The sequence below is a fragment of the Microcoleus sp. FACHB-831 genome (genome assembly GCF_014695585.1).
Lineage (GTDB): Bacteria > Cyanobacteriota > Cyanobacteriia > Cyanobacteriales > FACHB-T130 > FACHB-831.
Genome location: NZ_JACJON010000017.1, coordinates 1 through 46,149 on the forward strand (window position 1 = coordinate 1; position 46,149 = coordinate 46,149).

The window sequence follows — 46,149 nt, forward strand, 5'->3', positions numbered from 1 at the left end:
CCCGATTTCTCACCAATTGAAAATTGTTGGTCGAAAGTCAAAAGTATACTACGTTCGCTCAGTCCCAGAAATTATCCAGATTTAGCCAAAGCAATTGAAGAAGCTTTTAATAAAGTGTCTCTACAAGATATCCGTAACTGGTTTACTCACTCCTGTTACTGTACCTCACTAGAGTAGTAAACGCTATAATAGGCATGATGCCTATTATGTAGCAAAAATTGAAAATTTAGAAAAATTCAGGTTAGGCTGTTTCGCTTTAAGCGATCGCGCTCCTAAAAGTTGGTGGGTGTAGAGATGAGGGGAGCGATCGCGTGTTGGGAAACTGCTCTGCAAGTCATAGCCTAGTTTAATCGGGGTGGGGGTTGAAGGCTTGTCACGCAGCGGGCGATACTCGCAGAGCTACGGAAGATTGGCTACGCAGGAACTTCCGGAAAGAGCAGCAATTGAGTTGAATTTATTTCCAGAGAGAAACTAGACTTTGGGTTAAGTATCTAGACAACGACAAGGTAACGATAATGAAATTGGATCTACAGAAATTTTTTGACAGTTGCAATCCTAGCAAAACGCTAATATTAGAAAATCCGGAGGATGGACAATATTATATCGATTTTGCATCTGTGCGGGGAAGTAAAGTTATTAAAGAACTGGGGCGAACGATCGCACGACTTTCACCAAATAAGCCAACCTGCCAGTTGTTTACGGGGCATATTGGTTGTGGCAAATCTACAGAGTTGCGGCGCTTGGAAGCCGACTTAAAGAAAGAAGGCTTTCATGTAGTTTATTTTGAGTCCACGCAAGACTTAGACATAAATGACGTGGACATTACTGATATTTTACTGGCGATAACTCGTCAAGTGAGTGAAAGTTTAGAAACTATTGATATTAAGCTAAGACCAGGATATTTTACAAAACTGTTTGGTGAGATTAAAGACTTTTTACAAACCCCAATAGACGCTTCTTTGCAAGCAGAATTGTCTGTGGGAATTGCCAAAATTACTGCGAAAACTAAAGACAGCCCCAAGCTACGAGATCAGCTAAGGCAATATTTAGAACCCCGCACTAATAGTATTTTAGAGTCTATCAACGAAGAAGTTTTGGGACGTGCGACACAAGAGCTAAAAGGTAGGGGTAAAAAAGGACTTGTGGTGATTGTGGATAACTTGGATCGGATAGATCCGAGAACCAAAACTTCAGAGCGATCGCAGCCAGAATATATATTTATAGATAGAGGTGAACAGTTAAGAAAACTGAATTGCCATGTCGTCTATACCATTCCCTTAGCCTTGATTTTTTCCAATGAAAATGAAACTTTAAAGAATCGCTTGGGTGGCGGAGTAGCGCCCAAAGTGTTGCCGATGGTTCCGGTGCAATTGCGAGATGGTAGCGAATATAAAGAGGGAATGGAATTGCTGCGACAGATGGTATTAACTAGAGCATTTCCAGATGTTGATGCTTCTGCACGAATTGATTTGATTGGACAGATTTTTGATAGCCCTGAAACTCTAGATAGACTGTGCAGAGTCAGTGGCGGTCATTTAAGAAACTTGCTAGGACTGCTCTATAGTTGTTTACAGCAAGAAGAGCTACCATTGTCGCGAGACTGCCTTGAAGATGCAATTCGGGCATCGCGCGATAGTTTAGTTTTAGCGATTGATGATAATGAGTGGGAATTGTTACGTCAGGTTGTACAGCGGAAAAGTGTCAGCGGCGAGGTAGATTATGAAAATCTCCTGCGAAGCTTATTTGTATTTGAATATCAAGATAAGGAAGGGCGCTGGTTTGGGATAAATCCTGTGTTAGCAGAAGCAAAAAAATTTAAGCAGTGAACGATATGGAACGACCAGAAGATGTCGCCGTTCGTAATGAGCGATCGCTCAAAACTTTGCAGCGGGCGATCGCACTTTCTCAAGGGAGATTTTCCCTGATTTTGGTGCGATGTAACTACACAAGTTTGCGAGAAAGAATGCGATCGCAACTGCAAGAACACAGCGATATCGAGATTCGTTCGCTATTTCTGCACCAGGAATCCAAGACGCTTTATTCAACTATCAAAGCAGAAATCGGAGAGGAGGAGATTGCTGCTTTGATGGTTTTTGGGTTAGAGTCTGTAACTGCAATTGATGACTTGCTGACATCAACTAATCAAGTGCGGGATGAGTTTCGTAAAATTTTTTCGTTCCCTATTGTGTTGTGGGTTAACGATGAAGTTTTGCAAAAAATGGTTAAACTTGCTCGCGATTTCCACACTTGGGCAAGCGCACCAATTCAATTTGCGATCGCTGCTGATGAATTGAACGAATTTCTCAAACAACAGGCAGATTTGATATTCTCCAAAGTTTTAGAAGCTGGTTCAGATCGATTTTTAGACAATGCTGCTATTAATTTGGGAGTGGGTGCTAATTATCGGTTTGAACTAGAGTCAGCTTGTAAGGAATTGCAAAGTCGCGGTGAGTTGGAGCCAGCTTTAGAAGCGAGTCAACAATTTATTTTAGGACGCGATGCATATGTGAATAATGAGATGGAGCGATCGCGGCAACTCTACGAGCAAAGTTTGGCTTTTTGGCAGCAAAACGATGAGTTAGAAAAGCAAGCTTGTTTGCTATTTCATCTGGGGTTGTGGTGGCGTAGATATGCTGTCGAGCGCAGAGAGGCATATATGCCAGCCTGCCTTCAGGCAAGGGAACATTATAAGCAGTGCGTGGAGGTATTGCAGCAGGCAAAACGCCCAGATTTAGCAGCAAAATTTATCAACCCTTTGGCAGAAGTCCTGCAACAACTAAAACAGTGGGATGAGCTAGAAACTGTTGCCGAAGCCGCTGTTGAGTTGCACCAAATCTATCCTGATGCCCTCAGACTGGCGAATGCTTATGCCCTTATGGCTGAGGCGGCTTTGGCAAAATCGCAGTGGGCGAGAACTAAGGAATATGCAGAGACAGCGCTACAAATAACTGCCCAGAAGTCAGAATCTAATTCTGAAAATTTTGGCGCGAATGTGGTCTTGGTACGACAGCACTATCGGAGTAGATATTGGTTTCTGCTAGCACAAGCGCAACAGCGTATCGGAAGCTTACAAGATGCGCTTCAAAATTTAGAAAATGCAAAATTAAAATGCAAGCACGAGTATAGTCCGCAGCTTTATTTGAGAATATTAGAGGCGTTGCGATCGCTTTATTTTAACCAACATCGATATTTAGAAGCTTTTAATATTAAGCAGGAAAAACTTGCCGTTAAACATCAATATGGGTTCCATGCTTTTATTGGCGCTGGGCGCTTGCAGCCTCAACGAAAAGTAATTAATCCTGCTCTAGTTCCCGATCCTGCTGGCTCCTGCGATTCATCTATTGGCTCGCTAGAGTATCAGCAAGCAACTATTGCCCCAGAAATTGTTGCTTCTGGTCGCAAGCTGGATGTGGATCGGTTGCTTGAGCGCATTAGCCGCGATGATTGCAAGCTAACAGTAATTCACGGGCCTAGCGGTGTGGGCAAAAGTTCGCTAGTGACGGCGGGGTTAGTACCAACATTACATCAAAAAGGCGCGATCGCTGGCCGAAATATCTTGCCCGTTGTAGTGCAAGTTTATACGAATTGGGAGGAACTGGGGAAAAGTTTGGCAGCGGCGCTAGAGGAAGTTAGAGATATTCGCTTATCTGCCATACCAAATAGTTTAGAGGCAATTCTGGAACAGTTGCGAAAAAATGTAGAGCGCAATCTGTTGACCGTGCTGATATTCGACCAGTTTGAGGAGTTTTTCTTTAGTTGCCATACACCAGCCCAAAGACGAAAATTTTGGGAATTTTTGCACGTTTGTCTGGATACTTTAGATCTTCCCTATGTAAAGGTAATCTTGTCGCTGCGGGAAGATTACGTGCATTATTTGTTTGAGTGCGATCGCCTCAATATTTTAGAAATAACAAAAAATAACATCCTTAATAAAGAAATTTGCTATCCGTTTGGCAATTTATCACCAGAAGACGCTAAAAAGGTCATCCGCAGCTTAACCCACAACTCCTTTTACTTGGAAACGGCGCTGATTGATGAATTGGTGCGGGATCTGGCGGGAGAATTGGACAGTGTTCGTCCGATTGAGTTGCAATTGGTGGGAGCGCAACTACAAGCGGAGAATATCACAACGTTGGTTGAGTATCAACAACGGGGCACAAAGGAAAAGCTAGTCGAGCGATTTTTAGAAGAAGTTGTTAAAGACTGCGGCGCTGAAAATGAACGTGCAGCACAGGTAGTATTGTACTTTTTAACTGATGAAAACAACACGCGACCACTTAAGACTAGATCGGAGTTAGAAGCAGATATAGAGGCGGCGGATTTAGCATCAGAAGTTAAGAAATTGGATTTGGTGTTAAAAATTTTAGTTGGCTCGGGGCTGGTGTTTGAAGTGCCACAAATAGCAGGCGATCGCTATCAACTGGTTCACGATTATCTAGTGTCTTTCATCCGCCAACAACGAGGCTCGGAAGTAATCGCAGAACACCGAAGAGAAAAAGAGCAACGCCAGATTACTGAAAAGAAGTTAACCCAACTTCTGAAACGGCAACTGCAAGCAGCGATCGCAGCCGGATTTTTGCTGGCAATACTAGCAGCCTCGGCAGGGGGATTTGCAGTATACTCAGTATCTCAAAGAAAGCTGGCAGAAGAGCAAAGAAAACGCGCGGAAACTGTTCAAGAAGGCTTGATAAATGCCCTTAGCTCTTTTTCAGAATCCCTCTTTGCCTCGAATAACGACTTTGATGCGTTGATAGAAAGTGTGAGAGCGGGGGTACAACTGAAACTAATAGCCGGAGTAACAAAACCTGATACCCGTATTCGGCTTGAGGCGGCGCTGTTACAGGCGCTTTACCGAGGTAGCGAACGCAACCGCTTGCAAGGTCATAGCAAAGATATAATTAGGGTTAGTTTTAGCCCTGACGGCAAGGCTCTAGCCTCTGCCAGTTTAGACGGTACACTAAAATTGTGGAGCATTGACGGCAAACTGCTCAAAACCCTTAAGGGGGCAATTAGCATCAGTTTTAGTCCCGATGGCAAGACTTTAGCCTCTGCCAGTGGTGGCAAGACAGTGAAACTGTGGAACATTGATGGCAAACTGCTCAAAACCCTCACAGGACATAGCGAGGGGGTCTGGAATGCCACTTTCAGTCCCGACGGCAAGACTATAGCCTCTGCGGGTGATGACAAGACGGTGAAACTGTGGAGCATTGACGGCAAACTGCTCAAAACCCTCACAGGACATAGTGAGGGGGTCTGGAATGCCACTTTCAGTCCCGACGGCAAGACTATAGCCTCTGCCAGCTTTGACAAGACGGTGAAACTGTGGAGCCTTGACGGCAAACTGCTCAAAACCCTCACTGGGCATAGCGAGGGGGTCTGGAATGCCACTTTCAGTCCCGACGGCAAGACTATAGCCTCTGCCAGCTTTGACAAGACGGTAAAACTGTGGAGCCTTGACGGCAAACTGCTCAAAACCCTCACTGGGCATAGCGATGCGGCCACTAGCGCCACTTTTAGTCCCGACGGCAAGATTCTAGCCTCTGCCAGCTATGACAAGACAGTAAAACTGTGGAGCCTTGACGGCAAACTGCTCAAAACCCTCACTGGGCATAGCGATGCGGTCTGGGGCATCTCTTTCAGTCCAGACGGCAAGACTATAGCCTCTGCCAGTTCGGACAAGACAGTAAAACTGTGGAGCCTTGACGGCAAACTGCTCAAAACCACCACTGGGCATAGCTATCCGGTCACTAGCGCCTCTTTCAGTCCCGACGGTAAGACTCTAGCCTCTGCCAGTTATGACAAGACGGTGAAACTGTGGAGCCTTGACGGCAAACTGCTCAAAACCCTCACTGGGCATAGCGATACGGTCTGGGGCGTCTCTTTCAGTCCAGACGGCAAGACTCTAGCCTCTGCGGGTGATGACAAGACGGTGAAACTGTGGAGCATTGACGGCAAACTGCTCAAAACCCTCACTGGGCATAGTGAGTCGGTCTGGGGCGTCTCTTTCAGTCCAGACGGCAAGACTGTAGCCTCTGCCAGTAGAGACAAGACGGTGAAACTGTGGAGCATTGACGGCAAACTGCTCAAAACCCTCACTGGGCATAGCGATACGGTCTGGGGCGTCTCTTTCAGTCCAGACGGCAAGACTATAGCCTCTGCCAGTTGGGACAAGACGGTGAAACTGTGGAGCGTTGAGGGCAAACTACTCAAAACCCTCACTGGGCATAGTGAGTCGGTCCATAGCGTCACTTTCAGCCCCGACGGTAAGACTCTAGCCTCTGCCAGTTATGACAACACGGTGAAGCTGTGGAACGTTGACGGCAAACTGCTCAAAACCCTTTCTGGCCATAGCAATTCGGTCGATAGCGTCACTTTCAGCCCCGACGGCAAGACTATAGCCTCTGCCAGTTCGGACAAGACAGTAAAACTGTGGAGCCTTGACGGCAAACTGCTCAAAACCTTGTCTGGGTATAGCAATTTGGTCACTAGCGTCACTTTCAGTCCCGACGGTAAGACTCTAGCCTCTTACAGCGATGACGAGATGGTGAAACTGTGGAATTGGCAGGAGCTAGATTTAGATTATCTATTAATACGGGGCTGCGATCGCGTGCGTGACTATCTGAAGAACAACTCCACTCTGAGTGAGAGCGATCGCCAACTCTGCGACGGCATCCCCGCTCTCAAGTAGCAGTGCGGTGTAAATATCATATTATTAAAACTATGTCAACCATATTTTCTCTGATTGCGTCAGAGAAAAATGTTGCATTGCTGGGACAAAAGCGGCTGAAAGATCGTCCTGATCAGAGGGAATACCCCAGGAAGGTAAGTTAGTAGCTGGACTTGGTATCGGCTGACACGATCAGTCTCTAAGAACTCAAGGAGATCCTCAGTTTGACACTCCCGATCTTGGGCGAACCTATTCCTTATCGTCTAACAGATTGTTATTCACTGGAGGAAGCGGCTGCCCACCAATCTAACGCTAGGGGGTGGTGCCGCGTAAATGTGCGATGAAAAAGAAATTCTTGAATTTGATGATAGCGCTGCCCGTGTTGGTTGTCACGATAGGTCAAAACGTAGCAAATAGCGGTGGCATGAATACATTATATTTACACATTTCACCGCCACCAAATAACGCGAGTCAGATACAACTCGATAGTGAAGATCCAGCACCTATATTACTAGCAGCTAGAGATAGACGACAAGAAAATTGCAAGTGGTTGAGAATATGTCGTAAACCGAAGAAATAATCTGGCTTTTTTCCTGCGATCGCGCACAATTTGCAGGGCACGCCTAACCAAGCTTAAGCATATAAACCAAGGGCTATGATACTGGATCTACCAAGATTTTATAAAGCGTGCAACCCCGGCAAGCCGCTAATGGTGGGGAATTCCCAAGATCGGCAATACTATATAGATTTTGCCTCAGTTCGTGGCGGCAAGATTATAGAGTCGCTCAAAAGAACGATAGCACAAATATCCCCCGATGAACCAACTTGCCAACTGTTTACCGGGCATATTGGCTGTGGCAAATCTACCGAATTGCTGAGGCTAACAGCAGAATTAGAGCAACAGCAATTTCATGTAGTTTATTTTGAATCCAGCGAAGATCTAGAACTGCTGGACGTAGACGTAACAGATATTTTACTGGCGATCGCGCGTCAGGTAAGCGAAAGTCTCGAAGCGATAAATATCAGACTAACACCGCGCTATTTCCAGAACTTATTTAAAGAAATTGGCGAATTTTTGCAAACATCAATAGAACTGGGAGTAGAAGCAGAATTATCCACAGGTATTGGCAAAATAACAGCCAAAACAAAAGAAAGCCCCAAGCTGCGCCGTCGCTTGAGAGAATACCTCGAACCGCGCACCAGCAGTATCTTACAATCCATTAACGAAGAACTCCTCAAACCTGCGACCGAAGAACTAAAACGGCGCGGGTTAGCCGGACTTGTGGTAATTGTCGATAACTTGGATCGAGTAGATGTCCGACGCTTGCCATCGGGGCGATCGCAGCCAGAATATTTATTTATAGACCGGGGCGAACAATTACGCAAACTCAAGTGCCACGTTGTTTACACCATTCCCCTAGCCTTGATATTCTCCAACGATTCCGAAACCCTAAAGAATCGCTTGGGGGGCGGACTAATCCCCAAAGTATTGCCAATGGTACCCGTCCGCCTGCGGAATGGCAAAGAATGCCAAGAGGGGATGGCGCTGCTGCGACATATGGTGCTGGCGAGAGCCTTCCCCAACGAGACACGGGAAAAGCAGATAGAGTTAATTACAGAAGTTTTTGACAATCCGGAAACATTAGACCGCCTGTGCCGCGTCAGTGGTGGACATGTGCGGAACTTGCTGGGGCTAGTATTTGATTGTCTCAGGAAAGAAAATCCCCCACTGACGCGAGATGTATTAGAAAGCGCGATCGCGGAACGCCGCGATTACCTGGTAAACAGCATCACAGAGCGGGAGTGGGAACTGCTCAAAACAGTGGTGCAACAGCAAAGCGTAAGGGGAGATATAGAATACCAAAACCTGTTGAGAAGCATGTTTGTATTTGAATACCGCGATCGCGATGGGTCTTGGTTTGGGATCAATCCCGCTTTAGAAGAGGCAAATAAATTGAAATCATGGTTGACCTCCACAAACCTGAAGATGTCGCCGCTAACAACGATCGTTCCTTAAACACCTTAGAACGAGCGATCGCATTTTCTCAGGGAGAATTTTCCCTCGTTTTGGTGCGCTGTAATTATGCAGATTTGCGATCGCAGATGTTGCAACGTCTCCGAGAACGAGCGCGTGTTGCATTTCCCACCCAAATTAAAGAGCTAGTCTTACCCCACACCGTACAAACTCTTTACACAACACTGCACGCACACCTGGGACACGAGCCGCCTGCGGCATTAATGGTTTTGGGTTTAGAATCTGTAATCGCTCTAGATGACATTTTGACTTCCACAAATCTAGTGCGAGATGAGTTTCGCAAGCGGCTACCTTTCCCCTTGGTGTTGTGGGTAAATGATGAAGTCCTGCACAAGTTGCTTAGATTTGCGCCAGATTTTGCAAGTTGGGCAGCTACACCGATTAAGTTTGAAATATCGACCGACGAATTAATTAATTTCCTGGGTCAAAAAGCTGATTCGCTGTTTGCCGCAGTTTTGAGCGTTGATGCTTATAGAGATAAAAACGCCAATGTCGATACCCACAATCCGGCTTTCAATCTCACAATTGGTTCGCGCCATCGCTTAGAACTCGATTGCGCGTTAAACGATTTGGAGCGTAGCGGACAATTATTAGAACCCGAACTAGAAGCCAGCCTGAACTTTGTTTTTGGTTTAGATGATTATGCCAACGACCAAATAGATTCAGCTTTAAACCGTTACCAAGAAAGCTTAAGTTTTTGGCAGCAAAGCAAAATACCTAATTATTTAGAGCGCCAGGGGATACTGCTATTTCATATAGGTTTATGTTGTTGTCGCAATGCTGACAGGCATCGGTCAGAAAGCCACCACTATTGGGAACAAGCTAGACATTATTTCCAGCAATGCATTGATGTTTTTGAAGATGCGGGACGTCCTGATTTGGTGGCTCAGTTTATCAGCCAACTGGGCGAGGTCCTCGAACATCTAGAAGCATGGGAAGATTTACAAACTCTGGCACAAAATTCCTTACAGTTGCATCAAACTTATGGGACGCGAGTGCAATTGGCTCAAGATTATGGATTTTTAGCTTATGTAGCACTTAAGCATTCAAGATGGGCAGATGCTAACCAATTAGCAGATCTTGCACTATCTATTTTGGCAGAGTTTTTAGAGGATCGCACAAGCAATCCCGGTTCTCATCGGTTAATGTTGGCTCAGTTATATCGATTACTTTTAGTAAAATCGCAACGGCAGTTAGGCTACCTGTCGGAAGCTAACAATAACCTGGAAATTGCTAGCCTAGAACTAAAAAAAGCTATTGAAAAAAGCGATCATCGCTACGATCCGCAGCGGTATTTGCGGCTTTTAGAGTTAGTGCGATCGCTTTATTTTGAGCAAGGTAGATATTTAGAAGCTTTTAAACTTAAACAAGAACAAAGTTCTATCGAGCAGCAGTATGGATTCCGCGCCTTTATTGGTGCGGGTCGCTTGCAACCGCAAAGACAAGCTACAAATCCTGCTTTAATTCCAGTTGAGCCGCAAGGAACTGTTGCTAGGGAAATTGCTACTTCTGGGCGACAGCAAGATGTCAACCGCTTAATAGAAAGATTAAGCCGCAGCGATCGCAAACTTACTGTTATTCACGGGCCTAGCGGGGTGGGCAAAAGTTCGATCGTGCAGGCGGGATTAGTACCAGCCTTGAAACAAAGAAACATTGGCGATCGCATAGCCTTACCGCTTTTACTCCAAGGCTATACAGATTGGGTCAGAGACTTGGGTAAAGATTTAGCCGAACAGCTCAAAGAAACTCAAGATCTCACCTTGCTCCATCCCCTCAATTCTCCCGCAGCTATTATAGAACAATTGCGACAAAATGAAGAACGCAATTTGTTAACTGTATTAATTTTCGATCAGTTTGAAGAATTTTTCTTTGTTAGCCCGGATATACCAAAAAGGCGAACTTTCTACGATTTTTTACAAGCCTGCCTCAATACTTCCTTTGTAAAAGTTATTTTCTCACTCAGGGAAGATTACCTTCATTATTTATTAGAATGCGAAAAATATAATAATTTAGAAACAATTGATAATAACATCCTCGATAGACAAATAAGATACTATCTAGGAAATTTTTCACCGGAAGACACTAAATCAGTTATTAAGAACTTAACAGAGCGATCGCAATTTCATTTAGAAGATGCTCTGATTAATGAATTAGTGCGCGATTTAGCGGCTGACCAAGGAGAAGTTCGCCCGATTGAATTGCAGGTTGTGGGAGCGCAACTGCAAGCCGAAAACATCACAACACTACAAAAATATAGACAGTTTGGCCCCAAAGAAAAACTCGTCGAGCGATTTTTAGAAAAAGCTATAGAAGACTGCGGTACTGAAAACGAACGCACGGCTAGGCTTGTTTTGTACTTGCTAACCGATGAAAATAATACTCGTCCCTTAAAAACGCGGGCTGAATTAGCAGCAGATTTAGCTGGACTCGACGCTAATAAGTTAGATTTAGTCTTAGATATTTTAGTAGGCTCAGGCTTAGTATTTTTGTGGCCAGAAGTTCCGGCAAAGCGCTATCAACTGGTTCACGATTATCTAGTTCCTTTTATTCGGCAGCAAGAGCAACTTACCATTAGAGCAGAATTAGAGGAGCTAAGAAAAAGGGACAAACTAAGTAAGGCTGCTATTGAGCAACTCAACCAAGAAAAGCAACTATTAGCTCAACTGGCGGACGCAGAAGAAAAACAAAAGAAAAGCGAAGCTCGTTTAAATCGCGTCCTCAAATCTGCACTTGCTGGCTCGGTCGTAGCGCTAGGCGTACTGGGAATGCTAGCAATCTCAGCCGTGAGATCGGCGCAGCGGGCTGAAATAGCAGAAACTAATTTAAAATCTGAAGCTTTTCTGCTTTCAAAAGTAGAGCTTGGAGCATTAGTATCCAGCGTCCGGGCGGGTAAAAAATTACATGAAGTTGGAGGAGATCCCGATATTAAAATACAGACGGTGGGCATCCTCCAAAAAGCAGTTTATGGAGTGCAAGAAAGCAACCGCTTAGAAGGTCATAGCGATTGGGTTAGTAGCGTCACTTTTTCACCCGATGGCAGCACCATAGCCTCAGCTAGTCGGGATACAACGGTAAATCTCTGGCGGCGCGACGGCTCGTTAATTGCAACTTTAAAAGGCCATACTGCTGGGGTATATAAAGTAGCTTTTAGCCCCGACGGCCAGATAATCGCAACAGCCAGTGCAGACAAGACGGTAAAATTCTGGAAGCCAGATGGGACGTTGCTCCAGACCCTATCTGGCCATAGCGATCGCGTTAGCAGCCTCAGCTTTAGCGCCGATGGTCAGACTATAGCTACTGCTAGCGACGACAACACAGTAAAACTGTGGAAGCCAGATGGGGCTTTGATCCGGACTCTGCCAAAGCAAAGCGATATTATTTTGGATGTGAGTTTCAGCCCGGACGGTCAGACTATCGCGACAGCCAGGGGGGATAGCACAGTGAAGCTGTGGAAGCGCGACGGCACGTTGATTGCAACTTTATCAGGACATGAAGATGCGGTAACAAGCGTCAGCTTCAGTCCGGATGGTCAAACAATTGCCTCAGCTAGTGCAGACAACACCATCAAACTCTGGATGCGAAATGGTGTACTGCGAAGAACCCTAAAAGGGCATAGCGATATAGTATTCGGCGTTACTTTCAGCCCCGACGGTCAGACTTTAGCTTCAGCCAGCGAGGATAGCACCGTTAAATTATGGAGGAGGGATGGCGTTTTGATGAGAACCCTCCCAGGACACAACGGGAAAGTTTTAGGCGTCAGTTTTAGCGCCCAAGGCGATAAGCTTGCTTCGGCTAGTGCTGATGGTACTGTCAAAATCTGGAGCCTCAACAGTATGTCGCCTAACGCCCTCAAGGGGCATAGCAAAGAAGTATGGGGGGTGACTTTTAGCCCAGATGGGCAGACTCTCGCCTCAGCAAGTGACGACAAAACAGTGAAACTCTGGAAGCGAGATGGTAAGCTCTTAAGCACCTTGCAGGGGCATAGTGATGGCGTTAATTGGGTAAGTTTTAGCCCCGATGGTCAGACCATCGCCAGCGCTAGTTCTGACAAAACGGCTAAACTCTGGAACCGCGACGGTAGGGAACTCAAAACGCTCAAGGGGCACAGCGACGCCGTAAATAGCATAAGTTTCAGCCCGGATGGTCAGACCATCGCCAGCGCCAGCGATGACAAAACGGTGAAACTGTGGAAGCCCGACGGTTCCCTGGTAAGAACGTTGCAGGGGCATGATGGTTCGGTCAATTGGGTGAGTTTCAGCCCAGATGGTAGTACCATTGCTACTGCCAGCGATGACGCGACAGTGGGACTTTGGCAGCTAGACGGTACGGCGATCGCTACCTTGCAAAGGCATACTGGCCCGGTGAAGTGGGTAAGTTTTAGCCCTGACAGTGAGATAATTGCTACTGCTAGCGATGACGCGACGGTGAGATTGTGGAAGCGCGACGGTACGTGGTTGCGAAACTTGAAAGGCCATGCGGATACGGTTTATGCCGTAAACTTCAGCCCTGATGGTAAGACTCTAGTTTCTGCGAGTGCTGATAAAACCCTGAAACTTTGGAGCCTGGATGGTACTTTCCTCACGACTTTAGAGGGGCATACTGATGAGGTATATAGCGTGAGTTTTAGCCCAGATGGCAAAATGCTAGCTTCTGCCAGTCAGGATAAAACTATAATTCTGTGGAATTTGGATTTAGATGACCTGTTGGTGCGGGGATGCGATTGGCTGCGCGATTATCTAAAGAACAAACCCCAAGAAGATAGCGATCGCACTCTCTGCTACGGTATCGCAACTAGAAGGTAGGTGCTGCCTCGCACTGGTGGGGGTGTTGAGGGCGAACGTCTTTTAAATCAGTTAATTTAAATTATTTTATCGGAAAACTTTCCGGAAGAACTTGCTGCCGAAGTGAATAGTTAATAATGAGGACTAAATTTTAGTTGTAAGTATTCCTGAAAAAGCAAGCATAACTCCCCATACCTTGAGTTTGAATTTAGGGCGCGATCGCTATTTCATCCGCGTGCCTAAATACAGCCTTTTAATAGAAAATTTACCCTTAGAGGTTTAAGTTGTGAAAATAGTTGAATTTGAGTTGGAAAGCGGCGAATCAATTTTTGTAGAAGTCAAGGATACAGAACAAACTGATGGTCGTATTGGTTTAGGAGATGACTTAATTGAAAAAGCTCACGGAACTTTTGAGTCTGCCTTAGAAAAAGTCAAGCCTGTAGCTAATACTATTATCAATAAGCTGCGTAATCTCAACCAACCAGCCGACGAAGTAGAAGTTAAGTTTGGGTTGAAGATGACAGCACAAGCTGGGGCGATCGTCGCAGGCTTCAGCGGAGATGCTAACTACGAAATTACCCTAAAGTGGAAGCGAGATTCAAAAAATGGTGGCACAGCTTGAATCATCGGTTGTACGGATTTACTCGAATAAAAAACCAGATACTGTAGTTGGTGCAGGATTTTTAGTAGCTGATAAATACATTCTCACCTGCGCTCATGTAGTAGGATATGCACTTGGTATTGACGCAAAAACTTTAGAAAAGCCAACGGTGGAAATCTGCTTAGATTTTCCCAGACTAGAACGCGGAAACAAATTAACTGCGCGGGTGGATTTTTGGCAGCCTGTTAATTCATCAGAGTTGCAAGAAGACATAGCTGGACTGGAATTACTAAGTCCTCTCCCGGATGATGTAAAACCAGTAAGATTGCTTACACAAGAAGATTTATCGGGGCATAATTTTGAAGCGTTTGGTTTTCCTGATAAGCAACCTAACGGGGTTTGGGCTTATGGCATAATCCGCCCAAAAACAGCTAAAGGTTGGTTGCAAATTGAGGGAAAAACGCAAACTGGTTATAGGTTGGAACCAGGTTTTAGCGGTACGCCAGTCTGGGATTCGGATTTAGCTGGTGTAGCTGGAATGGCTGTAGCAGAAGATCCAAATCGAAAGGAGGCGAAGGTTGCTTTTATTATTCCCAGCGAGATGCTCATCAATGCATGGGATGTATTAAAAAAACAACCGCTCGCGTCTTGTCCTTATCGCGGTTTATCTGCTTTCAAACCGGAAGATGAGCCTTTCTTCTTCGGACGAGAAGATATGACAAATAATCTGGTAGAAGCAGTACAAAAAAAGCCTTTGGTTGCTGTAATTGGAGCTTCTGGTAGCGGCAAATCTTCCGTTGTATTCGCAGGTTTAATTCCGCGCCTATATCAGGAAAATACTTGGTTAGTTGTACATTTTCGTCCAAGCGATCGCACTCTCCCTCTCAATTCTCTGACAGCGGCGCTCATCCCGTTGCTGGAACCGAAAATGAGCAACAGCGATCTCTTGACTAAAGGCAATAATATAGCAACAGAATTACGAAAAAATTTAAAATTATCGGATGTAGTTGCTAGTATCTTAGAGACAAACAAGAATGCAACCCGTTTGCTTTTGGTTGTCGATCAATTTGAGGAGCTTTATACGCTTTGTCCTGATAAGCAAGAGCAAAAACAATTTTTGGATGTATTGCTGAACGCGATCGCTACAGATTACCACCAACGCACATCAAACTTTACCATTGTCTTAACTTTACGAGCTGACTTTTTCGAGAACGTGCTTTCATATAGTCTATTTGCGGACAAGTTGCAGCAGTTTTCTCCAGAAATTCTCCGCTCGATGAACCGTAAAGAATTGCAAGATGCAATTACACAACCCGCAGAAAAACAAGGCGTGAAAATTCAAGACGGTTTAACTCAGCGAATTTTAGAAGACGTTGGTGAAGAACCGGGAAATTTACCATTACTAGAGTTTGCTTTAACTCAACTATGGGAAAAACAAACTAATAATAAGCTAACTCATGATGCTTACGATGAAATTGGTGGTGTAGAGAAAGCTTTAAGCAAACACGCTGATGAAGTTTACAGTAAGCTAACAGAACAAGAACAGCAACAAACTCAGAAAATATTTATCCAATTAGTGCGTCCCGGCGTGGGAACAGCAGACACTCGCCGTCAAGCAACTCGCGCTGAAATTGGAGAGGGAAATTGGAATTTAGTCAAGTATTTGGCTGATGAAAGATTGGTTGTCAGCGATGGTCAAAAAACCATTGGAGAACTAAAAGAAGAAACCGTTGAAATCGTCCATGAAGCTTTAATTCGGGAATGGAAACTCTTGCAGCGCTGGATGGAACGCGATCGCGCTTTTCGCCTATGGCAAGAGCGAGTGCGAGTTTTAATGCATCAATGGCAGATTAAAAACAAAGATGAAGGTGCATTGTTGCGGGGAGCTTTGCTTGCTGAGGCAGAAGATTGGCAACAGAAACATTTAGATAAACTAAGCCATTTGGAGCGAGTTTTCATCCAGCTAAGTTTGGCGCTGCGGGATAGGGAAAAAAAAGATCGGGAAAGCAGACGACGAATGACTATCTTAGGGCTTGCCAGCTTTTCAGCAGTTACCCTAATTCTGGCTAGTGCAGCTGGGCTGGGATGGTGGCGTGCTATCAGCGGAGAAAAAAATGCCCCGATAATCGCTCGTAGGGAATCTTCCGAAGCCTTGTTTGCCTCAAATAAACAATTTGATGCACTGTTAGAAAGTATAGAAACTGGGAAACGCCTAAAACAAGGAATTGGTATAAATGCGGATACTGATATCCGGGTGATTGGTACTTTGCAACAAGCCGTTTACGGCGTAAGGGAGCGGAACAGTTTTGGTGGGCATACTAAGCAAGTAAACCGCGTACTTTTTAGCCAGGATGGCAAAACTATAGCTTCTGCCAGTGCAGATAGGGTTATCAAATTTTGGGATCTAAGCGGTCGAGAATTTAAACATATTGATACTCAAGGTGTTCAAGTTTTAGACTTCAGTTTGCAAAGCCAAACATTTGCTGTTACCAGCGACAATGGTACCATAATACTTAGAAGCTTTGACGGCAAAAATATCGGTTTTATTACTGACAATAAGCAGTCAGTGACTGCTTTAAGATTTAGCCGAAATGGTAGAACTATTGCTACTGCTAGCCACAATTTGAAAAACGATGGGAGCTTAATTAGCATCAATCTCTGGCAGCTAGACGGCACGCCTATTCAAACTTTACCAGTTAGTTCTAATAACTTGAAATGGATTAATAATCTTAGTTTTAGTCCTGATGGTAAAATGCTTGCTTCTGTTTACACCGACGGCACGGCTCAGCTTTGGACTTTAAAAGACGAAAGAGCTAAACCTATGCAAAGTTTCGGTGGCTCTATTAGCAAAGTTATTTTTAGTGACGACGGCAAGATGTTTGCCTCGGTTGAATTTGGGAAAGGCGTATTAATTTGGCAGAGACAGGGTGATAAGTTTGAACTTTTAGAACAGTTTGACAGTGATGGATACAAATTTGACACTTTTAGCCATTTTGACGTTGTAACAGCTAGTTTTAGCCCTGATAACCAAACTTTAGCTTCTGCTGGCCAAGATGGCACTATCAAAATTTGGAATATTAACTCTAGAGAACCACAAACAACCCTGGTTGGACACAGTTCAGAAATTTCGGACTTGAGCTTCAGTCCAAATAGTAAAATGCTAGTTTCAGCAAGTTATGACACAACAATCAAATTTTGGAGTCTTGAAGGTATCAAACCAAAAAAGTTAGATTTGGATAGTCGTAGCTCTTTGCATGATATAAGTTTAAGCCCAGATGGCACGAAGATTGCCACTGTTACTGGCGATAAAGTAATCAGACTCTGGAACATAAATGGCTCTCTCCATCAAGTCCTCCCAGGACAAGTAGATCCTCTAACTAAGATAAATTTCAGCCCAAACAGCAAAATGCTGGTCTCTAGCTCTGCCAAGATGATTCAAATCTGGAACCTTGATGGTACGAAGCCTAAAACGATAATTAAACAGGAAACTCAAAGAAATGGCGCTAATCAATTTGGTAAAGTAAGTTTCAGCCCCAACGGTAAGACTATTGCTGTAAGTCGTAAAGACGGGGTTATTAAACTTTTGAGCCTCGATGGCACCGAAATCAATACCCTTAAGGATGGTGGGACAATTTTCAGTTTTAGCCCTGATGGCAAAATTATTGCTTCTGCTAGTGGAGATCGTACTGTGAAACTTTGGAGTTTTGATGGTAGAGAATTACAACCCTTAAAAGGACTTACTTCTGCTGCAAACAGTTTGAGCTTTAGCCCTGATAGTAAAAGTGTTGCGGTTGGCAGTGAAGACGGAACTATTATAATTTGGAGCCTGAATCGGCGAGAATCTAAAACTATCAAAGGACATAACTCTGCTGTTAGCAGCTTAAGTTTCAGACCAGATGGTAAAATATTTGCTTCTGCTGGTGACGGTTATATCAAACTTTGGAATATGGATGGTAGAGAGCTTAAAAGCTTACCAGCTCGTAGTTATAATATGAGTTTTAGCCCAGATGGGAAAATGCTAGTTTCTGCTGATGGTCGCAATGTAACTCTATGGAGTTTGGATTTAGATGATCTACTTAGCCAAGCTTGCGATTGGGTGCGTGACTATCTGAAGAATAATCCCAATGTGAGTGAGGCCAATCGCCATCTGTGCGACGGTATCAGAAAATAAACAAGCAGCGATCGCACTGCACAACATTAACCCAAATCATCTAAGTCAATATTCAACTCGCGCAGTTTCGCCGCCAGTCTTTCAGCACGCTCAGAAGCTAACCTTGCTTGCTCTTGAGCTGCTGCTGCTTCAGCTTGGGCTGCTAAAGCTTCCTGTTGGGCGGCTAAAACTTCCTGTTGGGCTGCTGCTGCTTCGGCGATCGCTGCGGCGGCTTGCTCTTGGGCTGCTGCTGCTTCCTCATCGGGAGTTAAAATCATTTCTCCCGACTCAGTAAACCACCGCAACCAAATCCGGTTCACACCTTTATAAATACCTTGCCACAAGCCGAAACTTAACCCTAATTCTGGAACCAGATAGAGTTGGTCATCAGTTGGTGTCATCAGTTCGTAATGACCTCCAACCAGACGAAAAGGTTGAATTTCATTCGTATAACGACTGAAAACAATATAATAAGGAACGCGCAAAATCCGCTCGTAAACTTGCCATTTAGTCGGTGGTTTTCCTCTTTGAGAAACCGTCCGACCTAAATCTTCATCTTCCGTACTTGGCGACAATAATTCTACTACAACAAACGGACTAACCTGTTCTTGCCAGATGACATAACTCATACGCAGGTCATGACCTTCGTAGAGGCTGGGGACTCCCACCACAGCATACCAATCTGGGCGTTTGTACCAGTTGGTATGGCGGACATCGTAGTAAAGATTTAGGTCAGCAGCGGTAAATATCTCGTCTGGGCTATAGTTGGATGGTTTGAAAGTATCATCCAAAATACCTGGCTGGCGACCGTGATACTGATCGGGCAAATACTCTTCCTCTGGATTTTCGTCAGGTAGATCGTACATCGTCGGCAAAGTCTGCCGAGGTGAAAGAGGCGGTTCCGATTGGGGAGGTAGGCTTTGAAAGGTAGTCACGGCCAATCTCTAAGGTGTATATATTACAGGATATCAACTAAGATAAAAACCTATATCTTGCATCTCAATTTATGAATTTCTACCTCGGCATAGACTTTGGCACTTCTGGCGCACGGGCTATAGTTATTGATCCTGAAGGTAATATTCATGCTTCGTCGCAATATTCTTTTGATGAAGTGTCATATTTAGCTCTTAGCTGGAAGACGGCTTTGTTTGCCTTAATTGAGCAAATTCCTCAAGAGTTGCGAGGGGAAATAAGCGCGATCGCCATTGATGGTACTTCCTCTACTGTGTTGCTGTGCGATCGCGCTGGTAATCCTATTGATGAACCCATCCTCTACAACGATGCGCGGGGTGTGGAAGTCATGGATAAATTAAGGGAAATTGCTCCTCCCAACCATACTGTATTAAATGCCACTTCCAGCCTTGCAAAACTTTTGTGGTGGCAAAAAGCCATCCCCCTTGACCCCCCTTTCAAACGTGGGGATAGAGTAGAGTTATTCCTACATCAGGCAGATTGGCTGGCTTTTTTATTACATGGACAATTGGGCATTAGCGACTATCACAATGCTTTGAAATTGGGTTATGATGTCGAGCATTTGTGTTATCCAGAATGGCTGTTAAATTTGCCAATATCTAACTTACTACCTAAAGTTATCGCTCCTGGTTCTCCTATTGCCGAAGTACAACCTGAAATTGTTAGCCAGTTAGGATTAAGTAAAGATTGCCTTGTATGTGCTGGCACAACTGATAGTATTGCTGCATTTCTTGCTAGCGGTGCAAATTCTCCTGGTGAAGCTGTAACTTCCCTTGGTTCTACGCTAGTGCTGAAACTTTTAAGCCGCACTAAAGTAGATGATGCTAAATACGGAATTTACAGTCACCGTTTGGACGATTTGTGGTTAGTTGGTGGTGCTTCTAATACTGGCGGTGCAGTCTTGCGAAAATTTTTTACAGATGCAGAATTAGAAAATCTCAGCAATCAGATAGATGCAGAAAAGGAGAGCCAGCTTGATTATTATCCCTTGTTGAAAGAGGGCGATCGCTTCCCGATTAACGACCCCCATCTGCCGCCCCGACTTGAACCGCGCCCAGATAATCCAGTAGAATTCTTACATGGTTTACTCGAAAGCATAGCCCGCATTGAGGCACGGGGTTATCAATTGTTACAACACCTGGGTAGCACAGAGCTAAAGCAAGTTTATACTGCTGGTGGTGGTGCTAAAAATCCAGTTTGGGCTGCAATTCGCGGGCGTCATCTGCAAGTGCCACTTATCCCATCGATTCAGACTGCTGCTGCTTATGGCACAGCATTGTTAGCGATGCGGGGAATTAACAAATGAACCGCTAAGAATGTAAAATTATGAGATTTTTTTCCTTACTTTCACTTACTCTAGCAACTACCACAATAACCCTATTTTCGTCGGGCGGATTTGCGGCAAATGTCTTTAGAACAACTCAGCGGATGTCTGGTTTCTCACCAGATAGCCGTCATTATATACATCTCGAAAGTTCTAGGGACACGGGGCCAGAAATTCCTAAAGCACACTTACAAATTGTGAATGTACGTTCCAATGCTTGTGTTGAGGATGGCTGCTTAGAAACTGAATATGATAAAGACTCTTATTCGGTTCCTCTCAAGGCGGCTGAAGACGACTTGCTCAAGCGAACTTTAAATCTACGGCAGACTTTGAAGATGACTGCTTTAAAAACAGGAATAAAGCTGCCAGTTATATCAAAAGCGAAAAGTCCGGATGGAACTGAGAGCGTCACTGTCCGTTTAAATAAGCCTGGAGAAACTCTACAAATTTTCCTTCAGCAAAGGCACATCCCTTCAATCGTGCGTGGTGGCGCTGACGATGTAGATAGAGCAGCGATGCGTCTTTATGCTGTTAGATATTTAAATAATATTAATACAAGCAAACTGACGGTTGGTGACATCAACAAATTGCGCGATGCTGTCATAAATTACTCTATAAGAGAAGTGCGTTTGTCTCCCAACGGGAAAAACATCGTTGTTCTGCTTGATATGAATAAAACCACTTTTGATGGTGTGTTGCGGGCAACTTTGGTGCAGAGTTTTCCTCTGTGAACTATCAACTCAGACATTAAACCTAACAACCAGGCTAGCAAGGGAATTTATTCCCTTCCTAACTCGGAGGGGAGGCAGCAGCCCTCCAACCTCTCGTTCCCAGGCTCCAGTCTGGAAACAATAATATAGAGGCTCTGCCTCGATAATATAGAGGGCTGCTACCTCAGTTATTTAGCTAATCAACTCGTCGCAGTTGAGCAATTTTGGGGTCAATAATCTTTTGACCGATACCGGGGAATTTGATAGCAACAGTAATTTTATTCCCCGATCCCAAAATGTGGGTTATATTACCGATACCAAAACTTGGGTGAAGGACGCGATCGCCCACTTTCCAATCTTGTTTTGGTGCGCTAACCGTGCGGCTACTGCTGGTTTTCCTAGTCGGTGGTTGCTCAGATTGTGATGCTGCAACTGTCCTATCGGTATAATTATTATTTCCAGCATTAGATCTTATTAATTCTGCTGGTAACTCCTTAAGAAACTGAGAACGTATGGCTGGTTCTCGGTTCCCCCACAGGCGACGCGAAGCAGCATGGCTAATAAACAATTGTTCTTGAGCGCGGGTAATGCCAACGTAACAAAGGCGCCGTTCTTCTTCCAATCCTGCCGGATTGTCTAAACTGCGGCTGTGTGGCAACAATCCTTGCTCTAAACCCACCAAGAATACTATAGGAAACTCCAGACCTTTCGCAGAGTGCAAAGTCATCAGCGAAACTGCTTTTTCTCCCTCTTCTAAGTTATCCAAATCCGAGGCTAAAGAAGCTTGTCCTAGAAAATTTTCTAGGGTGGGTTCTTCATGTTCTTCTTCAAATTGCCGCACGGCATTATAAAGTTCTTGGATGTTTGCTAGGCGATTTTCCGCTTCATCTGTCCCCTGCTTTTCCAAGTCTTTGATATAACCAGAATCTTCCATCACCTGTTCGACAATTTGCGATGGTGGGATAGTTTCCATTTGCTGTTGTGCAGTGCGAATTACCTGCACAAACTGCATAATCGGTTTTGCAGTACGTCCGGCGAGGCTATTAACTGAAGTTTCATCGCTGATAATTTCCCATAGGGGGACATTCAATTCTTGCGCCGCAGTTTCCAAACGATCTACTGTAGTATCGCCAATGCCGCGACGGGGAGTATTTATCACCCGTTTGAGACTAAGTGAGTCAGACGGATTAACGATAAGTCGCAGGTAGGCGATCGCGTCTTTAATTTCCTTGCGATCGTAAAACTTCAAACCCCCAACCATCTGGTAAGTAATTCCCCACCTCACCATCAATTCTTCAAGCGGGCGAGATTGGGCGTTCATGCGGTAAAGTATGGCAAAACTACCCAAATCTAATTCTGGATTTTGACGAATCATGTTACGGATTTGCTTTACCACAAAATCCGCTTCATGTGTCTCGTCGTCTGCTTTGAAACAATAAATGTGTTCCCCTATTCCCCGCGTTGCTTTAAGGATTTTCTCAATGCGCTGTGTATTATTTTCAATCAGATGGTTAGCAGCTTGCAGAATATTTTCCCTAGAGCGATAGTTTTCTTCTAGCTTCACCATCGTGCGGGTATCTTCATCTTGCAAACCGTCGCCAAAATCTTCTTGAAATTCTAACAAAACGGTATAGTCTGCACCCCGGAAACTGTAAATAGACTGATCTACATCTCCGACTACAAAAATAGAGCGATCGCTCCAATCCCAGTTGCTCTTTTTCGTTTCTCCATTTGTAGTCAACAAACGTATGAGATCGTACTGAATCCTATTAGTATCTTGATATTCATCTGCCAAAATATGATGAAATCTTCGATGCCAGTAACCCAACACCTTCTCGTTTTGTTGAAACAATCGCACGGGAACCAGAATAAGATCGTCAAAATCTAAGGCGTTATTTTCTGCTAGCCTAGTCTGATATATATTGTAAACTTGGGCAATGGTTTTACCCCGAAAATTAGGTTGATCGTTCTCGAAGTCTTGGGGTGAAAATCCCTGGTTTTTGGCGTTACTGATCGCCGAACGGACGGCACGAGGTTCAAATTTTTTGTCATCCAGATTTAACTGTTTTGTGACAATTTCTTTGATAACGCTTTGAACGTCAGATTCGTCAAATATCGAAAAATTTTTATTCCAACTGCGTCCTTTTTCGTCTTGATATTTCTCGATATCAAATCTGAGGATACGAGCGCAAAGACTGTGGAACGTGCCAATCCACAAATCTTTGATATAACTTCTGTAAACTTGCGATTCTAGTTTTGTTTTATCCTCAGCTACCAATGCCTCAAGAGGCTTACCGTAGTCTTCCCTAGCCACTTGTTGGGCAAATAGTTTCTTAATTCGTTCTTTCATCTCCCGTGCGGCTTTATTAGTAAAAGTCACCGCCAGGATATTTTCGGGATCTACGGCGTGCTTGAGGATGAGATTGGCAATGCGATAGGTGAGCGCTCGTGTTTTGCCGGAACCCGCGCCAGCTACGACTAACAAGGCGCCGCAGTAATGTTCTACGGCTTTGCGTTGACTGGGGTTGAGGTGGCTGAGGAAGTCAGTGGTTTGAGTCATGGCTTGACTGGTGGAATCCGCTCATTTTAGGGCAACAGCCTTTCCGATAGCAGGGCTGCTTTGTGTTGAGGCTCCCGCAGCATCTACTTAGAAGAGCGTTCAGTGCGAAAGCCTATCTTATCCCATTTGAGCGCATCCAGCCGCTCAGTAAGGTGCAGCGACTGGTTCTTTATGAGGTAACGGGTAGGCGGGCTGTGAAAATAGACCCATGTCCGAGCTTACTTTCTACAACAATATCACCGCCCATCATTTGGCAGAAATGGCGGCTGATCGCCAACCCCAATCCCGTCCCACCGTACTTTTTGGTGGTTGAGGCATCCCCTTGCATGAACGCTTGAAACAACCGCTGCTGTTGGTCATCAGACATACCAATCCCTGTATCTTGCACGCGGAAGCAAACCCACTCAAACGATTTTTGGTTTGAGGATTCCGCACCTAGTTCGTGATGCTGTGCGAATCGCCGCTTCGCTAAAGCAATTTTGTGTATTAAATTTTTAGAGTGTTCGTCAATCCCCACAACATCCGATCCGCGATCGCCAGCCTCCATTCCAAAATCTAACGGGAATACAACATCGCTTTGCTCGCGAGTAACTTTCAGCGTCACCCGCCCTTGTTTGGTAAACTTAGCGGCATTGCTCAACAAGTTAAAAAGCACCTGTCGCACCTTAGTTTGATCGGCGTGCATGATATCGAGTCGGTCGTCAAAATTAACCTCTAAAATATTTCGGTTCTTCTCCACCAACGGCTTTACCGTAGCGACAACGCTATTAATTAGCGTCTTAATATCAAACGTTTCGGGGTAGAGAGTCATCTTACCCGCTTCAATCTTCGATAAGTCGAGGATGTCGTTAATCAGCGCCAGCAGATGCTTGCCAGCAGCATTGATTGACTGGAGATCTGTAATAAAATCCTCATCGTCTATGTTTAGCTCCTGGGCGTCTTCTTCGAGGAGTTGGCTAAAGTTAATGATTGCATTCAACGGTGTACGCAGCTCGTGGCTGATATTAGCCAGAAACTGGCTCTTTGCCAAGTTTGCGGCTTCAGCTAATTCTTTAGCGTGTTGCAGTTCTTGGGTACGCTGGGCTACCCGCTCGATGAGATGATTGAGGGACCTAGCTAACGACCCAATTTCATCCGAGGTTGTGATGGGGACGCGCAGATCGAAGTTTGACTGCCTAGCTACTTGCTTGGCAACCTGAGTTACATTTACCACAGGCTCAGCGATCGCCCTAGTGGTACGCAGCGCCACACTACCAGCAATCGCTACCGACATACACATACTTAGGATAATAATTAACTTCTCAAGTCCTTGTGCATCCTCCATCACTTCTCCCCCTTGCTGCTCCTGCTTTTGAGCAATGTCAAGGATGGTGGCCAATTTTGCCCGCAGCTGCTCTAGTTTAATCGCTTCCTCCCCACGCACCAGGATCAGTAGTTGTCGTCGTACTGACTCAACTAACTCTGGCTGGACTTGCGCTGCGTCGAGTTGCTGCAAGGTTGACTCGATTTGCTTTGCGTATAATTCTAAGCTAGCCGCGTAAGCCTGCAATAAACCCTTTATACTGCCTGGGTCTGCGGCTAACCAAGCGGGATTGCTATCTATGAAGCGTTCAATTTCAAGGCCCAGTTTCTTACTCCGGGCAATACTCTCACGAAACTGGGCTTTTTCTGTCCGCAGCCATTGCCGATCGTCTACTACAGAAGCTAGGTGAGAGCCGTATAACTGCGCGCCTACTACCGCATCCTTAAAATTCCCCAACAGTTGTGCTTGTATGTGGGCATCATTTAGTTGCTCTACTCCCCTACCCTGGTAGTAGTCTGCAATTACCAGCCCAGTAAGCGATCCTAAAAAGCCAATCCCAATTGCCAAGAAATACCCGTAGCCTATTTTTTGGTGAATGCGCCACGAACTGACTTTGAGCCTTTTATAGGTGAGAGCTTTTAGATCTCGGCTGGTAGACGAAGGTTGAGTCGGTAAAACTTTTTTGCTCTTTGTGTTGCCGTCAGCAGAGGTTGATTCTTGAGGTTGCATCGTGTCGAAACTCCTTGCCCTCCTGCGAAATAGCGATCGCATCAGCCTAGCTACTGAGATCGCATCAAGTGCCGATCAACACTCAACCCCACTTTTCTCAGATCTGTGATTTTCCGCACAAGTTCTAAGTTGTATGGTGTTTATGCCTAATCCTAGCACCGATTGATTTAACCCTGGAAAACTAAATCAAGCTCGCTAAATCCGAGTGTCTTAAATAAGATAGCGCTTAACTCGTTAAGTTTCCAAAAACGTAACACTAGCCAATGGCTACCTCTGGCGATGCCACATTGGGAATAGGCTATTAAATGTGCTTTCCCCATATGACTCGGAATCTTTTGTCTAGTTCTAGCTTAAATACCTGGAATCGCTTGAAAATATTGTCTTTAGTCGTTGGTTTATTCGGTCTCACGGCTTGCCAATCAGTTCCGATTAATCAAGAAAAATTAGTGCGAACTCTCACGGTTCCCGGTAAAGGAAAAGTCAATATCCCCACAACCATGACGCAAGTGAATCTGGGCGTTCAGGTGCAGGGTAAAACTTCTGCTGAGGTGCAACAACAGGTAGCGCAGAAGTCGTCTGCGGTTGTGGAACTACTGAAATCGCGCAAGGAAGTAGAAAAACTCGAAACCGCTGGGATTAACCTCAACCCCGACTATAGTTATAAAGATGGCAGGCAGACTTTAGTGGGATATTCTGGCAGCAACATCGTCAAATTTAGGGTTCCTACCGAGAAAACCGGGACATTGCTGGATGAAGCGATTAAAGCGGGAGCAACTAGGATTGACGGACTTAGCTTTGTCGCCTCAGATGAAGCGATCGCGATCGCTCAAAAACAAGCTCTCAAAAACGCTGTTGAAGATGCCACCAAACAAGCCGATGCGGTTTTGGGTGCCTTAAATCTCCGCAATCGCGAGATTGTCAACATTCAACTTAATGCAGTCAATCCTCCACAGCCGATACCTATGCCAGCTATTGCTGCTGAAAACTTTGCTAGTAAGCAGAGTATGCGCGATACACCTGTTGTAGGTGGCGAACGGGAGATTGAAGCTTTCGTTACTTTGCAAATTAAATACTAGAGCACTAAGGTGGGCAACGCCCACCTATTAGCTTCTAATCTAAGTTAATCCAAAATCCAAGTCAGCCTTCGATGAGTTTTTTGATAAAAAACGCGATCGCCAATCCAAAAACAAGCCAGGTGCAAGCAATCAGACTAGCAGCTACCCAATTAGTAGGTTTACTTTGACCCTGCGCGATCGCTGTTTCCGCTTTTTCCTGACACTCTACCATCACGTTTTGAGGAATGATCCGCAAAACTAACATTATTCCCAATGGCACTAATATCAAGTCATCCAGATAACCCAGAACGGGAATAAAATCTGGAATTAAATCAATCGGACTGAGGGCATAACCAACAACTATAGCCGCCAAAACTTTCGCATATAGGGGCACTCTCGGATCTTTATATGCAAAGTAAAGGGCGTATATTTCTTTTTTGAGTTGCCTAGCCCGTTCTTTCCATGCCTGCATCGCTTTTTTGGAGATTACGCGATCGCCTACCTATAAGTAGGGCGGGCAGTGCCCGCCCTACTTACTGTCTTATCCCTTTGCAACTGAAAGCGTCTGCGAAAGCGCTTCCTTCAACAAAACTGCCTTGTCAGTCTGCTCCCAAGGCAAGTCTAGATCTGTACGTCCCAAATGGCCGTAAGCTGCTACATCTTGGTAGAAACGCCCTCCTCGTTCTCCTGGTAGACGCTGTAAATTAAAAGCCTCTATTATCCCAGCCGGACGCAGCTCAAAATGCTGTTTCACCAACTCTAGCAACCGCTCATCATCTACTTTGCCAGTGCCGAATGTTTCCACCAAGATGCTAACAGGGCGAGCGACCCCAATTGCATAACTTAGCTGGACTTCGCACTTTTCAGCTAGACCTGCTGCCACAATATTTTTAGCCACGTAGCGACAAGCATAAGCTGCACTGCGGTCTACTTTTGTGGGGTCTTTACCAGAGAACGCGCCGCCCCCGTGACGGGAATATCCACCGTAAGTATCCACAATAATTTTGCGACCAGTCAGACCGGAATCCCCTTGGGGACCACCGATAACAAATTTACCAGTTGGGTTGACAAGAAAGCGGGTTTCTGCATCAGGCTTGATAGCACAGTCTGCAAAAACTGGTTGTACGACTGCGGCCCACAGGTCTTCTTGAATTTTCGCTTGGACGGCAGCTTGATCTGTGATGTCGCCAATTGTGGCAGTGTGCTGAGTGGAAACTAGGATAGTATCTATGCCAACGGGTTTGCCGTCTTCATAAATAACCGTAACTTGAGTTTTGCCATCAGGACGCAGGTAAGGCAACTCCCCTGTTTTTCGCACGGCTGCCAATCTACGGGCAATTTTGTGAGCGAGACTAATAGGCAAGGGCATGAGTTCTGGGGTTTCGTTGCAAGCAAAACCGAACATCAAGCCTTGATCGCCCGCACCGATTGAGTCGAAGCTCTCTTCGCTCGTCTGTTCCCTAATTTCCTGTGCGCTGTTGACTCCTTGGGCAATATCAGGAGATTGTGCGTCTAGAGCAACTAAGATCGAACAGCTATTCGCAGAAAAGCCATTTTCTGAATCGGTGTAGCCAATTTCAGCAATCTTCTTCCTAGCCAAATCAACGTAATTGACCTGGGCTTTTGTGGTAATTTCACCAGTGATCAGCACCAAGCCAGTGTTGACGACAACTTCGGCGGCGACTCGGCTGCGGGGGTCTTGGCTGAGTAGCGTATCTAAAATAGTGTCGGAAATCTGATCGCAGATTTTATCTGGATGTCCTTCGGTAACGGACTCTGAGGTAAACAGGTAGCGACGAGACAAAGGGCAATTCCTCCTGGAAGTGATGGCTAGGCTAACCAACTATTCGGGATTGATTGAGCTAATGTAACCTGCAATCATAGCATTGCTACCCTTGAGATTACCGCCCTAATGCGAATTACTCTGCATATAAAACTCAGCATCGGCATTTGAGGGGGCGCGGTAGCGAAGTGGTAAGCGATCGCTACCAGTTTTTATCTCGCTTAGCTTTGATATGCACAGGGATAGGGGATTTTTCTACTAGGACAAGGACAGCAGGCTGCTCATTTAGTTGTAAACCCGAATAAGCAACTTGACCTATTCTTATCTGTTCGTGTTCCTAACTAAGATATTTGGTGTTGCTAGTAAGGCTATATTTACTGCCAAAAAAGTTAACTTTGTTAGCACTGGAATTAATATTGCCCCAGCGTTAATAAGAGTACCAACATCAAGAGCGATCGCGCCCCGCTTGCCCGATTTAGATCTAGCATTTAGACTAGCAGCCAAGGTATCAATTATACTGCTATTAACAGTAATATTGCCTACTTTACTTTCTCACCAACTTGATAGCAACAAGCGAGGAAAAATAAAAAATAAACCTTATTTATCGATTTGGATTTCATCGAGTTGAGCGATCGCTACATCTGCCGACTTTAAATGCGCTGCTTGCGGTTTCCCCCAACAAATACCAATACACCCAGCTGCACCCGCATTACGCGCCATCTGAATATCACCCGCCGAATCCCCCACCATTAGCGTCGCATTCGGTTCTACTCCCAATCTCTGACAAGCTTGCAAAAATAATGCCGGATCTGGCTTACTAATACCTTCATCTACTCCCATCTGCAACTGGATGTAATCGCTTAATTCATGGTGTTTGACAAAAGCTTGCACTCGCGAAGTATTAGATGCTGAGAGAATGCCTAATTTCAACCCGGCGTCTGAGAGGAATTTCAGCACTTCCAGACTGCCAACAAATAGGGGAGAAGGGGTAAATTTTTGCATAACGAGATCGGCTTCTTCAAAAGCGCGACGCGCGATCGCCAGCGATTCCAACCATCCTCTACCAGTTTCGGCAATATAAGCAGCGGCGGCAATCTCACACTCCCGACGACTGCCAACAGCCAATAACCCAGTGGGGTCGAGTTTACCTTCATTAATCCCAAAAGCCATTAACAGTGGGTCGCCTATTCCCGGAATTTGGGCATCGATTATGCGCGATCGCTTTTGTCCTATGTTTCTTATGTAATCCTCAGAATCTTCCAGCGTACCGTCTTTATCAAAAATCACTGCTTGGATATTTGGGAACGTAAATTCCCGACAACGAATAGTTACCAACTTTTTCAGCTCCACATTAAACAAAAGTAACTGAGAGACGCGAGGAATTGCAGCTTCCGACTCCCATCCCATGCAGCAATAAAAAAAAGAGGGTGGTTCCCTCTTCCTATCATTGTTTACAAAACACCGACAATATAAATCTATTCGTCTTCAGTAGCGGAGGGCAGCTCTAGATCTTCAGGTATTTCGATATCTTCTTCTGCAACCTCTATTGCCTCTGGGGCATCATCGACGGGAAGGGTTATGCTAGCAGGAGGAATGCCTTGCTGTTGTGCCCGCATTTTCTCGCGGTACTTAGCAGCCATTTCTTCTGCCTTATCGTAGACGCGATCGCGGTTCTTGATCATGTCTCCGGGTTCTGGCTCTAGCTGCTTAGTTGACAGCGAAATCCTACCTCTCTCAGCGTCTAAGTCAATGATCATCACTTTCACTTCATCATTGACATTGAAAACGCTGTGGGGTGTATCGATGTGGTCGTGGGAAATTTCCGAGATGTGCAGCAGACCGCTGACACCGCCAATATCGATGAAAGCACCGTATGGCTTGATACCGCGAACGGCACCAATCACCACCTCGCCTACTTCCAGACGGTTCATCTTACGCTCAACCAGCGCCCGACGATGGCTGAGAACCAGACGGTTTCTGTCTTCGTCTACCTCTAGGAATTTTAGTGGTAGTTCTTCGCCTACTAAATCTTCCTTGGGTTTGCGGGTACTGATGTGAGAACCCGGTATAAATCCGCGCAATCCTTCAATGCGTACCAGTGCGCCGCCGCGATTGGTAGCGAACACTTGCGATCGCACCGTTGCGTCTTCGGCTTGCAGCTGGCGCACCCGCTCCCAAGCTCTCATATATTCGATGCGACGGATGGAAAGCGTCAGCTGTCCATCTTCATTCTCATCGGTCAGAATAAAAAATTCCCGTGTCTCGTTCGACTGTAATACTTCATCAGGGCTGTCAACTCTGTTGATTGACATCTCCTGAATAGGAATATAAGCGGCAGTTTTAGCACCAATGTCAATCAGAGCACCCCTTGGCTCGATGCTGAACACGGTTCCGGCTACTATATCGCCGGGGCTAAAGTGGTAGTCATACTTGTCGAGTAGGGCCGCAAAATCGTCGAGACTAAAGCCTATTTCTGTAGCGGTTGTTTTCTGATTGACCATGCGAATTGATTCCTAGTGGTTATCTCCGTAGTGAATGTGCCTCCTGTCGATGTACACGCCTGCTTTGAGCAGCTTACACCTACATTCCTCTGTTCATCCCTATTTTAGGAGATTGAAAAGCGATGAGTCAGAGTCCAGACTTGCTATTATAGCCTATCTAAATTCCTTGTTAGCCCCGCGTTATCAGGCAAACACTCAATTAGACACCACTTCAGTACCTTGATTCTGATGGTTGTTCAGCTGCTCTAGGTACTTAGCAGCCATTTCCTCAGCTTTTTGATAAACAATCTGAGGATTTCTCAGCATATCACCCGGTTCTGGTTCCAGTGCCTTTGTTGAGAGGAAGATGCGACGCCGCTCCACATCTATCCAAACGATCGCCGCCTTCACTTCATCATTTACCTTGAAAATGCTGTGAGGCGTATCAAAGTGGGCGTGTGATATTTGATCCACCTGTAGCAGGGCGAGGATGCCTCCAATATCAATAAATGCACCGTAGGGTTTGATACCCGCTACTGTACCGCACACAACTTGACCCACTTTTAGCTGGTAGAGCGGATCGCGATCGCCCAACGCCTGACTATGGCTGAGTACCAGACGATTACGGTCTTCATACACCATAACGAACTTTAGAGGGAGTTCAACTCCAAGTAACTCTTCTTTGGCTTCACTGATGCTGATGCGGTAATAGGGAACAAAGCCGCTCAACCCTTCAACCCTTACTATTAATCCACCTCGCTCGATTCGCCAAACCTTAGCGTACAGGGTGATATCTTCTGCTTGCAGCTGACGTACTCGTTCCCAAGCTAGCTTTTGCTCAAGGCGTCGGATGGAAAGGCAAAGTATGGGATTCCCTTCTCGATCGTACTCAACCACAATCAAGAATTCGCGGGTTTCATTTAACTGCAATACGTCCTCTGGACTGTCAATTTCGGCGATTGACATCTCCCGCAGCGGAATATAAGCAGCAGTTTCGACACCAATATCAATTAGAGCGCCCGTCGGCTCCAGTCTAAACACCGTCCCAACTACAATATCGCCGGGATTAAAGCTATATGTTTTAGAGTTCAAAAATGTTCGGCTTAACTACCGCATCTCTAACTCAGACCATAGCATTTTTGTCAAGAATATTATTACCAAACAAATTAAGATTGAGTCATCAAAGATGCGGATGCTTCCTCTTCTATCGCCTGGGATGAAGATGATTTATCAACGCATTCTGCATCAATTTCACTCGTGTGGCTTTTCAGGCGATCTAATGTTTCCACAAAATCGCGGATGCCTTGGAATTGTCTATAAACTGAGGCAAAGCGGACGTATGCGACTTCGCTAAGACCTTGCAGATGATGGAGTACCAATTCGCCAATTTCGTTGCTGGTGACTTCGCGAACACTTCGCTGCTGCAATTCTGCTTCAATTTCATCAACCAGTGCTTCTAGACGCACTTGGGGAATGCCTGTTTTTTCGCAGGCATGAATTATTCCGCGCAGTAATTTTGAGCTGTCAAAAGATTCCCGACGATCGTCGCGCTTGATGACGGTAACGGGAACAAATTCAATGCGTTCGTAGGTAGTGAATCGATGTTTGCACTGCAAACACTCGCGGCGACGCCGAATACTTTGCCCTGCTTCAGTTGAACGGGACTCAAGAACGCGGCTATCGGTATGCTGGCAATAGGGACATCGCACGCTCGAAGCCTCTGCTGCTGGGTGGACTCTTTCTCGGCAAATCCGATGATATGTAGAGACGCGATCGCGAAGCTTATCTAGGGTCGTTGCGTGTCTTTCGGACATACAACTCTCGCCCTTGTCTCTACAATGTTGTACATAAATGCGAAAATGCAGAGCCGATTTTATCTATCCGCCGACCGTTAGGAAGAGCGGAGAGAACCTTGCGGCTCTGGGCATTTAAAATTCTATTGATTTGTAGCGATCGCATCGAAGGGCGATCGCGTTGACAAGGAGCTTCTAACTTATAGCGAAGCTTGTCTTCGCTACTTCTTCTCGATGCGGGGGGGTTCGCGAAATGCGATCGCAAAGAATAGCGTTCCCACCGCTAGGGTCAAAATCAAGATGTAAGCAATGGCTTCCATATTTAAAATTCCTGATTGTTCGCTTAACTACCAGTTTACCTCTAAAGGCAAAATGTAAGAGGTAAAAGGCAAAAGAGAAGATTCCTTTTCTTTTGCCTTTTGACCTCGTTCCCTGTCTGAGACTAGGAATTCTTTTACCTTTCTAGACTGCTTCCTTACTACGAGTGCTCTTGTCACCCACTTTCTGGAACAGACCCCATTCGACCTGCTCTTCCATGTCTTCCTCAACACCAGCAAAGACATCGCGGAACAGAGTCCGAGAACCGTGCCAGATGTGACCGAAGAAGAACAGAAGGGCAAATACAGCGTGTCCGAAGGTGAACCAACCGCGCGTGCTGGTGCGGAACACCCCGTCAGACTTCAAAGTTTCGCGGTCAAATGCAAACACTTCACCCAGTTGAGCCTTGCGAGCAAACTGCTTGACTTTAGCTGGATCGTTAAATGTTTGACCGTTGAGCGCGCCACCCGCTAAGGTAGCCGTGACACCTGCTTGTTCAAAGCTGTACTTGGATTCTGCGCGACGGAACGGAATATCAGCGCGAACCACACCATCTTTATCAGTCAAGATGACTGGGAATGTTTCAAAGAAGTTGGGGAGACGGCGCACCGTTAATTCCCGACCTTCAGCATCCTTGAATATCGGATGGCCTAGCCAACCCTGAGCAATACCATCGCCCTTGTTCATAGGGCCTGTACGGAACAAACCGCCCTTAGCGGGGCTGTTACCAACATAGTCGTAGAAAGCTAGCTTTTCAGGAATTGCTTCCCAAGCTTGTTCAACGCTTTGTCCTTCAGCTACGCTAGTTTCGACGCGACGGCTAATTTCCTGCTGGAAGTAACCGCTATCCCACTGATAGCGCGTCGGGCCATACAGTTCTATGGGGGTGGCGGCGCTGCCGTACCACATCGTACCTGCAACAACGAAGGCAGCAAAAAATACTGCTGCAATACTGCTAGAAAGTACGGTTTCAATATTACCCATCCGCAGCGCTTTGTAGAGCCGCTCTGGTGGCCGAACCGTCAGGTGAAATAAACCAGCGATGATGCCAACAATACCAGCAGCAATATGGTGAGCCACAATACCGCCAGGATTGTACGGGTTAAACCCATCTGGCCCCCACTCTGGCGCGACGGCTTGGACGCTGCCAGTTAAACCGTAGGGGTCAGAAACCCACATTCCAGGGCCAAATAGGCCCGATAGGTGAAATGCACCGAATCCAAAACAGAGAAGACCAGACAAGAACAGGTGAATGCCAAACATCTTTGGCAGGTCTAGTGCAGGTTCTCCGGTGCGAGGATCTCTGAAGAGTTCTAGATCCCAGTAAACCCAGTGCCAGCAGGCAGCCAGGAATAACAAACCTGAAAGGATGATATGAGCGGCAGCAACACCTTCAAAAGACCAGACACCAGGATTGGTTGCTGGGCCTCCAGTAATGCTCCAACCACCCCACGATTGGGTAACGCCCAATCGTGCCATGAAGGGCATGACAAACATTCCCTGACGCCACATTGGGTTCAATACGGCATCGCTGGGATCAAAAATTGCTAGTTCGTAAAGGGCCATTGAACCAGCCCAGCCTGCCACTAGGGCAGTATGCATTAGGTGTACAGCAATTAATCTGCCTGGGTCATTCAGGACGACTGTATGTACTCGGTACCAGGGTAGTCCCATTGACTACGCTCCTCCTCGATTAGTGATGTCTACTTTGACGCCTATGCTCGGTCTTTTCTTTAATTGCTAGAGTCTACTGCTCTAACGTCTCAGTCAAGAAAAATGAGAGTGTTTAAAGAAGTTTGACATTTCCTCACTCCTCTGACAAGGATGGGAGTCCTAGCGTCACCGCCAGGGTTCCGTGCTTGTAAAGATCTTACTGACCCTGAATAAGTCGCCTCATCGGGGGTATTTAAGTCTTTTCTTTACAAGCGTCGCCATTCTCCCTTGTCCGGGGTACTCAATAGTTTCTGACTTTTTAGGTTGTCAGGAGTTATCGAAACCTAGCCAACTTAAACAACTGGTCTGTATCAGCGTCCCCCTATGCAGGCACAAGACAAGACTTTTCAACTATTTAGGTCGGTAGGCAGATACTACTTCTGAGTATTGTTCTAAATTATATTGCGGATCGTCAAGTAAGATTGCAGTATTCTCATAGTTTCCACTAATCTTTGACGATTGCTTGTTGTCAGCTCTTAAGGTCCCTAGTGGAGGGATGAGGAGTCAAGAGCGATCGCTGCTGCACCAATGCCTCCATGTGCTACCCCAAGTTAGCACCTGCTGTACTTAATCGCTCGATGGCATCTTCAGCACTGATAAGCCGTTTTAGCACGACTTGACCAATGGTATTAGCTGCAAGATCGGTTAGTGCATCACCTGTAGGCTTTACTTCGACCATTAAAACGGCTTCTTCGACCTTATACAGCCATAATTTTTCACCTTGCTCGAAGATGCAAAGGTTCATCTGCAAAATGTCGGGTTTGCGTCGCCAAGCATTCTCGTTCCACAAGCCGCCGAACTCCCACACTCTGCCAACACTCCATCCATCAGATAAGAAGAAATACTTCACAGACAACTCTTGCCACTAGACTTAGAACTTGCTGTTTCCAGAATTAGCACGGGAATGCCCCTTCTTTAAATCGATCAAGATAAAATCGGCTGCGTTTACCAATAACTACCTAAATTTCTCACCTATATTGACAAGGCTGGCCCTACTCTTGCCCATAAGCGTATATGGGAAATATTACCATCCCACAAGCAGAAAATTTTTAGCCCCTCCCTGGGCGATCGCGTGGTACGAGATTGGCTATATTATCCCTCAAGGGACGCCTGGGGTATGAGCGGCGCTTCAGATATGCACCAACTCTAAAAGTGGGGCATATCTGAAGCGTTGCGACCATAAGTAGTAATTAATGACTGCTGACGCTATTGAGTGCATAGCAAGGATAGCTATTTCGAGCAAAAAGCGCGTCGAAACAAACAAATTTATTTTATACAATCTACTAGCTACATTTTTACCTTATTTTATTAAATCTTGGATATAAAAATATTTTTTTATTATCTTATTGCCTAAAAATTAAAATTATTGCCTTGCAAGTGATTGTTATTATTCGCTAACCTTATTTAAAATTTTAGTATGGCATAGTTTTTTTAAATGCCTAGTCCAGAAACTGCAAAGATTATTTTGCTAAAACTGACCTTCGGGCTAGGCTGCAATAGGGTAAATTCTTATGCTACCCAAACTATATTACCCCATTCATCAAAATTGAAAAGGCGTTTTTTTTGCAATTATTTTGACCATAAGGCGAAGTTACATCTTTTTGAGGTGGGATAAAGCGCCATTATGTGATGCTGGTTACTCAAGCCTCGTATTAGGCTGCTTGGTTAAATTTAGGTAAAGACTATTGCTATTTTATAGACATAAAATTACTATTTGCACAGAGGGGTCAACAATAATAAATTCCTAGCAAGTGGTGTAATAGAAAACCTTTTAATAAAAACTTATGGAGGTAAGCATGGCAAGAAAGATTACCAAAATAATTGCAGTAGGAGCTACATTCCTGGCGACGCTGGCGGTAAGTCTATCTCCGGCTAAGGCGATTGTGGTAAATGTTGGCTTTAGTTCCTACGCGGGCAATGGTAGTTTTAAATTAGACTCCGATCTGATGACTACAAATAATCAGAATTTGGGGGAATATTCACTTAGTTCAATTTCGACGTTTACGTGGAATGGCGCGGAGTATCAAACGCCCTACTCTTTTTTATCAAATTATTCTGATGAGACAACGCAGTGGGTAATGAACTTCCCTACGACGCTTGGAAGGTGGACTTTTAATTTTGATGGTGTTGTGACACCTGATACCGTAGCGATCGCTACTTTAACAGAGAGCTTTCTTGGTGGCTCGGTAACTTATATGCAAGAAAGCTTCGATCCGGAGTATGGTGAGGCAATAGTAAGCGAAATAAGTACAGACATATACTCATTGGCGGTGACAGGTGAATCCACCAACACTGAAGAGGATCTAGAGCCAACAGAGGAGCAAACCAACAACCCAGTTTCTGTACCTGAGCCAACAGCTACTAGCAGTCTATTTACTATTTGTGCTTTGGGTGCAGTTTCCTCTCTGAAGCGCAAGATGAAAAGAAAAGGAAGTTTAACTGCTTAGATTTTCCTTTGTATTTTCAGGACTAGGGTGCAGCCATATTTGGCATTAAGATAAAAAGATTGAACCAGATATGGAAGCGCAGCGATCGCACCTTAGTATTTTTTTCATTATTTCACCCCTTTAAGCTTCATCTTCTTTCTACAAGTGGGGGCGATATTCGGTTAGTATATACTGTGCGATCGCCTGACATTCAGGAAACTCGATTTTAAGTACAGCCGATTCTTAGTTAGAGATATACTTTCCTTTTTGAGTTAGTTATTATTGGAGCAAATCTGCGTCTGGCTCAGCCATTATTCCACGATTACACCAGTATATTTATCTTTAAAAAAATAGCGATCGCTCCTTTAAAAAGATATTGTCAGGAAGCGATTTTGACTATATTCATATCCTTACCCAAATGGAGAGATAGCGCCCTAGTCATTTTTATATAACTATTTTAATTTTAGTTTTTATAATGTTGCTTACTTGAGCTTACTGCACTCACCTTGACCATTGCGACTCGTATAAACATAATTATTATAGGCATTTTTAAAACAAACTCGGACACCTTCTCGATAAATAGCTTGTCTATTTCTCCATAAAACAAATTGAGTAGTAGCCGCTACAGTCCTGCGAGGGTATACAATTTTACTTTCCATTGGAGCCAAAACACTTTCAATGCTAAGAGTGAATTCGTTGCCAATACCTGTTGGCGCACCAAAATCATTCACAGTTTGCTCTAATAAAACAATATCATTTACATATATAGGTTTATTAAAGATGTTGGTAACTTGAATGTTACCGCCACTATCTTCAACCTGTAAAAAATCAGCTTTAGCGATCGCGGGGACAGAAATAGCCGCGACAGTAGTTAATAAAAATAAAATGTGTTTCATAATTTCGTGCTTAACTCTCTGATGTAGATAACTTCTTACCCGAACAAAACTGTAACCTATAATCCATTTCTCGCTCTGGTAGCTCTAAGGCTACAAAAATGGTAGAGAAGTTAAGCTCGTAATAAGTATTTGATATTTAAATTTAAGCACGGTGGTTTATTTAAGCAATACCGTATAAGTACTGTACTTCAGTAACAGGTTTTCATAAAACTCATTATAATTACGCTTACCTATCCTAAAATCAATCGGGGAGAAAATTAGATACTGTCCCCGATTGACGGGATACCAGCCCAAATAGCCAATAGTTCCTACTTTTGAGGTCTGGGGTTTCCTTGAAGAGAAAATATTTTTTATCAACTTGTTTGACTTACTTGGGGTATAAATGTATAACTCTTCTGGGGAGATTTATTGAGTCGTAAGGCGTAACGTTCACTGATTAAGAATGCTATCTATAGTAAAGCCTGTGCTGTGCAATTTATTGTAAACCTCTATAACTTCCTCAAGCGTGACAAACTCACGCTCATTTTCAGCAACAACACGACGCATAATTGCAGAAATAAAGCATTTAAATACTTTGCAAAATGCTCTATTTCTGCATAGAAAATAATAACTGATACTCGCTTACCATCTTGTTCAATTCCAACCCGCTACCCAGACTCGCCAACACGGGTAATCCCTCCTAAAAATAACTCTTGAGCCTGGGCTAAATCTACTTTTGTCATACGAAGCCCCTCTAGTTAATCAATTCTAAGGGCTAAAATTGAACATACGTCCCAGCTGTTTCGGTTGAACCATGACCCCGCATTCACCAATAGAATTCCAAGACGCTTTTGATGTTGTCGTTGTCGGTGCAGGACACGCCGGATGCGAAGCCGCACTCGCTACAGCGCGGCTTGGCTGTCGCACTCTGCTACTAACACTTAATCTTGATAAAATTGCTTGGCAACCCTGCAATCCAGCAGTGGGAGGGCCAGCTAAATCCCAATTAACGCATGAAATAGATGCGCTGGGAGGAGAAATTGGCAAAATGAGCGATCGCACCTACTTACAAAAGCGGGTGTTAAACTCTTCACGAGGGCCAGCAGTTTGGGCTTTACGCGCACAAACAGATAAGCGGGAATATGCGGCGCTGATGAAGCAGATTGTCGAAAATCAGGAAAACTTGACAATCCGCGAAAGCATGGTTACAGATTTGGTCTTGGGCGCTAATGATGAAGTTATCGGTGTTGAAACTTACTTCGGCGTCGCCTTCGAGTGCAAAGCAGTAGTCCTGACCACTGGTACTTTCTTGGGCGGTAAAATTTGGGTAGGCAATAAGTCCATGTCAGCGGGACGTGCTGGGGAATTTGCTGCTGTAGGTTTGACGGAAACTCTCAACAAGCTAGGCTTTGAAACTGGACGCCTAAAGACTGGAACCCCTGCACGAGTCGATAAGCGGTCGGTTGACTACACTCACTTAGAACCCCAACCGGGTGATGCTGAGGTGCGGTGGTTCAGCTTTGACCCTAGTGTTTGGGTGGAACGCGAGCAAATGCCATGCTATCTCACCCGGACGACGGCTGAAACTCATCGCCTGATTCGGGAAAATCTGCACCTGTCGCCAGTATACGGCGGTTGGGTCGATGCTAAGGGGCCGCGCTATTGTCCCAGCATTGAGGACAAAATTGTGCGCTTTGCCGATAAGGAATCGCACCAGATTTTTATTGAACCGGAAGGTCGCGATATCCCAGAATTGTATATCCAGGGGTTTTCAACTGGGTTGCCAGAAAATTTGCAATTGCAGATGTTGCGTAGTCTCCCCGGTCTAGAAAACTGTACAATGCTCCGACCTGCTTACGCGGTGGAGTATGATTATTTACCCGCAACTCAGTGTTATCCGACGCTGATGACTAAAAAGGTTAACGGGTTGTTCTGCGCTGGTCAAGTTAACGGCACTACTGGGTATGAAGAAGCGGCAGCTCAAGGTATAGTGGCTGGAATTAATGCGGCGAGGTATTCTCAAAATCTCGATATGATTATCTTCCCCCGCGAAGAAAGTTACATCGGTACGCTGGTAGACGACTTGTGTACTAAAGATTTGCGCGAACCTTACCGGATGCTTACGAGCCGTTCTGAGTATCGGTTAATACTGCGATCGGATAACGCAGATCGGAGATTGACGCCTCTGGGTCGGGAAATAGGCTTAATTGATGACCGCCGCTGGGATTTGTACCAACAGAAGCAAGCTAATATTGCTGCGGAGAAAGAGCGGTTGTACTCAACGCGGGTGAAGGAGAATGAGGAAGTAGGGAAGGCGATCGCATCCGACACAGGGCAAGCTATTAAAGGCTCTATTACTTTAGCTGACCTGTTGCGTCGTCCAGGATTCCACTATGTTGACCTAGACCGCTATGGATTAGCCACTACTGATCTAAACCAGGCTGAGAGGGAAGGCGCAGAGATTGAACTCAAGTATTCTGGTTATCTGCAACGCCAGCAACACCAAATAGATCAGATTGCGCGTCACGAACACCGAAAACTGCCGTCCGATTTGGATTATGCCAAAATTGAGACTCTTTCCAAGGAATCGCGGGAAAAACTGGCTAAGGTTAAACCGCTAACAATTGGACAAGCGGCGCGGACTGGGGGTGTTAATCCAGCAGATATTAATGCTTTGCTGGTTTATTTGGAAGTGCGATCGCGTAGCGTCTCCCCAGGAGAATCGCTTACGGTTCAATCTGTCTAAAGAGCATACTTGCATAAATCGCGCGGTTGTCGTTGAGTAGAGGGCGATCGCGCAACATTTATCATCTGCATACCACAAAATACTTTTTTGTAGCGCCGTTCCCGTGCTGCGGGGAGGCTGACGCAGGGTTAATTTATGCCCGCATCCAGAACAGCCATAGTTTTAACATTTCAGCTTATGGTTGCAACCGATAAATTTGCAGAAACTGCTTGGTGGTAAAAGTTTCTGGGGCAAAATCTAAAATCCAAAATTTAAAATAGTCTAGGCGATCGCGATCGCCCGCGTTCGAGGGTAAAATTGCCCTGTGTAGAATCTAGCTACAAAATAGGCTCGCAGTTATACACTTAGTCAGAAGCATCTACATCGGCACGGCTGTATTTTGTGCCAATATTGGGAAATTTATTACGATTAGAGCGCAATCAAAAGCTTTAAAGATTATTGTTGTTTTGTAGCCACTCTCCAGCAACCTATGTCTCAGGATGTAAACACTAACCACAGGAATTCAGATTCCCAACCAGATCAAGTTCCCCTTCAGCCTTGGTCGGCTGAAAGCTATGCCAACAACTTGATGGATGATTTGTTTTCAGACCTCGATAGGATGCTGGAGGGCAGCAGCAAGTTACCTACCGAAACTGCAAAACCTGAAACTGCAAAGTCTGAGCCTATCTCCTTGCAGCCTATCAAAGTTCAGCAAATCTCTATGCCTCCGGCAGTGATGTCGCGAGACGAACAGCTAACTGTACCGGGGGATGCAGGGTCATCCTCACCAGTTCCGACGACATTACAAGATAGCACTCTTGCTAACCCTGCCGCCCCTAACCCCCAAAATCGCCGTTCTGGTAAGCCTTTTAATAAACTGCTATTGTTCGCCGCCTTGGGGTCTGTAATACTGGCTTTAATTTTGTGGTTGGCTAGCCAAGGCAAGTTTAACGGGCTATTATCTTCGCTGAAGCCGGAGGCAAAGCCTACGCCCACTAATGCTCCGTTAAACAATGCTGATGCTCAGTTTATTAACTATATGCTGCGATCGCTCGAAGTTATAGATCGCAAAGCGGCTGTTAACAAAAAGCAAGCGACTACACCTCAACAATCGCAAACAGCTTCCTCGCCGTCGTTGCCTGCTACTCCGAGCAACAACGTTGTTCAAGGCTCTAACCGAGGAGGGCCAACGGTTCTAGAAAGAGTATACATCCCCGTCTATCAACCGCCCCAGACGCGATATATTTCTCCTAATTTTTCTGTTCCTCCGACCCCAAAGGCAGCAAAACCATATACTGTCCCACAAGTAGCAAAACCATACACTGTACCAACCGCAGTAAAACCTCAAAGATCGCCGCAAGCAGCGATCGCCCCACGCGCCTTACAAGCAGCGATCGCCCCACGCGCCTTACAAGCAGCGATCGCCCCGCGATCCTTACAAGCAGCGATCGCCCCGCGATCCTTACAAGCAGCGATCGCCCCGCGATCCTTACAAGCCATCCCCCTACCTCCACCAAAACCAGCAACACTCCCACAAGGTTCACCAGTAGCAACCGTCCCCCTACGCCCTCCAGCCCCACCAAGTCCTCGACGCTCCTTAGTTGCCTCAGCATCAATTACTCCTAAACCCCTACAGCCCAAACCTGGCAAGGCTATCCCAGCCCCGGTAGCTGTAGCACCTAGACCAACTGCCGTTCCCAAAGCGGTTGCAACACCTGTAACGCGCCCCTCCCCCTCACAAACGATTGAACAGGCAGCGGCTTCTAATCCAGCCGTAGAAACCAAACACACCCTTGTGGGGTTGCTGGAATTAGGCGATAACTCTGCCGCCTTGTTTGACATCGGCGGCGTGACTCAACGCATCCAGGTAGGTCAAGGCATTGGCTCTAGCGGCTGGGCTTTAGTGAACGTCGCTAACCAGGAAGCGATGATCCGACGCAATGGTGAAGTGCGCTCGATTTACGTTGGGCAGAAATTCTGAAAAATGAAAAAGGCAAAAGAAATTGTTTCTTTTGCCTTTTTCATTTTTCGGGCAAAAGAAACAATTTGTATGTTCTTTTTCTTTTGCCTTTTTACTTTTAGACTACCGAGACAATCATCCCCTCATGGGCAAGGAACGCACCAGGGCAAGCTTCTTGGACTTGAATAGCCACGTTGTCTAGAAAGTCATCGCTGTGGTTAGGCTCGTGGTGGAAGACAGCAAGGCGCTTAACCCCAGCAGCTTGCGCCACTTTCACGCCTTCCTGCCACGTCGAGTGACCCCAGCCGTACTTGGGCGATTTAGGATTGCTATACTCTTCATCCGTGTACATCGCATCATAGATGAGTACCTCGGCTTCACGAGCTAAGTGCAGCACATTTTCATCAAGGCGATCCGGGAGATGTTCTGTATCAGTACAGTAGAAAACGGAATGTCCCTGCCACGTCACGCGATAGCCCATCGCTCCATTGGGATGGTTGAGCGGGCGCGTCTCAATCGTGATATCATCCAGCTTGAAAGTCTCGCCGCATATCAACTCATAAAAATTCAGGTCAGCATGCATCCCCTCAAGCGGTACGGGAGAATTGGAGTGCAGCACCCGTTCGCAAAAATGCTGTTTCATGGATGAAGCATCGGCGGGAAGCGCCCCGTGAATGTGGAAGCAATTACCCTCCCTAAAGGCTGGGGTAAAAAATGGCACTCCTTGAATGTGATCCCAGTGGTAGTGGGTAAAAAACATATGTGCTTCCACAGGCCCCTGTTTTAGCAAACTTTTGCCTAATACTCGCAAGCCTGTGCCGCCATCAAAAATCAGGCGTTTTCCACCCACGTGCATCTCAATACAGGATGTATTGCCGCCGTAGCGTACAGTATCTTTACCGGGGGTAGGAATACTGCCTCGGACGCCCCAGAATTGGATAAAAAAATCAGAGGAAGGAATGGTTTCCATAATTAGTAACTAGGACTAGCGACTGGGACTAGAAAGAGGTAGTAGGAACTAGGAACTAAGGCAATATTGACAATCCAGAATCTTTTCTAGCCTAAGTGCCTAAATATGTGCCACACTGCCCCTGATGGCGCAACAAATGGTCGCACAAAACTAAGGCGACCATTGCTTCTACCATAGGAACTGCTCTAGGCAAAACGCAAGGGTCGTGACGACCCTTAGCTGCCAGTATAGTTTCTTCTCCCTCTTGGGTTACAGTGCGTTGTTCTTTGCGAATGGTAGCAGTAGGTTTAAAAGCCACTCGCATAATAATGTTTTCGCCGTTGGAGATGCCACCCTGAATACCGCCGGAACGGTTGGTTTGGGTGCGAATTTCACCGCGCTCGTCGGTATAAAATTCATCGTTGTGTTCGCTACCAGTAAGCAAGGTACCCGCAAAACCCGAACCAATTTCAAATCCTTTAGTTGCTGGTAAAGACATGACGCCCTTAGCCAGATCTGCTTCCAGCTTATCAAATACTGGAGAACCGAGTCCTTTAGGTACTTGACGGGCAACGCATTCAACGACGCCGCCGATGGAGTCACCGATGTTCCGCACCTGCTCAATTAGTTCTATCATCTGCTCGGCACAGTCTGCGTCAGGACAGCGGACAATGTTGCTTTCTACTTGTTCGAGGGTGACGGTGTTGGGATCTACGATGCCTTCTAAGTCTTTGACGCGCTTGACGTAGGCGACGATATCAACACCTGAAAATTGCTTGAGGATTTTTTTAGCGATCGCTCCTGCTGCGACTCGTCCTATTGTCTCGCGTGCTGACGAGCGCCCCCCACCCTGCCAGTTACGGATGCCATATTTGGCGTCGTAGGTAGCATCGGCGTGAGAAGGACGATATTTCTGCGCCTCATAATCTTGGGAACGTGTGTCCTCGTTCCGCACCAGAATGGCGATAGGCGTTCCCAAGGTTTTGCCCTCAAAGACACCGGAGAGTATTTCACAGGTGTCTGCTTCTTTGCGGGGTGTGGTGATTTTACTTTGTCCCGGACGCCTGCGGTCTAGTTCCTTCTGTATTTCTTCGGCAGAAATTTCTAGTCGCGGCGGACAACCATCGATGACGACGCCGACGCCGCCGCCGTGAGATTCGCCAAATGTGGTGATGCGAAACAGATGACCGAAGGTGTTGCCCATAATATTGCAGAAAGCTTAGAGATTTTGATTTTAACTTTTAAGCGCCATCGATCAGTATGGATGTGAGGCGATCGCGCAATAACCCCGGTTGCGGTTATTTGAACGAACCGCAGAGTGGCAGAGGGTGCAGAGGCAGAGGAAATAGGTGCGATCGCCCTTTTCCAGACTAGCCCTTGAACGCTCTGAGTGGAGTATCCTGAAAAGCAAGTTTTTTCTCAATTTCTCAAAATTTTTTATAGGAATTTAGGACTGAATCGAGGAAGATGCGATCGCATCTTCCTCCCGCCAAACAGAAAATCTGGCCTAAAAAACTTAAACAACAACTGGCAACAATTCGCGATTATGACGCACCAGTTGCTGCCAGTGGATATTCACACAAGCGATCGCCCAATTCAAACGCGCCCAACGGCAAAAGAAAGTCATCCAAAAAGCGTAGATCAATTTAGTTTTCTTGCCAACAGCAGCGAAAATTGGGTAACTTGGTGGCATTATACACACTTGCAAAAAAACTGATTAAATAGTGCGATCGCGCTTCTCTATTCCTCTATCCAAAAATGCTTGCTTAATTAAGCTTTTATCACCCAAATTTTAAAATAACAAGCGGAAATAGTTGTATAAAAGTTCAAAATTTAAGCAATAAAAAAGCGCCCCCGAGGGAGCGCTTTTTTTAGCTAGTAACTAGCAATTAGCCATTGATAACTGGAGCTTGAAGAGCAACTGGAGCAGCAACACCCGACGCCAAGTCGAGAGGGAAGTTGTGAGCGTTGCGCTCGTGCATTACTTCCATACCCAAGTTAGCGCGATTGATTACGTCAGCCCAAGTGTTGATAACGCGACCGGTGCTGTCGATGACAGACTGGTTGAAGTTGAAGCCGTTGAGGTTAAACGCCATCGTGCTGATGCCCAATGAAGTAAACCAGATACCGATTACTGGCCATGCACCCAAGAAGAAGTGCAAGGAACGGCTGTTGTTGAACGAAGCGTATTGGAATATCAAGCGACCGAAGTAGCCGTGTGCTGCAACGATGTTGTAGGT

At 45.6% G+C, this 46,149-nt stretch carries 29 protein-coding genes and 3 pseudogenes; 14 read left to right on the plus strand and 18 right to left on the minus strand.

What is annotated here, in order from left to right:
- The 8 genes and pseudogenes from H6F77_RS27715 to H6F77_RS02050 form a co-directional block, all read left to right on the plus strand.
- Positions 1-177 (plus strand): annotated as a pseudogene (locus tag H6F77_RS27715) (IS630-like element ISMae26 family transposase); the annotation flags it as partial.
- A gap of 338 nt (positions 178-515) precedes the next feature.
- Positions 516-1,826: a P-loop NTPase fold protein gene (locus tag H6F77_RS02020; protein WP_190484860.1), complete on the plus strand. Its 1,311-nt coding sequence runs from the start codon at positions 516-518 to the stop codon at positions 1,824-1,826.
- A 5-nt stretch (positions 1,827-1,831) separates the two neighbouring features.
- Complete coding sequence (locus H6F77_RS02025; RefSeq protein WP_199321135.1) at positions 1,832-6,688, plus strand: WD40 domain-containing protein; 4,857 nt, start codon at positions 1,832-1,834, stop codon at positions 6,686-6,688.
- Between the two features lie 319 nt (positions 6,689-7,007).
- Positions 7,008-7,247, plus strand: coding sequence for a hypothetical protein (locus tag H6F77_RS02030; protein WP_190484864.1), 240 nt, complete (start codon positions 7,008-7,010; stop codon positions 7,245-7,247).
- A 75-nt stretch (positions 7,248-7,322) separates the two neighbouring features.
- Positions 7,323-8,684: a P-loop NTPase fold protein gene (locus H6F77_RS02035; protein WP_190484866.1), complete on the plus strand. Its 1,362-nt coding sequence runs from the start codon at positions 7,323-7,325 to the stop codon at positions 8,682-8,684.
- Entirely contained in the window at positions 8,630-13,504 is a 4,875-nt protein-coding gene (locus tag H6F77_RS02040) for a WD40 domain-containing protein (protein ID WP_190484868.1), read from the plus strand. Before H6F77_RS02035 ends, H6F77_RS02040 begins: the two co-directional genes overlap by 55 nt.
- Before the next feature lie 265 nt (positions 13,505-13,769).
- The gene (locus H6F77_RS02045) at positions 13,770-14,105 is read left to right on the plus strand and encodes a CU044_2847 family protein (protein WP_190484870.1); all 336 of its coding nucleotides are present in this window, start codon (positions 13,770-13,772) and stop codon (positions 14,103-14,105) included.
- Positions 14,089-18,255, plus strand: a complete 4,167-nt coding sequence (locus H6F77_RS02050) for an nSTAND1 domain-containing NTPase (RefSeq protein ID WP_190484872.1) — start codon at positions 14,089-14,091, stop codon at positions 18,253-18,255. The genes H6F77_RS02045 and H6F77_RS02050 overlap by 17 nt, the downstream gene beginning before the upstream one ends.
- A 26-nt stretch (positions 18,256-18,281) precedes the next feature.
- Here H6F77_RS02050 and H6F77_RS02055 read toward each other — a convergent pair whose 3' ends face one another.
- On the minus strand, positions 18,282-19,169 hold the full coding sequence (locus tag H6F77_RS02055) for a Uma2 family endonuclease (RefSeq protein ID WP_375335912.1): 888 nt from the start codon (positions 19,167-19,169) through the stop codon (positions 18,282-18,284).
- A gap of 71 nt (positions 19,170-19,240) precedes the next feature.
- On the opposite strand from H6F77_RS02055, the gene H6F77_RS02060 reads away from it, so the two are divergent.
- Positions 19,241-20,512: an FGGY-family carbohydrate kinase gene (locus tag H6F77_RS02060; RefSeq protein WP_190484874.1), complete on the plus strand. Its 1,272-nt coding sequence runs from the start codon at positions 19,241-19,243 to the stop codon at positions 20,510-20,512.
- Between the two features lie 20 nt (positions 20,513-20,532).
- Positions 20,533-21,261 carry a DUF2259 domain-containing protein gene (locus tag H6F77_RS02065; RefSeq protein ID WP_190484876.1) on the plus strand — a complete coding sequence of 243 codons (729 nt, stop codon included), beginning with the start codon at positions 20,533-20,535 and terminating at the stop codon, positions 21,259-21,261.
- Between the two features lie 175 nt (positions 21,262-21,436).
- On the opposite strand, the gene pcrA is transcribed toward H6F77_RS02065, so the two are convergent.
- Both pcrA and H6F77_RS02075 read right to left on the minus strand, forming a co-directional pair.
- Positions 21,437-23,800 (minus strand): DNA helicase PcrA, encoded by a 2,364-nt coding sequence (gene pcrA / locus H6F77_RS02070; RefSeq protein WP_190484878.1) that lies wholly within the window; start codon positions 23,798-23,800, stop codon positions 21,437-21,439.
- A 169-nt stretch (positions 23,801-23,969) separates the two neighbouring features.
- The gene (locus H6F77_RS02075) at positions 23,970-25,832 is read right to left on the minus strand and encodes a sensor histidine kinase (protein WP_190484880.1); all 1,863 of its coding nucleotides are present in this window, start codon (positions 25,830-25,832) and stop codon (positions 23,970-23,972) included.
- Between the two features lie 320 nt (positions 25,833-26,152).
- On the opposite strand from H6F77_RS02075, the gene H6F77_RS02080 reads away from it, so the two are divergent.
- Positions 26,153-26,908: an SIMPL domain-containing protein gene (locus H6F77_RS02080; RefSeq protein ID WP_190484882.1), complete on the plus strand. Its 756-nt coding sequence runs from the start codon at positions 26,153-26,155 to the stop codon at positions 26,906-26,908.
- A 201-nt stretch (positions 26,909-27,109) separates the two neighbouring features.
- Here the strand turns inward: H6F77_RS02080 and H6F77_RS28805 are convergent.
- The 9 genes and pseudogenes from H6F77_RS28805 to H6F77_RS02125 all read right to left on the minus strand — a co-directional run.
- Positions 27,110-27,299: pseudogene (locus H6F77_RS28805) on the minus strand (YkvA family protein); the annotation flags it as partial.
- A 129-nt stretch (positions 27,300-27,428) separates the two neighbouring features.
- A complete protein-coding gene (metK, locus tag H6F77_RS02090) occupies positions 27,429-28,691 on the minus strand; it encodes a methionine adenosyltransferase (protein ID WP_190484886.1) in 1,263 nt (420 codons plus the stop codon).
- A 576-nt stretch (positions 28,692-29,267) separates the two neighbouring features.
- Complete coding sequence (locus tag H6F77_RS02095) at positions 29,268-30,005, minus strand: HAD family hydrolase (protein WP_190484914.1); 738 nt, start codon at positions 30,003-30,005, stop codon at positions 29,268-29,270.
- A 140-nt stretch (positions 30,006-30,145) separates the two neighbouring features.
- Positions 30,146-31,171, minus strand: a complete 1,026-nt coding sequence (locus H6F77_RS02100) for a 30S ribosomal protein S1 (RefSeq protein WP_190484887.1) — start codon at positions 31,169-31,171, stop codon at positions 30,146-30,148.
- Positions 31,172-31,366: 195 nt separating this feature from the next.
- Positions 31,367-32,242: a S1 RNA-binding domain-containing protein gene (locus tag H6F77_RS02105; RefSeq protein ID WP_190484889.1), complete on the minus strand. Its 876-nt coding sequence runs from the start codon at positions 32,240-32,242 to the stop codon at positions 31,367-31,369.
- A 74-nt stretch (positions 32,243-32,316) separates the two neighbouring features.
- Positions 32,317-32,859, minus strand: coding sequence for a transcriptional regulator NrdR (nrdR, locus tag H6F77_RS02110; protein WP_190484916.1), 543 nt, complete (start codon positions 32,857-32,859; stop codon positions 32,317-32,319).
- Between the two features lie 305 nt (positions 32,860-33,164).
- On the minus strand, positions 33,165-33,263 hold the full coding sequence (locus tag H6F77_RS02115) for a photosystem II reaction center protein T (protein ID WP_190484891.1): 99 nt from the start codon (positions 33,261-33,263) through the stop codon (positions 33,165-33,167).
- A gap of 142 nt (positions 33,264-33,405) precedes the next feature.
- On the minus strand, positions 33,406-34,935 hold the full coding sequence (gene psbB / locus H6F77_RS02120; RefSeq protein WP_190484893.1) for a photosystem II chlorophyll-binding protein CP47: 1,530 nt from the start codon (positions 34,933-34,935) through the stop codon (positions 33,406-33,408).
- Between the two features lie 580 nt (positions 34,936-35,515).
- A complete protein-coding gene (locus tag H6F77_RS02125; protein WP_190484894.1) occupies positions 35,516-35,824 on the minus strand; it encodes a hypothetical protein in 309 nt (102 codons plus the stop codon).
- Positions 35,825-36,770: 946 nt separating this feature from the next.
- Between H6F77_RS02125 and H6F77_RS02130 the strand changes: the two genes are divergently transcribed.
- Complete coding sequence (locus H6F77_RS02130; protein ID WP_190484896.1) at positions 36,771-37,421, plus strand: hypothetical protein; 651 nt, start codon at positions 36,771-36,773, stop codon at positions 37,419-37,421.
- A 461-nt stretch (positions 37,422-37,882) separates the two neighbouring features.
- Here H6F77_RS02130 and H6F77_RS02135 read toward each other — a convergent pair whose 3' ends face one another.
- A complete protein-coding gene (locus tag H6F77_RS02135) occupies positions 37,883-38,296 on the minus strand; it encodes a hypothetical protein (RefSeq protein ID WP_190484898.1) in 414 nt (137 codons plus the stop codon).
- Positions 38,297-39,089: 793 nt separating this feature from the next.
- Here H6F77_RS02135 and mnmG point away from each other — a divergent pair.
- Together mnmG and H6F77_RS02145 are read left to right on the plus strand one after the other, a co-directional pair.
- On the plus strand, positions 39,090-41,021 hold the full coding sequence (gene mnmG, locus H6F77_RS02140; protein ID WP_190484900.1) for a tRNA uridine-5-carboxymethylaminomethyl(34) synthesis enzyme MnmG: 1,932 nt from the start codon (positions 39,090-39,092) through the stop codon (positions 41,019-41,021).
- A 469-nt stretch (positions 41,022-41,490) separates the two neighbouring features.
- Entirely contained in the window at positions 41,491-42,981 is a 1,491-nt protein-coding gene (locus H6F77_RS02145) for a hypothetical protein (RefSeq protein ID WP_190484903.1), read from the plus strand.
- A 97-nt stretch (positions 42,982-43,078) separates the two neighbouring features.
- Here H6F77_RS02145 and H6F77_RS02150 read toward each other — a convergent pair whose 3' ends face one another.
- The 5 genes and pseudogenes from H6F77_RS02150 to H6F77_RS02170 all read right to left on the minus strand — a co-directional run.
- Entirely contained in the window at positions 43,079-43,930 is an 852-nt protein-coding gene (locus tag H6F77_RS02150) for an MBL fold metallo-hydrolase (RefSeq protein ID WP_190484904.1), read from the minus strand.
- A 91-nt stretch (positions 43,931-44,021) separates the two neighbouring features.
- A complete protein-coding gene (gene aroC / locus H6F77_RS02155) occupies positions 44,022-45,113 on the minus strand; it encodes a chorismate synthase (protein ID WP_190484906.1) in 1,092 nt (363 codons plus the stop codon).
- A gap of 51 nt (positions 45,114-45,164) precedes the next feature.
- Complete coding sequence (locus tag H6F77_RS02160) at positions 45,165-45,320, minus strand: hypothetical protein (RefSeq protein WP_190484908.1); 156 nt, start codon at positions 45,318-45,320, stop codon at positions 45,165-45,167.
- Positions 45,321-45,425: 105 nt separating this feature from the next.
- Positions 45,426-45,602: a hypothetical protein gene (locus H6F77_RS02165; protein WP_190484910.1), complete on the minus strand. Its 177-nt coding sequence runs from the start codon at positions 45,600-45,602 to the stop codon at positions 45,426-45,428.
- Between the two features lie 196 nt (positions 45,603-45,798).
- Positions 45,799-46,149 (minus strand): annotated as a pseudogene (locus H6F77_RS02170) (photosystem II q(b) protein); the annotation flags it as partial.

Excerpts from the sequence above, each read along its gene's own strand:
- H6F77_RS02020 (WP_190484860.1), top strand. The coding sequence starts at position 516 with ATGAAATTGGATCTACAGAAATTTTTTGACAGTTGCAATCCTAGCAAA.
- H6F77_RS02025 (WP_199321135.1), top strand. The coding sequence starts at position 1,832 with ATGGAACGACCAGAAGATGTCGCCGTTCGTAATGAGCGATCGCTCAAA.
- H6F77_RS02030 (WP_190484864.1), top strand. The coding sequence starts at position 7,008 with ATGAAAAAGAAATTCTTGAATTTGATGATAGCGCTGCCCGTGTTGGTT.
- H6F77_RS02035 (WP_190484866.1), top strand. The coding sequence starts at position 7,323 with ATGATACTGGATCTACCAAGATTTTATAAAGCGTGCAACCCCGGCAAG.
- H6F77_RS02040 (WP_190484868.1), top strand. The coding sequence starts at position 8,630 with ATGGTTGACCTCCACAAACCTGAAGATGTCGCCGCTAACAACGATCGT.
- H6F77_RS02050 (WP_190484872.1), top strand. The coding sequence starts at position 14,089 with ATGGTGGCACAGCTTGAATCATCGGTTGTACGGATTTACTCGAATAAA.
- H6F77_RS02060 (WP_190484874.1), top strand. The coding sequence starts at position 19,241 with ATGAATTTCTACCTCGGCATAGACTTTGGCACTTCTGGCGCACGGGCT.
- H6F77_RS02065 (WP_190484876.1), top strand. The coding sequence starts at position 20,533 with ATGAGATTTTTTTCCTTACTTTCACTTACTCTAGCAACTACCACAATA.
- pcrA (WP_190484878.1), bottom strand. The coding sequence starts at position 23,800 with ATGACTCAAACCACTGACTTCCTCAGCCACCTCAACCCCAGTCAACGC.
- H6F77_RS02075 (WP_190484880.1), bottom strand. The coding sequence starts at position 25,832 with ATGCAACCTCAAGAATCAACCTCTGCTGACGGCAACACAAAGAGCAAA.
- H6F77_RS02080 (WP_190484882.1), top strand. The coding sequence starts at position 26,153 with ATGACTCGGAATCTTTTGTCTAGTTCTAGCTTAAATACCTGGAATCGC.
- H6F77_RS02100 (WP_190484887.1), bottom strand. The coding sequence starts at position 31,171 with ATGGTCAATCAGAAAACAACCGCTACAGAAATAGGCTTTAGTCTCGAC.
- H6F77_RS02115 (WP_190484891.1), bottom strand. The coding sequence starts at position 33,263 with ATGGAAGCCATTGCTTACATCTTGATTTTGACCCTAGCGGTGGGAACG.
- psbB (WP_190484893.1), bottom strand. The coding sequence starts at position 34,935 with ATGGGACTACCCTGGTACCGAGTACATACAGTCGTCCTGAATGACCCA.
- H6F77_RS02130 (WP_190484896.1), top strand. The coding sequence starts at position 36,771 with ATGGCAAGAAAGATTACCAAAATAATTGCAGTAGGAGCTACATTCCTG.
- H6F77_RS02135 (WP_190484898.1), bottom strand. The coding sequence starts at position 38,296 with ATGAAACACATTTTATTTTTATTAACTACTGTCGCGGCTATTTCTGTC.
- mnmG (WP_190484900.1), top strand. The coding sequence starts at position 39,090 with ATGACCCCGCATTCACCAATAGAATTCCAAGACGCTTTTGATGTTGTC.
- H6F77_RS02145 (WP_190484903.1), top strand. The coding sequence starts at position 41,491 with ATGTCTCAGGATGTAAACACTAACCACAGGAATTCAGATTCCCAACCA.
- H6F77_RS02150 (WP_190484904.1), bottom strand. The coding sequence starts at position 43,930 with ATGGAAACCATTCCTTCCTCTGATTTTTTTATCCAATTCTGGGGCGTC.
- aroC (WP_190484906.1), bottom strand. The coding sequence starts at position 45,113 with ATGGGCAACACCTTCGGTCATCTGTTTCGCATCACCACATTTGGCGAA.
- H6F77_RS02165 (WP_190484910.1), bottom strand. The coding sequence starts at position 45,602 with ATGCCACCAAGTTACCCAATTTTCGCTGCTGTTGGCAAGAAAACTAAA.